This is a genomic window from Pseudomonas sp. UMAB-08, assembly GCF_900095225.1.
GTDB lineage: Bacteria > Pseudomonadota > Gammaproteobacteria > Pseudomonadales > Pseudomonadaceae > Aquipseudomonas.
Genome location: NZ_LT607417.1, coordinates 101,606 through 158,846, shown reverse-complemented (window position 1 = coordinate 158,846; position 57,241 = coordinate 101,606). Strand labels below are relative to the sequence as shown.

Sequence of the window (57,241 nt, the reverse complement as noted above, 5' to 3'; positions counted from 1 at the left end):
ACACGAGAAGGCTGAGCATCAGGGCCAGCACGGCGAAGGCGCTGATCCCGAGCCAAGGGGCCTGGAGGTTGGATTTGCCTTGCGCCACCAACTCACCCAGCGACGGGGAACCGGCTGGCAAGCCAAAACCGAGGAAGTCCAGCGCGGTCAGGGTGCCGATGGCGCCCGTGAGAATGAAGGGCATAAAGGTCATGGTCGAGACCATGGCGTTGGGCAGGATGTGGCGGAACATGATCGCCCCGTTTTGCATGCCCAATGCCCGTGCGGCGCGTACATATTCCAGATTGCGCCCACGCAGGAACTCGGCGCGTACCACGTCCACCAGGCTCATCCATGAAAACAGCAGCATGATGCCCAACAGCCACCAGAAATTAGGCTGGACGAAGCTGGCGAGGATGATCAGCAGGTACAACACCGGCAGCCCGGACCAGACTTCCAGGAAGCGTTGCCCCAGCAGATCCACCCACCCCCCATAAAAACCCTGGAGGGCGCCCGCGACGACGCCGATAATCGAACTGAGTACGGTCAAGGTCAGCGCAAACAGCACGGAAATGCGGAAGCCATAGATGACCCGTGAGAGCACATCGCGGCCTTGATCGTCAGTGCCAAAGTAGTTGTCTCGCGAGGGCGGGCCGGGGGCCGGGACTTTCAGGTCGTAATTGATGCTCTGGTAGCTGTAGGGGATCGGAGCCCACAGGGTCCAACCGTTCTTCGCTGCCAGCAGCTCCTTGATGTAGGGGCTTTTGTAATTCGCTTCCAGCGGGAATTCGCCGCCGAAGACCGTTTCGGGATAGCGCTTGAACACCGGGAAATACCACTCGCCGTCATAGCGTACGGCCAGCGGCTTGTCGTTGGCGATCAGTTCGGCGCCCAGGCTCAGGCCGAACAGAACCAGGAACAACCACAGTGACCACCATCCGCGCTTGTTGGCCTTGAAGCGCTCGAAGCGCCGGCGATTGAGAGGAGAGAGGGTCATATCAATTCTCCCTGCTTTCGAAGTCGATACGTGGATCAACCAGCGTATACGTGATGTCACCGATCAATTTCACCACCAGTCCGAGCAGGGTAAAAAGAAACAACGTGCCGAAGACCACTGGATAGTCGCGGTTGATGGCCGCCTCGAAACTCATCAAACCCAAGCCGTCGAGGGAGAAGATCACTTCCACCAGCAGCGAGCCGGTGAAGAAAATGCTGATGAAGGCCGAAGGGAAACCTGCGATCACCAATAGCATGGCGTTACGAAACACATGGCCGTACAGCACCCGATGCTGGCTCAGGCCCTTGGCCTTGGCGGTGATGACGTACTGCTTGCCGATCTCGTCGAGAAAGCTGTTTTTGGTCAGCAGGGTCATGGTCGCGAAGTTGCCGATCACCAGCGCGGTGACGGGCAGCGTCAGGTGCCAGAAGTAATCGAAGACTTTGCCGCCCCAGCTCAGCTCGGCGAAGTTGTTCGAGGTCAGGCCGCGCAAGGGGAACCAGTCGAAATAACTGCCGCCAGCGAATACCACGATCAGCAGGATGGCAAACAGAAAGGCCGGGATGGCGTACCCGACGATGATCGCCGAGCTGGTCCAGACATCGAAGTGGCTACCGTGACGTGTCGCCTTGGCGATCCCCAGCGGGATCGATACCAGGTACATGATCAAGGTGCTCCAGAGCCCAAGGGAAATGGACACCGGCATCTTCTCGATAATCAGATCGATCACTTTGGCATCGCGGAAAAAACTGTCTCCGAAATCCAGCGTGGCGTAGTTCTTGATCATGATCCACAGGCGTTCTGGCGCAGACTTGTCGAAGCCATACAGGTGTTCGATTTCCTTCACCAGTGCCGGATCAAGCCCTTGCGCACCGCGATAACTGGAGCCTGCCACCGACACCTCTGCGCCACCGCCCGCAATGCGACTGGTTGCGCCATCGAAGCCTTCGATCTTGGCGATCATCTGCTCCACCGGACCGCCGGGCGCCGCCTGGATAATCACGAAGTTGATCAGCAAAATGCCAAACAGCGTCGGAATGATCAGCAGCAAACGCCGAAAAATGTAAGCCAGCATCTTATTGCTCCACGCTCGCCGGCTCGGCTTGCTCAGGGGGTTGTGCCGGGTTGGCCGGTTTGGCGTCGGGTTTTATCCACCAGGTCGAGGTGGCGACGTCGAACAGCGGTGTCACCTTGGGGTGACCGATATGGTCCCAGTACGCCACGCGCCAGGTTTTGATGTGCCAGTTGGGGATCACGTAGTAGCCCCAAAGCAGCACGCGGTCCAGCGCCCGGGCGTGGGTGATCAGGCTTTGCCGCGAGTCGGCATCGATCAGTCCGTCGACCAGGCTATCGATGGCCGGGTCTTTGAGGCCGATGAAGTTGCGGCTGCCGGGCTTTTCGGCGCTGGAGGAGTGCCAGTACTCGCGTTGTTCGTTGCCCGGTGAGCTGGATTGCGGAAAGCCGCTGACAATCAGGTCGAAGTCACGCGAACGCAAACGGTTTACGTATTGCGATACGTCGACCCGGCGCAGCACCAGATCTATGCCGAGGTCGCTGAGGTTGCGTTTGAAGGGCAGCAGGATGCGTTCGAATTCGGTCTGCGCCAACAAGAACTCAAGGGTCACTGGCTTGCCTTGGGCGTCGACCATCTTGTCGCCGACGATCCTCCAGCCGGCCTCTTGCAGCAGTTGAAAGGCTTTACGCTGTTGGGGGCGAATCATGCCGCTGGCGTCGGTGACCGGCAGCTTGAACTCGTCAGTGAACACCCGGTCAGGAATGGTGCCGCGCAACGGCTCGAGTACGGCCAGTTCGTCTTTACTCGGCAAGCCGCTGGAGGCCATGTCCGAATTGTCGAAGTAGCTTTTGGTCCGGGTGTAGGCGCCGTTGAACAACTGCTTGTTGGTCCACTGGAAATCCAGCAGCAGGTTCAACGCTTCACGCACCCGCACGTCCTGAAATATCGGGCGCCGCAGGTTGAAGACAAACCCTTGCATGCCGGTAGGGTTGCCGTTGGGGATTTCTTCCTTGATCAGCCGACCGGCGGTGACGGCCGGTGTGTTGTAAGCCGTGGCCCAGTTCTTGGCGCTGGTTTCGAGCCAATAATCGAATTGCCCGGCTTTGAGTGCTTCAAGGGCGACGGTGTTGTCTCGATAGTAATCGATGGACAGGGTGTCGAAGTTGTAAAAACCACGGTTAACCGGCAGGTCCTTGCCCCAGTAGTCCTTGACCCGCTCGTAACGAATCGAGCGCCCGGCTTTGACTTCAGCCACCTTGTACGGGCCGCTGCCCAACGGGATTTCCAGATTGCCTTTGGCGAAGTCGCGATTTTCCCACCAGTGCTTGGGCAGGACCGGCAGCTGGCCGAGGATCAGTGGCAACTCGCGGTTGTTGCGCTTGAACTTGAACAGCACGCGCAGAGGGTCTTCGGCGATGACCTGATCAACGTCTGCGTAGTAGCCCCGATACATCGGGGCGCCGTTCTTGATCAGCGTCTGGAAGCTGAACACCACGTCTTCGGCGCGGATGGGATGGCCATCATGGAAGTGGGCTTCGGGGCGCAAATAGAAACGCACCCAGCTACTGTCCGGCGCTTTTTCGATTTTGCCGGCAATCAGGCCGTATTCGGTAAAGGGTTCATCCAGACTGTGGCGGGTCAGGGTGTCGTAAATCATGCCGATGTCGTCAGCCGGCACGCCTTTGTTGATAAAGGGGTTGAGGCTGTCGAAGCCGCCAAAGCCGGCCTGCCGAAAGCTGCCGCCCTTGGGGGCGTCCTGATTGACGTAATCGAAGTGTTTGAAATTGGCGGGGTATTTCGGCGCCTCGTTGTACAGGGTCACTGCGTGTTCGGGGGCGGCCAGGGCTACGCAGGCCACGCCCATCAGCAACATGCCGCTGGCCCGCATCAGCAGGGAGCGCATAGCAATCATTGGGTTTTCTCCGAAGGCTTGAGCCACCACGCACGCAAACCCAGAGTGTAGGGCGGGGTGGTGGTCAGGGCGAACCGGTTGCGGTACGCCAGTCGATGATAATCGAGGTACCAGTTGGGGATGCTGTAGTGCTGCCAGAGCAACACCCGGTCCAGGGCGCGGGCTGCGGCGAGCTGTTCGTCGCGTGTTTGTGCCGCCAGCAATTGATTGAGCAGGCTGTCGACCACAGGGCTGGATACGCCGGCGTAATTTTTGCTGCCTTTGATCCCTGCCTGGCTGGAGTGAAAGTACTGCCATTGCTCAAGACCGGGGCTGAGGCTCTGGTTCAGGGTCATCAAGATCATGTCGAAATCGAACTGGTCCAGGCGCTGCTTGTACTGGGCGCGATCTACCGTCCGTAAGCGGGCGTCGATCCCGAGGCGAGAGAGGTCCTCGATGTAAGGCTGCAGAATCCGCTCTAGGTTGGGATTGACCAGCAAGATTTCGAAGCGCAAGGGCTGGCCGTTGCGATTGAGCAGTCGCTGATCCGACAGCTTCCAGCCCGCTTCGGCAAACAGACCGAGCGCCTTGCGCAGGGTTTCCCGGGGAATGCCACCGCCATCGGTCTTTGGCGCAGTGTATGGCTGGGTAAGCAGGCTTGACGGCAACTGATCGCGCCAGGGCGACAGCATCAACCATTCGCGACCGGTCGGCAGGCCGGTCGCGGAGAATTCGCTGTTGGGGTAATAACTTGTCGAGCGAGTATAGGCGTCGCTGAACAGCGCACGATTGGTCCACTCGAAATTGAACATCAGCCCCAGCGCTTCGCGCACCTTGACGTCGGCGAAGGTGCCGCGCCGGGTGTTCATGAACAACCCTTGGGTCTGGGTTGGAATCTTGTGCGGGATCTGCGCCTTGATCACCTCACCACGGGCGATCGCCGGAAAGGTGTAGCCGTTGGACCAGTTTTTGGCCTGATGCTCGATGTAGATATCGAACTCACCGGCTTTGAATGCTTCGAATGCCACATCGCTGTCGCGGTAGAACTCCACTTCGACCCGATCGAAGTTGTACTTGCCACGGTTCACCGCCAGATCCTTGCCCCACCAGTCCTTGACCCGCTCGAACACCAGTTGCCGTCCGGGTTGCACCTTGGTAATCCGATAAGGACCACTGCCCACGGGTGGTTCGAAGGTGGTGGCCTTGAAGTCGCGATCCTTCCAGTAGTGCTGGGGCAATACCGGTAGTTCGCCGAGGCGCAGGATGAGCAAGGGGTTGCCGGCGCGTTTGAAGACGAAGCGGATGCGATGGCGGCCAAGAATGTCGACCCGCTGCACTTCCTGCAGGGCGGTGCGGTATTGCGGATGGCCCTCTTTGAGCAGCAACCGATAGGAGAACGCCACGTCATACGCGGTGATCGGTTTGCCATCGTGGAAGCGCGCCTGCGGGCGCAGGTTGAAGACCACCCAACTGCGGTCTTCGCTGTATTCGACGGTTTGGGCGATCAGGCCGTAGCTGGAGGTGGGTTCGTCGCCGGAAGGGTCGTACTGACCGGTGCCGACCATCAACGGTTCGTTGAGCTCGTTGACCCCGTACTGCAGAAAGTTGGGCGTCGAAATCGGGCTGCTGCCCTTGAAGGTGTAAGGGTTGAGCGTATCGAAAGTGCCAAATGCCATCATCCGCAAGGTGCCGCCTTTCGGCGCCTCGGGATTGACCCAATCGAAATGGGTAAAGCTGGCTGGGTACTTGAGTACACCGAACTGCGCGTAACCATGGCTTTCGCTGATGGTTGCGCCTGCGGAAAAGCTCAAGACCAAGGTGAATAACAGGAGGAGGCGTATCAAGTCGGAGATTCGATCCAGGAGGCTTGGGCTTCTTGGTCGGTACAGTAACAGCTTGTATCCGTTGGAAAAAGGCCACCTCCCGGGTGGCCCTTTGCGGCGTCTCCCGCCTGGTTATTTAGGGGCGGGAGCCAGTGGATCTCAAGGGGCCTGATACACGGTCAGGGTCTGGCCTGGTTTGAGGGCGTGGCCACTACGCGGGTTCAAGCGTTGGAGATGCTCCATCTCGACGTTGAAACGTTTGGCCACCATGTACATCGAATCGCCTTTGCGTATCGTGTACTGGGTCGACTTCTTGTTGCTGCCTTTGCCTTTGGCTTTACCCTTGGGGCTGATCATGTCCTGCATGACCAGGGTCTGCCCGACTTTCAGGTTTTGACCGGATACCTGGTTCCAGTGCTGCAGGTCCTTGACCTCGACTTTGTTGGCTTTGGCGATGGCCACCAGGTTATCGCCCTTTTTCACCCTGTAGCTGCGGCTTCGCGTGGGTTTGTCACGGCTGGCCAGCGTGTCGCCAGTGCCGCGGTATTGCTGCCAGTCCGCCAGTTCTTGCGGTTTCATGTTCGACAGGCTGGCGGTCAGCAGCTGCGCCTTGGCGGTCGGCACCAGCAAATGCTGTGGACCGTCGACGGTCATGCGTTTCTTGAACGCCGGGTTGAGCTGGAACAGTTCGTCTTCGTCGATATTCGCCATGGCAGCGACCTTTGACAGGTCCATGCGCTGGTTGAGCTCAACGACCTGGAAGTAGGGCTGGTTGGCAATCGGATTGAGGTTGACGCCGTAGGCTTCCGGTGCGAGCACCACTTGCGACAATGCGAGGAACTTGGGCACGTAATCCTGAGTTTCCTGCGGCAGTGGCAGGTTCCAGTAATCAGTGGGCAGGCCGAGCTTCTGGTTGCGTTCGATGGCCCGGCTGACGGTACCTTCGCCAGCGTTATAGGCAGCCAACGCCAAAAGCCAGTCACCGTTGAACATGTCGTGCAGGCGTGTCAGGTAGTCCAGGGCGGCGATGGTCGAGGCGGTAATGTCACGACGGCCGTCGTAAAAACTGGTCTGGCGAAGATTGAAGTAACGCCCGGTCGATGGAATGAACTGCCACAGGCCCACCGCATCGCTGCGCGAATAGGCCAAGGGGTTGTAGGCGCTTTCGATCACCGGGAGCAAGGCCAGCTCCAGGGGCATGTTGCGTTCTTCGAGGCGTTCTACGATGTAATGCATGTAGAGGCTGCCGCGTTCGCCGGCATTTTCCAGAAAGGATGGATTGTTGGCGAACCATAGACGTTGTTGATCGATACGTGGGTTCTGGCCGTTGCCTTCTTGCAACTGGAAGCCCTGACGCATCCGCTCCCAGACATCCTGAGGTACCAGCGGGGTCGGCTTGTCACTGAGAAAAATGGGTTTTTGCTTGATGCCGGCGGCGAGATTCGGTGCGCGGTGGGTGCTGACAGGGTCGATTTGGCGGGTGGTCTGACAGCCGGCCAGCGTCACGCTCAGCGCCACGGCGATAGCCTGGACCAGTCGGGTCAATGCGTCTGAATTGATGGCTTTGCGTATGGATGACGACATTGGCTGGGGGGTGGTTCCAAGCGAAAATGTCGGGCGATTCTAGGAACCACCCAGCCAACGGTCAACCTTTCAGAATTTCTATGCCGATCAAGACAGTGCTTAGAACTTATCTTTCCAAGCACGCAAGCTAGCAAAAATAGCACTTGGCGACTGATTGTCCGTGCCAGTCCGTTCGTCTGCTTTTTCTTTAACGGATGTTTCATGGGTCCGAATGAACGGGTTGGTGCGTCGTTCCAGGGCTAAATTGGAAGGCAGGCTGATCCGGTTTTCACTGCGCCATTGGCTTACTTGGGCGAAGCGTTCGGCGATGTCGCAATTACCCGGTTCTACCGCTTGGGCGAAGCGCAGATTGCTCAAGGTGTACTCATGCGTGCAATACACCAGTGTGCTGTCCGGCAGCGCCGCCAGACGACTCAATGACTGATGCATTTGCTCGGGTGTGCCTTCGAACAGTCGGCCGCAACCTGCCGCGAACAGGGTGTCGCCGCAAAACAGCAACGGCGCGGTCGGGTCGTCGTGGTAGAAGGCGATATGGCCCAGGGTATGACCGGGCACGGCGTACACCGCAAAGGTCAGGCCGAGTACGCTGATCGTGTCGTTGTCGTTAAGCGCGACGTCTCGCGCCGGGATGTTTTCGGCCGCAGGACCCAGTACCCGGGCGCCAGTGGCTTTTTTCAGTTGCTCGACGCCGCCGACATGATCGAAATGGTGGTGGGTGACCAGAATGTCGCTGAGCTGCCAACCCGGGTGCTGTTCCAGCCAGGCCAGAACCGGTGCGGCATCGCCAGGATCGACCACCGCGCAGCATCGGCTGGCAGTGTTTTGTAACAACCAAATGTAGTTGTCAGTGAAAGCGGGCAGGGCATCGATCTGTATCATGGCGCAGTTCGCTAAGCGGGAAACAATGGTGCATCTTAGGGTCTATAGAGGTTCTACGCGAGTGCCCTCATGGAGAACACAAATGACTGATAAAGCTTTCGCCCAAGCTGATCCTGAATGGCTTGCGCTGATCAGCTCGGCCCGTGAGTGGCTGTCCGGACCGGTAGGGCAACTGCTGCTGGAGGAAGAGCGGCGAGTGCTCGAAGATGAACTGGGCCGTTTTTTCGGCGGCTATCTGGTGCATTACGGCCCTTCTGCCGAAACGCCGCCAGCGGCAAAACAGGTCCAGCGTAACGTTCGTCTGGGTGCACCTTTGCCCGGTGTGGAAATCGTCTGTGAAGAACAGGCCTGGCCCCTGAGCGAGCATGCGGCCGACGTTGTGGTCATGCAGCATGGCCTGGATTTCTGTCTGTCGCCTCACGGCTTGTTGCGTGAAGCGGCCAGCAGTGTGCGCCCCGGTGGACATCTTTTGATTATCGGGATCAACCCGTGGAGCGCCTGGGGGTTGCGGCATGTTTTCGCTCATGATGCCTTGCGCAAGGCCCGCTGTATTTCGCCGTCGCGGGTGGCGGACTGGTTGAACCTGCTGGGCTTTGCGCTGGAGAAACGACGCTTCGGGTGCTATCGTCCGCCGCTTGCTTCAGCGGCCTGGCAAGCACGACTGGCCGGGCTGGAACGCCTCGGCGACGGTTGGCAAAGTCCCGGCGGCGGCTTCTATTTATTGGTTGCACGCAAGATCGTGGTCGGTCTGCGTCCTGTGCGTCAGGTGCGGCGTGAGCCCATGGGCAAACTGCTGCCATTGCCGATGGCCAAGGTCAATCGGCGCAATCCGCAGCCGTAAAGCGTCACGCAAGACAAACCGGTTGATGGTTTGTCGATAAACGTTCGGTGGAAAGCTCGATGGAAGGTTTGATGGAAACGGTTGTAGTGAGCGAAAGCGTTGAAATCTTCACCGACGGCGCCTGTAAAGGTAATCCTGGCCCTGGCGGCTGGGGCGCCTTGTTGGTGTGCAAGGGTGTCGAAAAAGAACTGTGGGGTGGCGAAGCCAATACCACCAACAACCGGATGGAGCTGACCGCTGCCATCCGTGGTCTTGAAGAACTCAAACGACACTGCAACGTTCTGGTTGTTACCGACTCCGAATATGTCATGAAGGGCATGAAGGAGTGGCTGGTCAACTGGAAGAAACGCGGCTGGAAAACTGCGGCCAAGCAACCGGTGAAAAATGCCGACTTGTGGCAGTTGCTCGATGAGCAAGTCAATCGCCATACCGTGACCTGGAAGTGGGTACGTGGGCACACCGGCCATGACGGCAACGAGCGCGCCGATCAGTTGGCCAACCGCGGTGTAGACGAAGTGAGAGGCATCAAACATGCGTAGTGTCGTACTCGATACCGAAACCACCGGTATGCCCGTTACCGATGGCCACCGGGTCATCGAGATCGGTTGCGTTGAGTTGATCGGCCGCCGCCTGACCGGGCGGCATTTTCACGTGTACCTGCAGCCGGATCGTGAGAGCGACGAGGGCGCCATTGGGGTCCACGGCATCACCAACGAGTTCCTGGTGGGCAAGCCGCGCTTCAATGAAGTCTCGGAGGAGTTTTTCGAGTTCATCAAAGGCGCGCAGCTGATCATCCACAACGCGGCGTTCGACGTCGGTTTCATCAATAACGAATTCGCCCTGATGGGGCAGCGTGACAAGGCTGATATCACCCAGCATTGCACCATCCTCGACACCTTGGCGATGGCCCGGGAGCGTCATCCTGGCCAGCGCAACAGCCTCGATGCACTGTGTAAGCGTTATGGTGTCGACAACTCCGGCCGTGAATTGCACGGCGCTTTACTCGATGCCGAGATTCTTGCCGACGTATACCTGACCATGACCGGCGGGCAGACCAGCCTGTCTCTGGCGGGCAATGCGACCGACGGCAATGGCTCGGGCGAAGGGTCGGGCAACACTGCCAGTGAAATTCGCCGTCTGCCAGCGGATCGGCAACCGGCGCGGGTGATCCGGGCCAGCGACAGCGAAATGGCTGAACACGACGTGCGCATGGCGGCCATCGCGAAATCTGCCGGCGCGCCAGCGTTGTGGGTGCAGTTGCAAGAGGCTCAAGCGCAAACTCCCCAGTAACCTCATTCTTCGATAACGCAGTGGTGTCATGACTCAGGCAAACCCGGCACTGTCCATTCGAGTCGCGGATGAGTGCTTCGAGGATTACATCCTCAACAGCGAGTTCACCTTCACCGTCAGCGGCTATGCGTTGGCGCAGGTCGGTCAGCGTGTCGACTCCTGGGAAATCGACCCCGTCGAACCTTATAGCAAGAATTACGGGATCGATTCCCAGGAGTTCTGCCATTACCGGGACGCTGCTGGCAGCACGGTGTTGGTGGCCTGGCTAGGCGAGCGGGCTGTGGGCCATGTGGTGCTCAGCATTCACTGGAATGGCTTTGCCCATGTGGACGAGCTGGCTGTGGACGCTTCGGCGCGTCGCCAGGGGGTGGCAAGGTCACTGCTGGATGTCGCGCAGTTCTGGAGCCGCAAGCACAGCCTGCCGGGCCTGATGCTTGAAACTCAAAACAATAATCTGGCGGCCTGCAAGCTCTACGAGCGTTGCGGCTTTGTGATGGGTGGTATCGATCACATGCTGTATCGGGCTATTGATCCTGAAACACGGGAAGCCGCGATTTTCTGGTACTTGGTGTTTGAAGATTAACGCCAGAAATTGCTGAACGTTATTCCTGGGTCATGCGGGGAGGGTGATAGCGATTTGGATTTACAGTAAGCGCAAACGCGGCAATTTGATCATGCCCGAAAGAGGGACCTGAATCGCCGCGTGCGCCCATGCGAGTGCCGGGCGTTAAAGCGGCGCACAGGTAGCCTGACGATTCAGCACAGTCAACGACGCATCGCTCCCGGGTCAGGGAGTGCGGGTCATTTTTACGCCGGACTGAAGCAACTCGAAGTCGTCTCCGCCCAAGTGATTGACTCGATCGCCAATGGCCAGACGGTAGGTCGAAACAGGCTCCGTGCCGCTGGCCGCATCGGGCTGTGATTCCTGGAATTCATGCACCGAGTAGACGCGGCCTTCCGCATCTCTTGCATGAAAATGTCGGACGAGAACTGAAGCCATTTGCTTTGTAACCTCTGGAGATAACCGCTCATTTGCGCTGACATGCTAACACTGCGCGCCGACAATCGATGCCCGCTTGTAAGGTAAGTCTGAACGAATTGGTTCAGTTGCTACACCCATATCTGTCAGACCGCTGTTTTTCAGGCTAGTTTTCCAGTGCTAAAAAAATAGTCTGAGCCGTTTGTCCTGTGAGCAGCAAGTGGCTCTGCGTGGTGTTTTCAACAGTTCAAGCGCAATGGTCAGACCTGAAAACCAGACTTAATGGGCGACTTCATCTATAACTTACACCTCCTTTAATCAGTGAGCGGAAATCTTCATGAGCCAGGTCTATACGATCGCTGTTGTTGTCGGCAGTCTGAGAAAAGACTCGATCAACCGTAAGGTTGCGCGTGCGTTGGTCGCGTTGGCACCCAGCAGCCTGAAGCTGAATATCGTCGAAATTGGCGATTTGCCCCTCTATAACGAAGATATCGATATCGATTCTCCTCCAGCCGCCTATACGGCCTTTCGCCAGCAAATCAGTGCAGCCGATGGCGTGTTGTTCGTCACCCCGGAATATAACCGTTCGGTACCGGGCGTCCTGAAAAACGCCATCGACGTGGGTTCGCGCCCGTATGGCAAAAGTGCCTGGGGCGGCAAGCCGGGCGCGGTAGTCAGTGCCTCGCCGGGTGCTATCGGCGGTTTTGGCGCCAACCATCATTTGCGTCAATCGCTGGTTTTTCTCAACGTACCGTGCATGCAGCAACCGGAGGCCTATCTGGGCAACGCCGGGACTTTTTTCGATGCGGCGGGCACGGTGTCCGAGCAAACCAAGCCCTTCCTGCAAACGTTCATGAACGCGTTTGCGGCCTGGGTTGAGCAGCATAAGAAGGTTTAACGCCTAAAGGCGGTGCGCCAGCGCCTGCCTTGCATTATGTAACGCAGGGCAGGCGAGTTAATTCGGTAAGTTTCTCTTTCACGTTCAACCACCGTTGCGGAATTCGTTCTGCGTGGTGGTTTTTAGCGCAAAAGGAAACTTGCCATGACATCCCCCTCTCATCCGTATTTCCATACTGAATCACTCAAACAACGATTTACCCAAGACCTGAGCGACGCCGTCCTCGCCGAACGTATAGACGAGGACGAAGCGCGCTGGTTGCGAACGCTGGTGAGTCCCCCTGTTCTGGGCGGGACGGTGATACCACCGCGCCTGGACAGCGTGATCAAAACCGGTGGTCTGCCCACTGACGTTGAGCTGGCTGCGGCCGTGTTAATCAGCTACCCATCGAGCGACACCACCGTTTACCTGAGTACCCTGCTGTATGGCCTGGAGCGATTCGAGGATCGGGAACAACTGCTGGTCAAATTACTAAAACGTTTCGGATCGCAAACAAGTGACGTGCCGGCGTTCGAAAGTCAATTGATCGACGAGCCGTTGTTTGAGTTTCGGATGCTGAAAATCATCGATCACCAAGTGGAAAAAGTCGTTGAGCTGGCCCAGCATTTTGAGCAGACACCCTCACTGCAAGCGGTACTGAAATATGCCCTGCAAGAGCAGTTCAAGGTCGCTGTGCCTGAAACGTCGATCGATCCTTCGACGCACATGCTGCAGATCATCCAGTCAACAACGCAGTCGTCGGTGAAAGACGTCACGGGCGTCCAGTCGCTCGTGGATGCGGCACTGGACAAGTACATCGGCCGGGAGTTGTCGCAAGGCGCTGAGCACCGCTTTTTGAGCTCGTTGGGTACGACCCTTGACTCACTGGAGGCGCAACCTCAACGACAGGCACTGTCTGATACGGTCAAGGGGCTGAAAGCGTCTTTTGATAGTCGACTGGGTCATTTTTGGTGGTCTCCAGTAGGTCATGGCCGGACGCGTCGTGAGTACGTTGCCGCGGCGTTGTCCGAATGCTTCCGACAGGCGCTGCTGGCACGCAGGCACGACGCCACGCTCGACGCTCATGAGTTTCGACGAGTCAGCTCACTGCTGGATCCGTCTCTTGAGCAATGGGGCGATGGCGGTCAGGTTCACCTCAGGAAGCTCACGCTGTCTCTTGATAATCGAGCTCCGTTGGAGCTGGCTGGCGTGTTTACGATTGAGTCGGTTGTACCGTCTCTCTCGGAACTGCTGCTCTATTCCGCGGAAAAGGGGCTGCGTTCGTTTCGAAATCGAACGGAATTGAGCGATCACTTCTCCACAAGCGAAGGACGCACAGAACTGCTGCATTACCTGTCGCTGGAGGATCACGTTCGGGTGCGTACGGCGGCCAGGTTGCGGTTGGCGTATGAAAACATCGACCGGTCCTTGTTTCTGGATCGAGTCGACTCGGTCATCGCGTTGCAGAACCGCAATCTGGCTTTCGTTATTGGTCAGCCTCGCAGTGATCGCGATCTGGCAGCCGTCATGATTGACGATGCGTTGGATATTCGTCATCTGATTGACCATCGCCTGTCGCGGCTTGGCGGCGGCGGTCGATGGCGCGAGGTACCGGGCACGTTCGGTGACGCATGGCTCCTGGCACCCTCGATCCCACTGGCACTCCCACCTGCCAAGGCCGTGGCGGCCACGCTCAGTCCATCCTGGCTAGAGCTGATGCAGACGCTTGATGACGAATCCCGGCTTATCTGGAACGCGCACCCGAGTATCGAATCCAGCGCTCGCGATGTGCTGAACAGGCAGTTAGCCATCCTGTGTGAGGGGCGTCTGGATGCGAAGGATGTTCACATTCAGCTCCTTGAAGCACTGCCTGTCGAGGTGCTGAGAAACACGGCAGAAGCCCGAGCTGGCGCAGTCAGTCCGACAATGCCCCCAGTCGATCTGATCACCCTGCTGCTCGACCGGGTGAGCGGTCATCGAGTAGTCGATGTGCACGTCGACAATCAGATTATCCTTGCTCCGGCAACGATTGCGCAGACAGACCCCAGCACACTGCTGACGCCTGCGTTGGTCAATCATCTGCTGAAATACGCGCATGCCCAGTTTCCCGCAGCGCTGGCACGCCAGATCAGGCGGTTCCACACGCATGCTCTGCGTCAAATCAATTCCCAATTGCACCCCGGGGCGTTGTCGTGCGAGATAACGGCAGCACTGCTTCGCCTGGAGCTGGACCTGAAGGGACGTCTGGACGAACTCGATCAGCCAGCGCAGGTCATGTTTGAGCAAGTGCTGAATTACCCCATGCGCAGCCTGCGCCGGGTATTTGGCGACGCTATCGTCGAAGTCTGTGCCCTGTCGTACACCTATGACGAGAAGCGCCCATCGGTGCAGATGACCAATCTTTTCATGCTGCATCAACCCTCACTCGCCCCCACGGGTGTAGTGCTCTGGTCTCCATTGTTGGGTATACGACGATTTGACTCACTTTTTGATCTCAAGCGGTTATTGAGTGCGAAGCTGACGAACACTCATCACCGCGAACAGTGGTTAAATCTCTTTCCCGAGCCTGAAAAGGGCATGATCCGCAAACACCTGGAGCGCACTGATGGCAAACGGATGTCTATCGACACCATTCCGTTGGATGAGCATTTTATAAAGCAGTTGCAACGGGTCGAGCAGGACCGGCAATGCAAGGCTGTCGAGCACGCGGTTCAATTCGCAACGCACTGCCGTCTCGAGACGAAACTGTTCAGCAACCTGGTGACCGCTGCCCAGGCTAATGACCCGATGGATGCCGCGCTGGATGCCATGTCAGGCGCCATTCAGAGAGCCCTGTTCGAAGCGCAAATGCCGGACTGGTTAAAAAAAGCCTCGATTGACGACTTGCAGAAGTATGCCGACGTACTCAAGCGTTACTTTCGGGTCGGTGATCCGGAAAATGATTTTTTATTCGGCATTCCGTATCTAAAGGCGTACGCCCGCGAAAAAATACTCGACCAGCTGAGTATCGACTTCCCCGGCCGGTCATTCGACCCGGACACCTTGCGAATAACCCTTACGCGATACGTTGGAACCCCGGTGGGCACGGGACAGACGCCTTCTTTTTTGCCCGCAGTGACCGACGTCAACACCGAAACATTGACCGAATACTCGCTTAATCACTTTTCGACGATCCAGGGGGCGAGCCTGTCAGTGAGTTCTGCTGAAGAGAGTCCGGCTACCGTGCTGTTGACGCCCGCTTACCTTCGGGGGTTGATCCACACGCTGGATGTGGGGGCACATTATCAAAAACTGCTGGCGCAAAAGCTGGACAGCAACCATCCGTTCCGCAGTCTCCGCAGACGTTTATTTTTCAAGCAGTGGCCAGCGCTGATGATCGAAACGGCTCTTCAGAAAAAGCTTGAAGGGCAGCTCAGTGCCAGCGCCTACGATTACATCGAGGGCCTGATGGAGATGCCCGATGGTCTTGCCCGGCAAACCGTACATGAAGAGGACATCATCCTGTGTCCGCTTCGACTGATCGCACAGACGGGCGCCACGGCGGATAGTGTGCCCGGTTTTTACGTCATAGGCCCAAAGGACTCATCTCAGGGGCCGGTAATCCTTTATTCGATTTTTAACCAGAATTTTTGCTTCAAAGAGTACGCCGACAACGCCAGCCTGCTGCAGGACATACGTACATCAAGCAGCCTGCAGACTCAGCTCATGCAACGTGTCACACCCGAAGTGCAGACGCGTTATGGCCATCACAGCTTCCTTCTGCCTCCGGTGTGGAGTACCGAGTTCTATACGGATTTCCCAATGTTTCCATTGGGGCCTGTCACCCTGGACAGCGAACCGGTTGAAGGCAATGTTTTGCAGTACTTGTTTAGTGATGCCGTGAGCGTACTCAAGGACATAGCGAAAAAGCAGACAGTGACCACCGCCCAGGCTGATTGGGAGTCGTTCACGTATCTGATGACGCTTCAGGCCGAGCAAATCCTTATTTTCCTGCCCGGCGATATCAGCCTGCTGGTTGCTAACTGGCAAGGGCTATCGTTGTTTCAATCATCAGTTACCTCGGCCACCACTCGACACTGGGGCGAGGCAGTGTCGGAGTTTACCGCTGCTTTGGCCGTTTTTGTGTCGGCCAAACATTCAGCGTCGGAGGCGCTGGAGATCCAGGATCCAGCCACTGAGGTGCTGAGTGACCTTGACTCGCCGCTAGAATTCTCATGGCGAAATGCTCAATTGCCCGCAGACGTAAAAGTCCGTTTGCAGGCGTTCGAAGTGTCCGATATCGCATTGAGCGACTTGATGAAAGATGAGCTGTACAACCTTTACCAGGCGCCCTTGACGCTGAAAAAATATGCGGCCGTCGCCGGCAAGGTTTATCAGGTACAGATGCAGGATGAGGGGGCCTGGCACATTGTCAGTGGTGACAACGTCGGGCCGAACCTGAAACTCAATGATCATCAGCAATGGGAACTCAATGTGCGTTGGGGGCTTAGGGGGGGAGGAGGGCTTCTCACTCGGCCCAAATCGTCTGATGCTTTCACCCTCAGTGAAATCGACGCAGCGGTCGATCATGAGTTCGACGTTCTGGCCAGTGGAATGCCCGCGATACGTCAGGGGTATCGAGACCATGCGCGCAGGATTGGTCGCGCCCACTTGCAGACCAAGCGCTATCTCGAGACCTGCCTGGAAAACCTGAGCGTACGGACGCCTGCTGCACCGCTCGATGCACAGGTCAACACAATCATTAGCGAGTTCTTTGGTGTGGAAACGCCGAGTACCGGGCTTGTCGACGCAATCAAAAAGTCGACAACGAGCTTGTTCAACGCCGTGATGGATGCCTCTTTGGCGCCCTATTCTTCACCCCGGTATGTCCTGGGGGTGAACCGTGCAGGGCACGAAACGACTGTCGCGTTCACGCTAAAAGCTGACCCACTCCAGCGTATCTACCTGAGCGAGCAGTTTTTCGAAGCGTCGAAATATCACCTCAAGCTTCCAGCCGTTGGCAGCGCGGGTTTCAATCTGAGATCCCATTATCGGGCGGCTGCACTCCTCCACGAGCTGTCTCACCTGAGCAATGATACGCACGATATCGCTTACCTGGAGGCCACGGCCCCTTTCCTCGATTTGTTGGCCACCGACACGCCGGATCAGATTCGGATCAAATCCGATCTGGAGGAATTGCATCACCGCTATCTTTCGCATCGGACCCCCAACAGTCAGCTGTTCAAGCACTTTAAAAACGGCCAGTGGCAAGACATCAATGATGAGGGGGAAGGTAAGCAATTTGTTCTGAGCGTCACTGGAAAAACAACCCTGGCAGACGCTCGCCCGGTTTTTCTGGCCGATGCTGAAAAACGCAGCGAAATCATGCTTGGAAACGCTGACTCTTTGGGCCTTCTCGTCACGTTGTTGGGACGCCAACGCTTCGCCCCTTGACTCGCTTGTCGGGTGCATTGAGGTTGCGTTGAAAAAGAGCCGCTCTAAAACGCGGCTCCACTCACGTCCTTATATCGGCGAATCAAACCGTGTAGTGCCGCAACTCACGGGCGATGACCAAACGCTGGATTTCGCTGGAGCCTTCGTAGATCTGGGTGATCCGCGCATCCCGGTAATAGCGTTCCACTGGGTAGTCTTCCAGGTAGCCATAGCCGCCGTGGATCTGCATCGCTTTGGAACAGACTTTCTCAGCCATTTCCGAGGCGAACAGCTTGGCTTGCGATGCTTCTGACAAGCACGGTTTTCCCGCGCTGCGCAGGCGCGCCGCGTGGAGGATCAGCAGGCGTGCAGCGTTCAGTTGGGTGTGCATGTCGGCGAGCATATTGGAGACGCTTTGGTGCTCGATGATCGGCTTGTCGAATTGCACCCGCTCGCGTGCATACGCCAATGCGGCTTCGAACGCGGCGCGGGCGATGCCCAGTGCCTGTGCGGCAATGCCGATGCGTCCGCCTTCGAGGTTGGACAGGGCAATGGCCAGGCCCTTGCCGCGCTCGCCCAGCAGGTTGGCGGCGGGAACGCGGCAGTTGCTCAAGGTCACGGCGCAGGTGTCTGACGCACGAATGCCCATCTTGTGTTCGGTACGGTCCACCACGAAGCCCGACGTGTCGGTCGGTACCAGAAATGCCGACAGGCCTTTCTTGCCCAATTCGGGATCGGTGACGGCGAAGACAATGGCCAGTTTGGCGCGTTTGCCGTTGCTGACAAACTGCTTGGCGCCATTGATGACCCATTCGTCGCCCTGCAACTCAGCGCGGGTCCGCAGGTTATGCGCTTCGGAGCCCGCCTGCGGTTCAGTCAGGGCAAAGCAGCCGATGGCCTGACCGCTTGCCAACTCGGCCAGCCACGTCTGCTTTTGCGCCTCGGTACCGTAGTTGAGCACCGGGCCGCAGCCCACCGAGTTGTGAATACTCATCAGCGCACCTGTCGCGCCATCGCCTGCGGAAATTTCTTCCACGGCCAGTGCGTAGGCCACGTAATCGACATAAGTGCCGCCCCATTCTTCCGGGACCACCATGCCCAACAGGCCCAGCTCGCCCATTTTGGCGACCAGGGCGTCATCGATCCAGCCGGCTTTTTCCCACGCCTGGGCATAGGGTGCGATTTCGTTGCGGGCGAAGTCGCGCGCCATGTCGCGAATCATTACCTGTTCTTCTGTCAGTTCAAGGTCGTGCATGGCTTAGCCCTCATGGCCGTTAAAGAAGCTTTGGACATGCTCGGCACTGAGCGCATGCAAGGTGGGTGGGTTCCACTGTGGATTTTTGTCTTTGTCGATAATCAGTGCGCGGACCCCTTCGATCAGGTCGCCGCGTTTGAACCACTGGCGATCCAGGTGCAGTTCCAGAACGAAGCAGGCTTCAAGCGGCAAACGGCGACCGCGACGCAGCATTTCCAGGGTTACCGACATCGCCAGCGGCGAGCGGCTTTCCATCAAGGTCGCCGTGCTCATCGCCCAGTCGTGGCTGTTAGCCACGGTGACTTCACGCAGTTGTTCGATGATGCTCTGCACGTCCGGCTGGCTGAAGAAATGGTCGATGACCGGACGCAGCTTTTTCAGCGGGGCATCGGGCAATTGTTGCACGGCGTTCTTTGCCAGCAGGCTTTGCAAATCCTTCAGCGCGTTGCCATTCCACAGCAGGCTGTCCAGTTGCTGGTCCAGCTGCGGCAAAACCTCGCTGTTCAGGTACCAGTCTGCCAACCCGCAATACAGCGCGTCCGCCGCACGAATCTGTACACCGGTGACCCCAAGGTAAATTCCCAACTCGCCGGGTACTCGAGGCAAGAAATAACTGCCGCCTACGTCCGGGAAGTAACCAATGGCGACTTCCGGCATCGCCAGTCGACTGCGTTCAGTGACCACCCGCAAATCGGCGCCTTGGGCCAGGCCCATTCCGCCGCCAAGTACATAGCCATCCATCAGTGCCAACACGGGTTTACGGTAGCGGTGGATGGCCAGATCTAGGGCGTATTCCTCGACGAAAAAGTCCAGATGCACACTCAGGCCATTTTTGTGGCTGTCGTACAACGAGCGGATATCGCCACCGGCGCAGAAGGCCTTGTCGCCGCTGCCGCGCAAGACCACGGCGTACACCTCATCGTCCTGAGCCCAGGCATCGAGCTGTTTTTGCAGGATGCGGACCATGTCCAGGGTGAGGGCGTTCAAGCCAGCGGGGCGGTTGAGGGTCAGATGGCCGATATGGTTACGCACCGTGGCCAGTACGGCGTTGCCAGTTTCAACGGATAATTCCTGGGCAGTCATGGCTATCTCCCTGCTGCTTTATTGTTCTGCTTCTCATCGGGTGCGAGAAATGACCACCGGATGCTACCAGTGCAAATTTGCAAATGACAATCGGGAATACTGCAGTGCAGTTGGGCATTTTTGCATGGACCAAAGAGGGGGTGCGCCAAAGAGGCCTCAAGCCTTCAAACTGAACAGCGCCACTTGCGGTGCTTCGCTCACCCAGTAATCACTCACCGACCACCCGGCGCTCGCCGCAAGCGCGGTAAACGATTCGATGCTGAACTTGTGTGAGTTCTCGGTGTGCAGGCGTTCGCCAGTGTTGAAGTGGAACGTGTGCCCAGCGACCTTGACTACATGTTCGCGGCGGCTCACCAAATGCATCTCCATGCGCGCCTCGGTTTCGTTCCACAGCGCCAGATGGTCGAAGGCCTCGACGTTGAAGTCGCCGTCGAGTTCGCGGTTGATACGGGTCAGCAGGTTCTTGTTGAAGCGCGCCGTGACACCTTCGGCATCGTCGTAAGCGGCCACCAGAATGTCGGCTTCCTTGAGCAGATCCACCCCGACGATGAAATGTGCCTGATCGCCCAACAAGGTATGGGCTGAACGCAGAAACGTCACCGCTTGATCGTGAGTGAAGTTCCCGATGGTCGATCCGGGGAAAAATCCCACGCAGATGTGCCCGGCAACCTCGGCCGGCAATTGCAGGGCTCGGCTGAAATCATCAATCTGCGGCACGACGTTCAATTGCGGGTAGCGCTTCTTCAGTCGTATGGCGGCCTTCTTCAATGCGTTGGCGCTGATGTCGATCGGTACATACAGCGCGAGCTGCGGCGCTGCATCAAGCAACAGACAGGTTTTTTCGCAGGCACCACTGCCGAATTCCACCAGCGCTGCACCGTCTGGAATCGTACTGGCAAGCTGTTGGGCCACGTGAGTCAAGAGGGCGGTTTCAGCGCGGGTCGGGTAGTACTCGTCGGTCTCGCAAATGGCCTCGAACAGCTCGGAGCCGGCAGCGTCATAGAAGTACTTGGGCGACAGGTTTTTCACCGACGCCGACAACCCGGCAATCACGTCGCGGGCGAACTCGCTGTCGTGGCTGTTCACTGCGCCAGGCTGGCGGGCATCACGGGCCAGGCGCAGGCCTGAAAACACCCAGCGTTTTTCCGGGTGGAAAAAGTTGCGGTAGGTCGTGCGGGTGTGGCCGGGGGAGGTGATGCTGGCCCCGCCGCGCAGGACCATCAGGTTGATCATGAATTTGCCGTTGTACTCGCCCACCGCGCCAGCAGCCGGGCGAAACCCCGGGTAGGCGCTGTAGGCACTTTGCGTCCACTGCCAGGCGACGTCATCCACCTGCTCCAGCAGTCCGGCCTCTGCGGCGGCTTCCCATTCGGCCTCTGTTGGCAGGCGCGCATCAGCCCAGTGGGCGAAGGCGGCCGCTTCGTAATAGCTGATGTTGATCACTGGCGCTGTCGGGTCGACGGCTTCCAGCCCGCGCAAGGTCAGCTGGCGCCAGCCGGGCGCGTCGTATTGCCAATAAAGTGGGGCATTCCAGCCATGCTCCTGGACCGCGGCCCAACCGTCCGACAGCCATAGCCCGGCTTGGGTGTAACCACCGTCCGCCATGAATGCCAGCCATTCGCCGTTGGTCACCAGGCGGTCGCTGATTTCGAACGGTTGCAGGTAGGTGGTGTGTCGGGGGCCTTCATTGTCAAAGGCAAAGCCCTGGCCCTTGTGGCCGATTTCCGTCAGTCCCCCCTTGAGCGGCTTGAACCGGCCGCGGCGCCCGGAAAGGTCTTTGGGCCAACGAGGGTCATAGGCCGGCTTGAGCGAGGAGGTGCTGAACAGGTGCAAAATGTCCATCAGCAACAACTCTTGATGCTGTTCCTCGTGGGCCAGACCCAGCTCAAGCAAATCGGCAGTGGCCGTGGTTATGTCCGCCTCAAGCAGCGAGCGCATGTGTTCGTCCACATGCTTGCGGTAGTCCAGCACCCTGTCCACGCTCGGACGTGTCATCAGCCCGCGCTGCGGTCGGGGATGACGCGGGCCGACGGCTTCGTAATACGAGTTGAACAGGTAACCGAATGCCGGATCGAAAGGGCGGTAGTCGACAACGTTTTCAGCCAGCAGAAACGTCTCAAAGAACCACGTGGTATGGGCCATGTGCCATTTGGCCGGGCTCGCGTCAGGCATTGACTGAACGACCATGTCCTCGGCACTCAGTGGTGCGATCAGGTGCTCGGTCCTGCGTCGAATAGACAGATAGCGCTTGAGACGCGCGTTGCCGGTGGGGATGTTACGTCGCTCGCTTGAGGTGCTGATCATCAGGTCCTCTCTTCGGCAGTTCAATGGCTGTCGGGTTGTTCAGCCCTGTACACCCTCGGCTTTGAAGATCACCCTGACAGGGGTAATAACTGTGATGTGCGGTGCGCGCGTAATGTTCAAACCGAATGTCGGATCGCGGAATAAAAAAAGCTGCCGGGTATTCCTGAGCGCGTGGAATCAGCGAGTCCAAGGCTCGTTTCAATCGGTTTCACCCAACGCTGGCAAGAACTCCTGTCCTACGGTTTACTACGCATTAACTGCGCGCTTTACTGATCTGGACTCGCTCGGTTCATGAACATTTGAGGAGATACTCCATCAGGTCCACTCGATGAACGAGTACACCCCTCGCCATTGGGCGCCCCACGAGCGCCCGGCACTGCCTGGTTCCCCGTCCACGCCGTTGCACTCGACGGGCAAACGTTGGGCGTTTGCAATTGTCGGTGTGATCGTTGCGTTGACCGGCGGTCTGGGTAATGCACTGGTGGTTGCCAATTTGCCGTACCTGCAAGGCGCTTTGGGTGCGACGACTGCGGAAATTGCCTGGCTGCCCGCCGCGTATGTCATGACCAACGTGTCGATGAACTTGCTGCTGGTGAAGTTCCGCCAGCAGTTTGGCTTGCGTGCATTCACTGAAGTGTTTTTGGTGTTGTATGCGCTGGTGACGTTCGCGCATCTGTTCGTCAACGATCTGGGGTCGGCGGTTGCCGTGCGTGCGGCCCACGGTATGGTCGGCGCGGCACTCAGTTCGTTGGGGCTGTACTACATGATTCAGGCCTTCCCGCAGAAATGGCGAATGAAGGCGCTGGTCCTCGGCCTGGGCACTGCGCAACTGGCGATTCCTCTGGCGCGACTGGTGTCCGAAGACCTGTTGCAAATCGCTGAATGGCGCGGCCTTTATCTCTTTGAACTGGGCATGGCGTTGCTCTCACTGGGCTGCGTGCTCCTGCTCAAACTGCCCCCGGGCGACCGGTTCAAGGCGTTTGAAACACTCGACTTTCTCACCTTCGGCCTGCTCGCCAGTGGTTTTGCCTTGTTGTGCGCCGTGCTGTCGCTGGGACGGATTGACTGGTGGCTCGAGGCGCCGTGGATCGGTATTGCCTCGGCGGCATCGATCGCGCTGGTCCTTGCCGGCTTGGCGATCGAACATAACCGCACCAATCCCTTGCTGATCACCCGCTGGCTGGGCAGCGGCCGAATCCTTCGTCTGGGCCTGGCCGTGATGTTGATTCGTATCGTGTTGTCGGAGCAGTCCATCGGCGCGGTGGGCTTTCTGCAGGTGTTGAACATGAGCAGCCAGCAGATGCACAGCCTGTATCTGGTGATGTTGCTGGGCAGCGTGGTGGGGCTGGCGGCCAGTGCGCTGACCATCGATCCGCAGCACCTGTTCAAGCCGGTGATCATTTCGCTGGCGGCAATGGCCGTGGGTGCCTGGATGGACAGCAGTTCGACCAATCTGACCCGGCCCGAGAATATGTACCTGAGTCAGTTTCTGCTGGCCTTCGGGGGTACCTTTTTCCTCGGTCCGACCCTGGTGCAGGGGATGAGCGGGGTGATTGGCAACCCGCGTAATCTGGTGAGCTTTTCGGTGTTGTTCGGTATCACCCAAAGCCTTGGCGGGCTGATTGGGTCGGCGGCATTGGGCACGCTGCAGGTTGTGCGCGAGAAATTTCACTCCAGTCACATGGTCGAACACCTGACGTTGATCAATGCCCAGGTGCAGTCGCGCCTGCAAATCTCCAGCGGCAGTTATGCCTCCGCCATTGCCGACCCGTCGCTGCGTACCAATCAGGGGATTCGCACCCTTGCGGCGGCGGCGACCCGTGAGGCAAATGTTCTCGCCTACAACGATATATTCATGATGATCGCGTTGATCGCAGTGCTGACCCTTATCTGGATTTTCCTGCGCAGTCTCTGGCTGAAAATGACCACCGAAAAAATCGCTCCTGCCCCGACAACGACGTCCTCCGATCCCTCCAGTGGCGCTGAACTTTCATGACTGAGCCCAATACCCCGGCAAGCGCCACACCAGCGGCCTCTTCAGGCCCACCGCCGGCGCCCGTCACGGCACCTCCGAGTACTCAGCCGCGTCCGTTGCGGGTGCGAATTTTCTCTTCATTGATATTTGGCTCGATTGCGCTCATCGGCGTATTGATCGTGCTTTACGCCTGGCAACTGCCGCCGTTCAGCAGTGCCATCGAGAGTACGGAAAACGCGTTGGTCAGGGGGCAGGTGACGATCATCGGGCCTCAGCTCAGCGGGTATGTATTTGAGGTGCCCGTGCAGGACTTCCAGTTCGTCAAGGCCGGTGATGTGTTGGTGCGCCTCGATGACCGGATCTACAAGCAGCACCTGGATCAGGCGCTGGCCCAACTGGCGGTGCAGAAAGCGGCGCTGGCCAACAACCTGCAGCAGCGCCGCAGTGCCGAGGCGACCATCCTCCTGCGACAGGCCGCGCTGGCCAACACCATTGCGCAAGGCCGCAAGACCGCCGCTGATTTGCGCCGTAACGAGGATTTGGTCGCTGATGGCTCAGTGTCCAGGCGCGACCTTGACCTGAGCCGCGCAGACAATGCCCAAGCTGTCGCCGCCGTCGCCGAGGCACAAGCTTCGCTGGAGATTTCCCGTCAGGACCTGCAAACCGTGATCGTCAATCGTGGCTCGCTGGAGGCGTCGGTGGCCAATGCCGAGGCCGCCATCGAGTTGGCGCGTATCGACCTGTCCAACACGCGGGTTACAGCCCCGCGTGATGGTCAGTTGGGGCAGATCGGCGTTCGGTTGGGCGCTTACGTCAATTCGGGGGCGCAACTGATGGCGCTGGTGCCGGATCGGCTGTGGATCATCGCCAATATGAAAGAAACCCAGATGGCCAACGTACGTCTCGGTCAGCCGGTAACCTTCACTGTCGACTCCCTTGATCATCAGAAGATGCAGGGCAGGGTGCAGCGAATTTCGCCGGCAGCAGGCTCGGAGTTCAGCCTGCTGCCCGGGGACAATGCCACGGGTAACTTCGTCAAGATTGCCCAGCGGATACCGGTGCGGATCGTCGTTGACCCTGATCAACCCTTGGCCAAACGCTTGCGGCCGGGGATGTCGGTGGTGGTGAGCATCGACACCCGCCAGAGCGGCGAAGTACCGCCTGATCCGGCTGATGACGATCAGCCCCGAGATGAGCCGATCAAAGCCGCTGAGTGAACAGCCCGTAACGCCAGCGGTGCAGTTGAATGCTTGCGCGCTTCAGTAATCATCGCGTTTGCGAAAGGCCCAGCGGCCCGCGATCAGGGTGAACGTTGCAACCAACGCCACCAGGACCCAAAAGCCTTCGGGGTCAGTGGCCAGTGGAATGCCGCCGACGTTCATCCCGAAGAAGCCGGCGATGATATTGATCGGCAGCGCCAGCACGGTGACCACGGTCAAGGTGAACAGGGTGCGGCTGCTCTGCTCGTTGAGCTTGGCGGCGATTTCTTCCTGCAACAGCTTGATCCTCTCGCCCAGCGCGGTGAGGTCGCTGATCACCAGTGCGGATTCATCGGTGGATTTACGCAACTCTTGCACGTCTTCTTTCTGGAACCAGGCCGGTGGGCGGTTGAGCAGGCGCAACAGGGACCTGGGTTCCAGGGCCAATAGTCGATGCAGGCGCACCAGCACCCGGCGCATGGCACCCAGGTCGGCGCGGTTATCGCTCAGGCGTGAAGACAACAATTGGTCTTCGATCTGATCGACGCTGACCGTGGTTTTCCTCACAATCTGTTCGAGAACTTCGCCTTGATCGCGCAGCAAATGCACGAGCAGCTCCAGCGGCGAGCGAAAACACTCCCCGCGTTTTACCGAGTGACGCAGCCTGTCCACCGAATGCAGAGGCTGCAAGCGGGCGCTGATCATGATGTGGCTGCGGGTGCAGACCCACAAGGTGGAGATGTCCGAGGACACCATGCCGAAGTTGAACACCACATCGTTGACCACTGCCAGTAGCGACGAATCGATGTGTTCGATGCGGGTCGAGCGCGACCCTTCATGCAGGGCTTCGAAGAACTCTTCCGGCAGTTCCAGGTGTGACTTCATCCAGCGCTGGCAACCTGCATGGGCCAGGTTCAGGTGCAGCCAGATGAACTCTTCAGGGTCGCCCGGGGTGTGCAGACATTCCAGGGCGGCGGCCGAATCGATTTCCCGACCCCGCTCGCCGGGGCGGAAACGAAACCCATAGATCAAGCCGAACAGGTCTGAATCCTGATGGTTGTGCACGATGCTGTTGTTCATGAATGCTCGCTGACCTGAATACGCCTGTCAGGGACACAGGATTGCTAAAGCCGCATCATGGCAATCTGTTTTGACAGTTTTGTTACAGTTCAGTCGGTGTCTCAGGCACTCAGCCGCGCAGTCACCTCATTCAACTGACCCGACACGCTGTGCAGGTTACGGCTGGCCGTTTCGGTGCGCTTTACATTGTCCTGGTTGGTGTTGGCGATCTGAGTGATTTCTACCAGGTTGCGTGAGATGTCCTCGGCGACCGAGGTTTGCTCTTCGGCAGCCGTGGCGATCTGTCGGTTCATGTCGCGGATCGCCTCGACCGCTTCGGTGATGCGATGCAGCATATGGCCCGCTTCGGTGACCTGCTCGACGCTTTCTTCGCTGCGAGACTGGCCACCCTCAATCGCTTTCACTGCGTCGAGGGCGCCGGTCTGTACGGTGTGGATGATTTGATTGATCTCGGCAGTGGAGGCGGCAGTGCGCTGTGCCAGGCTGCGGACTTCGTCGGCGACGACGGCAAACCCGCGTCCTGCATCGCCGGCGCGCGCCGCTTCAATGGCCGCGTTGAGGGCCAGCAGGTTGGTCTGTTCTGCGATACCACGTATGACTTCGAGTACTTTGCCAATCCGCCCGCTGTCGGTTTCCAACTGACGAATGACTGAGGCCGTATTGGATATCTCGCCGCGCATGTGAGTAATCGCGGCAATGGTTGTCTGCATGACCTGTTCGCCTTGCTGGGCGCTGCGGTCGGCGTCGTCCGCCGCAGCGGCCGCCTGTGCTGCGTGTCGGGCCACTTCTTGTGCTGTGGCGGACATTTCGTTCATCGCCGTGGCGACCTGATCGGTCCGCTCGAACTGCTCGTTGGTGCCCTGAGCGATCAGTTGTGCAATCGCATTCAACTCACTGCTGGCGCCATCCAGGTCCGTAGCGCTGCCCTTCAAACGGTTGAAGGTCTCTGCCAGAAAGTCCCGAAGCGTGTTGGCGGCCACGGCCAGACGGCCTAGCTCATCCTGACGCGCGGTGCTCACGCGCTCACCGAATTTACCCTGGCTGAGTTGGGCGACGTATTCGATCAATCGTCGGATTGGATCGATCAGATTGCGGTTGACCAGCCACAGGCTCAGCAGTCCGATCAACAGCCCGGACACCAGCATCACCGCAGTGCCGAGGAGAATTGTTTGATTTGCGTCCGCGCTGATGTGCTCGGATTGTTGGCTGCCCTGTTCGCGCAATTGGGCGACCAGCTCACTCATTTGTTCACTGGCGGCCCGATCCAGGCCTTTGACAGCCGTGTCACCTGCAACAGGATCGCCGTTAGCGGCTACAAACGCATCGCGACCTTTCTGGTAAGCAGTGCCCAACACCCGATGGGCTTCGCGCAGTTTATCGATTCGGGTTTTCAGCTCGGGGGTCGTCTGGCTGGCGAGGCGCCCAAGGATGTCTTGCACCTCATGTTGGCGCTCCTCGAATTGTCCCCAGTATTTATTCAGCTCTGCCGGTTCCTTGCCACGCAGGAGGACGTTCTTCCATTCCTGCACCTGAATTTTGAATTGGAGGTTGGCCTCATCGATCAGTTGGGACGTGTGCAGCGGTCCGTCAATCAGGCCTTTGTAGTTCTGCAGGCCATTGGAAAGGAAATGAAAACAGGCCAGCGCGATCAGCAGGATCGCCAACAGACTGCCACCGAGCAACGCCAGAATCTGGGCTCTCAGGGATTTTTGCAAAAACATGGGGTGTGTCTCATGGCCAGGGATAAGGCATTCCACGCGGGGAATGGGTGCGGCAAAGACATCCCTGTCCTTCAAGGCCGTACCTAGAGGTCGGCGGACGCCGGGGTTTCTTGAGCAATGCGGTTTTTCGTTCGGATGAACAGTACGCCACGGCCAATCTCTTTCCGCCCCCGGTATGATTTCTCAAGAAAATTCGCAGAGGCAATAACTATTCTGACACCGGGGGCTATTGCCTACCGGTAGTTGACGAGAGGTCGTCAACTACCGGACGGGTCGCTGGCCGCGGCAGATCAGATCACGGAATTCGGAATGCTCAAAAGCATTCATAAATATGACTATAAAAAGATAAGAAAGTATTCGAAAAGAGAATAGGTCACTGTCATATATGACAGTAGACGGCAAAAATCTTATTGGAGAAACTGTACGCGAGCAACGGGCAGCATGATGACGACCATACGCTCAATCACTGGGGGGCTAATGCAAATATCATTGCGACTGCCGGCCATTATTAAATAATAGGAGCAATACATCATGAGTGAAGAAATACGGACGATAGTTATTGATATTGGCAGTAGCACGATGAAGGTAGGTTTCGCCGGTGAAGACAGTCCAACGGTATTTCCCACAGTAGTAGGCAGGCCAGAAGCGGCTGATGCAAACCAAAAGGCAGTGTACGTGGGTGAGGAAGCGCTAGCTAAAAGGGATACATTGAAACTTAGCTACCCGGTAGAGCATGGCTTTATCAATGACTGGGACGATTTCGAGTTCATTCTACGCCATGTATTTGACAGCGTATTAAAAGTGAACCCTGCCGAGTATGAAATACTCTGTACGGAGCCGCCGCTTAACCCACGTGGTAACCGGGAGAAAGTGGTTAAAATATTATTTGAGGTATTTAATTGCCGTGCTTGTTATCTCTCGACTCAAGCGGTTTTGGCTCTGTATGCCTCAGGACATACAACGGGGATAGTTTTGGAGGTGGGCGATAGTGTTTCTCATGCTGTTCCGATTTACGAAGGCTATGCGTTACCTCACTCAATCTTGCGGACGGACACTGGAGGGCGAGACCTGACGGACTACCTGGTTACAATACTGTCAGAAAGCGGCTACTCTTTTGCCACAAAGGCAGAGTCTTCAATTGTCCAGGAGATCAAAGAGAAGTTGTGTTACGTCGCAGTGGATTTTAAGGCTGAAATGGAAGGCGCAGCGACCTCCAGCAGTCTTCAGAAATGGTATGAACTGGCAGATGGCCAAAAAATCACTGTGGGTACCGAACGTTTCCGGTGCCCGGAGGTGTTGTTTACACCTTCACTAACTGGATCCGAAGTCTCAGGAATTCATGAGATGATTTTTTACAGCATCATGAAGTGCGATGTTGATATTCGAAAAGATCTTTTTAGCAATATCGTTTTAAGTGGTGGCTCTACACTGTTTTCGGGCATGGCTGAAAGGCTACAAAAGGAAATCATCGCGCTAGCACCTTCCTCCATAAAAATTAGGGTTGTTGCACCATCTGAATGTAAATACAGCGTTTGGGTCGGTGGCTCTATACTGGCTTCGCTCAGCACCTTTCAAACAATGTGGATTACCCGTAAAGACTATGATGAAGTGGGTCCTTCAATTGTGAGTGAAAAGTGCTTTTAAGTTCGAGACCCCCGTTTTAATTAGGAACCTCCGGCCAAGCTGCACTTCTACACCGACCCGGAATTGATCGGGGGTACCGAAACCCAGGCGTTTGTTAGCCATCATGGCGAAATCATTCTGATTGCCGTCCGAGGAAGTTTCCCTACGGCTGGCTGCTGTTCGGTTTTGGGCTTGGACGTATGGGTGGCGAGCCTTATCGGCAACATGGGAAACAGCAGCATTTCATACCGGTGACGTTCAGTGATGGCGAAAAGTCTTCCAGTCTCTGGGATCCCGGTTGAGAATCCATTGAGGACGCTGCGATATGCAAATACGCCCATGAGCAGTAATGCACGTAGTTTCGACGCGGATTCAAGTCATACAACAACCCGCCTTGCAGCAGAAAGATATCGCCTCAATACGACCATTGGCCGCGTGGGGAAATTGAACGCCACCAAACTAAAACCGCCCGATGTTTATGGCAATGCTGCGCAGTCGCCAGCGTTTGAGGCGAGCCTCAAGCGCTGGAGGGCTCATAAAGAGAATAACGTCAAAGTGCAACTGGCGATGATCCCTTCGCGGCCAGACAATACTGATATCGCGGGGGTCTACCAAGACGTTGATCGCGACCCAATGGTGTAGTGCTTCCTCCCGTGGTAATCCGCCGCACGCTGATGAGGCTGTTCGGCGGATAGTCGGGTGTGTCCGTGACCGCTTAAGCGGCGGCTCACACCATCGCCAGCACTCGCTTGCGAGTGGGCGCAGGCCAGGCGCTGTCGATGGCGTGCAAGTCTTCTGCGGTCAGGGTCAACTGTGCGGCGGCAGCGTTGAGGCGTATGTGCTCGGGCTTGACGGCTTTGGGAATCGCGATGATGCCCTTATTGCGCAGCACCCAGGCCAGGCAGATCTGCGCAGGGGTGGCGTCATGCCGGACAGCAATGTCCTGCAGCACCGGGTTTTTCAGCAGGTGCCCGGCCTGCGCGATGGGACAGTAGGCCATCAGCGGCATGAGGTGGATCTGTGCCCAGGGCAACAGGTCGAATTCGATGCCACGTTGTTCGGGGTTGTAGAGCACTTGATCGGTTGCGCAGGCCGGGTTGGCCAGGTGCGCCATGTCGGTGACGTCGAAATTGGAGACGCCCCAGCCACCGATTTTGCCGGCTTCGCGCAGGCGTTCAAAGGCTTCGACGGTTTCTTCCAGCGGGTGTTGGCCGGGCCAGTGCAGCAGGTACAGGTTGATGTGTTCTGTGCCAAGGCGCCGCAAGCTTCGTTCACACGCTTCCGTTATACCGGTGCGGCTGGCGTTGTGCGGGTAGACCTTGCTGACCAGAAACACGCTGTCGCGCTGCCCGGTGATGGCTTCGCCGACCACTTCCTCGGCACCGCCTTCTGCGTACATTTCAGCGGTGTCGATCAGGGTCATGCCGTGTTCGATGCCCAAACGCAACGCGGCCACTTCCTGTTTTCGTTGATGCGGATCTTCGCCCATCTGCCAGGTGCCCTGGCCGATGACGGGGACGGATGAACCAGCCAATTCGAGGGTTTGCATATGATCTCCTACAATCAGTGGGTGATATTTAGTCTGGCAGCAGGATCACGTGCAGGTTCAAACCGGGCCGGGAAAGGCGGTGATGTCGGTTATTTATTCACCACTGCCGTGCGGCCGTTCTCCCAGCCCCCGCCTAATGCCAGAAACAGATCGATCTGGCCCATGGCGACTTGAGTATTAGACGAGGCCAATTGGGCACGGACATCAGTATAGGTGCGCGTAGCTTGAAGGTCGGCAAGGAATGAGGCGCGGCCAGCCTGGAAGAAGCGGTGAGTCTGATCGGCCGCTTGCCGTGCCGACTGCTCGGCGTCGGCCAGGGCATCGCGCCGTTCCAGCAAGGCAGTGTATTGCGCCAGACCGGTCTGGGCTTCGCGGATCGCGTTGAGCACCACGCCATCGAAATGCGCCAGCGCGGCTTGGGTCGAGGCTTCGGCTTCGTGGACCCGCGCACGGGAGCCGTTCGATGGCACCGTCCAGCTCAGCAAGGGCCCAAAGCCCCAGCGATTGGTGGCCGGCTTGCCGAGGTTTTCCAGAATACCCACGGTGCCAATGCTCGCGCCGATGCTGATGTCCGGGTACAGCGCACCGGTGGCCACGCCGATATCTGCCGTGGCGGCTGCCAGTCGACGCTCTGCCTGCCGAATATCGGGTCGGCGTTTGAGCAATGCGGCACCGTCGCCGACGGGCATGAGCTGCGCGATGTGGGGCAGTTCAGCGCATGTCGTCACGCCAGCAGGCAGTTGTGCCAGCGGTTTGGCCAGCAGCATCGACAAGCGAAACAGCCCGGCCTGACGAGCGGCGTTGTAGCGTGGCAATTCGGCGCGCAGGGATTTGAATTGGGTTTGTGAGCGAGTGACTTGGGTTTCATCCCCACGCCCCGCGTCGCGCAGGCGCTGGGTCATGGTCAGGCTTTGCTGTTGCAGGTCCAGTGAATGCAGAGCGATGTTCTGCTCTTCATTGGCGGCGCAGACCTGGGTGTAGGCACGCACAACGTCGGCCACCAGGGTAATACGCGCGGTGTCCGCTGCGGCCTGGGTCGCATCGGCATTGGCTTGTGCGCCTTCGATGCCGCGCTGCAGGGTGCCGAACAGATCGAACTGGTAAGAGGTGCTGATGCCGATGTCGCCGACATTGGCCACGGGTACTTTATCGGCCAACAGAAAGGCTTCACCCGATTCCTGCAAGCGTTGTGCGCCCATTTTTACCCCGCTGTGGAATCCTCCCAAAGACTGGGCTTCCTCCACTTGCATCCGGGCCCGGGCCAGATTGGCGGCCGCTACCCGCAGGTCGGTGTTGGAGGCCATGGCCTGACGTACCAGCTCATCGAGCCGAGGGTCCTGATACAGTCGCCACCAATCTGCCGGTACCGGCGTTGACATCGCATTGGCACCCTGACCCGCGATTTCGCCCTGCAAATCCGGGCGGTTCAGTGCGGCGTCCTTGGGCAGATGATAGTCCGGCCCCACCATCTGGCAGGCGGACAACAGCAAACCCAGGCCTACGGTCGCCAGACGTGCGCCTTGTCTCATTGCGCGGTCTCCTGAGGGTGAGCGTCCTCGATGATCGACACCGTCGCGGTGCGCCCGGCGATCATGCGAAAGTCATCCGGCACGCTGTCGAAGGCGATTCGCACGGGAATCCGTTGTGCCAGCCGCACCCAGCTGAACGCCGGGTTGACGTTGGGTAGCAGGTTGGTGCCGCTGCTGCGATCACGGTCTTCGATAGCGGCGACGATGCTCTGCACATGACCGCGCAAGCGTGCGCTATCACCGATCACACGGATATCTACAGCCTGGCCGATGTGGATGCCAGACAGCTTGGTTTCTTCAAAATAGCCGTCGATATGAAACGAGGTGCCGTCGACCACCGACAGAACGGCACGGCCAGCGGTGACGAACTCCTGCGAACGCGGTGCGCGGTCGTTGAGGTAACCGTCCACCGGACTGCGGATCACCGAGCGGTCCAGGTTCAGTTGTGCGGCATCGACCGCAACCTGTGACTCGCTCAAGGCCGACAATGCACGCGTTTCGCGGGACTGGCTTTCTTCCAGTTGTTCCTGGGCGACCAGATTGCCCAGGCCCCGGTTGCGTTTGTTTTCACGACGGGCCTGTTCATAGGTTTCCTGGCGTTCGGCCGCCGTCGCCTTGGCCTGACGCAGGGCCAGACGAAAGCGGTCCTGGTCGATGGTGAACAGGACCTGGCCCTTGGTCACCACCTGGTTGTCGGTCACCTCGACCTTCTGAATCAGGCCGGAAACGTCTGGCGCAATCTGCACCACGTCGGCGCGAATACGACCGTCGCGGGTCCAGGGCGCAAACATGTAATACATCACCATGCGCCAGACCACGACAGTGGCGAAGGTCACGATAAGCAGGGTCAGGACCACTCGGCCCAATGTCAGTAAGGGTTTTTTCATTTCATCAGGTATCGACTGAGAGTATCCACAGCGCCGAGCAACACGGCGTATAGACCTACGTTGAACAATGCCCGGTGCCAGACCAGGCGATAGAAGTGGGCGCGTGTCAGCAGTGCGTGCACCACTAGATAAAGCAAATACGTGATGCCCATCAGTACCATCAGCGTGGGCACGATCACCCCGCTGATATCCAGATCACCGATCATAAAGGCGCTCCGTCGATGCCATAGGGCGGTTGTTCTTCGGTTTTACCTGCGGCCACGATTTCGACGCCAGGCAGCAGCGCCAGGCGCAGACCGCTCAACGCATGCAGGAGGTGGGTGCGGGTTGGATCGTCGTCCATCCATTGCGCGGTCAACGAGCGCCGCGCGCGGTCCATGGTCATCAACAGACCTTTGGGCGCGGGCAAGCGTTGGTGGGCTTTGAGACAGGCCTGAAAATAAACGCCGACCTCATCAATCACTTGTTGTAGCAGCGTTTGGGGCACCGCGTGTACCCGATGGATATACGCCTGCAAATCCAGCAAGTTGAGGGCGACCTGCAGTTCACGCAGGGCAACCCCGGTGTCTTGAGCGGTGATGGTCAGACGCGGTAAATGCTGCATCAGGCGGTCGAGCATCTGCACGCCCATGCGTCGATGCTCGGCCAGTGTCGCCGGCTGGCTCAGGGTGACAATGTCGCGCCAACTGAAACGGGTCAGGCGCTTGGCGGCTAATTCAACGCCGAAAGGGCGTACCACCAGGGTCCAGACAAACGCGAATAACAGCCCCACCGGCCCCGCCAGGTTGGTGTTGACGAAGGCCAGGAAGTCGGCGTCGTAGGCGCCTTGAATACTGATGAATGAGGACGTATTGACGATGGTCAGCAGGGTCCCCAGGTAGAAACGCGGCTGCACGGTCAAGGTGCCGATGACGATAAAGGGGATGGCAAAGGCCAGCACCAGCATCGGGAAGTCATGCAGGTTGGGCAGCACCAGGAACAGATAGAGACTGGCGAACAGCACCGACATCGCTGTCCAGAAAAAGAAGCGATAGATCTGCGGTGCGGGGTCGTCCATGGCGGCGAAGAAGCTGCACGCCACAGCAGCCAGAATCACCGCGCTGCCGCCATCGGTCCAGCCCAATAGAATCCACAACGTTGACGCGACGATGATTGCGGTGACGCTGGAAAACACGGAATACAGCATCAACCCGCGATCAAAAAACGGCGTCAGCCGGCCCAGACGCCAGTGTCGATAGACCGCGCGCCACGAGGATTGGTCGTCAGTGCGCAACGCATGTTGCAGGCTGCGGCAGTCCTGCCACAGGTCGATCCATTCGCCGAGTCGGTAGAGGGCGTTGGACAGTAGCAATTGATGCCGATCATCCAGCTGCGCCGAGCTGGGTTGCAAGCGCTCCAGATGATCGCGCAGCGCCTGCCAATGTTCGACCGGCGCGCCCTCGCGGGTGCTGTGCAACCAGGCGCAGGTCTCTGCCAGCAGCGGCGCCAGGCGTTCGGCCTGTTCGGGGGTGCGTTTTTCCAGAGCCAAAAGGGCGTCGTTGAGTGCATCGACAACGGGCAACAGGTGAATCATCCGTCCGCGCAGTTCTTTACTGTTGCGCATTGTCTGAGGTCGCGCACCTTCGTGAGGCAACTGACCGATCATCAGTTCCAGCGTATTGAACGTAGCAACCATCGAGGTGCGAAGGCGGCCAATGTCTTCCGGGGCCTGAGTGCGCGCCAAAAAAAGCTCACTGTAAGCGGTGGCGTCGGTAAACCAGTTGCCAGCCGCACCCAGCATCACCGGAGCCAGTCGGCGCGGCCAGAACATGCCGCCCACCACGGCGGCACAGACGATCCCGAGGAAAATCTCCTCAGTGCGTGAAACCGCGATGTCGAACACCGCCAGCGGGTTATCCACAACCGGAAAGGCAATCAGTGGCAGGGTGTAGCCCGCGAGCATCAGTGCGTAACTGTTGGCCGTGCGCAAGTGCAGCGAGAGGAACAGCAAGGTCCCGGTCCAGAGGGCGATCACGATGGCCAGTAAAAACGGGGTCTGCACGAACAAGGGTACGAAAAAAACCGCCGCCGCCGCGCCGACAAAGGTTCCAAGCGCCCGGTAGAGCGCCTTGGAACTGGTCGGGCCAACAAAGGGGCTGGAAACGATATAGACCGTCGCCATGGCCCAATAAGGCCGAGGCATTTCCATGATCAATGCGATATACAGCGCGATCATTGAGGCGGCGAAGGTACGCACGCCATAGAACCAGGCACGTGCTGGCGGTACGCCGGTAAAAAAACCGCTCAAGATGCCCACACCGTGTTGTGATGGCCCGCATCTTCAAATGCTTTCAGCACCCGCAGGGTGGCTTCGAGATCTGCGATGTCGACATTTTTGAGCACGTCCCTGCGCAGACGAAGCAATTCATTTTCAATCGACAACGCCAGCTCGCGGCCCTTCTCGGTCAAGCTCAAGGATTTGGCACGACGGTCAGTGGGGTCCTCGGTGCGGCAGACCACGCCAGCTGCACATAGTTGATCGAGCAAGCGCACCAGCGAAGGACTTTCCATCCCTGCGGCCTGGGCCACCGTCACTTGGCGCACACCGTCACCCAAGCGCAGAATCATCAGCAAAGGCATCGCGCACGCTTCTGAGATGCCGTAGTCGACGAGCGTCGTGTGACAGATGCGCCGCCAGTGACGGGACGCTGCCACGATGCCGCGGCTGATGCTCATTTGGAGAATATCGAGAGTCATGGCGTTGCCAGTGATAATAGTTTGAAGTCACATTATTAGCTTGCTAACTATAAATAGTTTGTAACACTGTTGCTGTGCCGTCAACCGTCATCTTGCATGTTCAGGCAGTCACACACGGCTGACGTGCGTGGGCACCCACCTCAGTGACGTTGTGATCATCCCCATTCATGCGCAAGATGCCCGGTCCAGAGCTTTGCTCTGGCAAAAAGAGCAGTGGATTCTGAGTAAATGACTACCGCTTGTCGGTAATAAAAAACGGTATTGGGCGCCTTTGTCACGCGCTCATTCAAAAAAATGACACAGGGTTTCGGACCTCGGTCCTTTATTAATGCAGGCTGTGGTGAACCTTTGATTCATCCTGATGTCGCCATCAAATGATGCCTTAATAGTGGCCTTGCAGTGGATCGCCTGTTTATTGACGTCATTAGGCTGGCGATTGAGTTTCACCAATCATTGATTCAGCCGATAGCAAGGACAACACCGCTGGGTGGTTGCACACCACCTTTAACGATCCGTCCTTGCTGGTGCGCAAGCCGCACCCCTCCGAGTTGAAAATGATCGATCTCGCCACCTGGAACCTCTCCGTCCCTGTCGGTCCTCCCGCCGTCACCGTCGATACGCCGACACTGGTGGGTGGTTATCAGGATGGTTACTTCCGCTCGGGGGACACTTTGTTCTTTTGGGCGCCGGTGACCGGCTCCAAAACCGAAAATGCGATATATCCCCGGACAGAACTGCGCGAGACCAAGGCCGATGGCAGCGTCAGTAACTGGAAATTTCCCCAGGCAGACAACGTCCTGCGTGCGGCGCTGTTGGTGAGTCAGGTGCCCTCGACGGGCAAAATCGTGATTGGTCAGATTCACTGTTACCAGAGCGCAGAGCCGCTGCTCAAGCTCGAATACCAGTACAAGGAAAAGCTCAAGACCGGCAACATTGTCGTCAAGTTTCGGCGCGCACCCGGCGTGGAGCCTGAGGTCATCATCATTGCCGAGCAAGTGCCGATGAATCAGCGCTTCACCTACACCATTCACCTGACGCCCAACGGCAACCTGACCGTCAACGCATTCGATCACGCCTGGACCGCAGCCCTCGATTCATCCTGGAGCACCCGGCTTTTGTACTTCAAGGCAGGCGTCTACATTCAGGACAACACGGGCTACACCACCGAAGGCGGCGCGGCGACGTTCTACAAACTGACGATTGCCCATGACAAGAAGGCTTGAGTAGGGTCAAGCCGGAAAGACCAGGGTAAACCGAATCCGGGCGGCAACCGGTTGCGCGACGGTGACGCGTCCACCATGCAAATGCATGATCGCGGCGACAATGGCTAACCCCAGGCCATTGGAGTCGGAGCGTTGATGGCGTGAAGCGTCGCCGCGGTAGAAGCGGTCGAACAACCGGGTCAAGGCCGCGGGCGCCAGCACCGGGCCCTGATTCTCCACCTGGATCAGCCATTCGCCATCGTGGCTGTCGACGTGCACCAGAATCTCGCTGCCCGCATCGGCGTACCGAATGGCATTGGCCACCAGATTGCTCAACGCCCGCCGCAGAAGGATCGGGTCAGCGTTCAAGGTCCCGCCGCCGGAGGTCTGGATGTGCAATTGACGCTCTTCTGCCAACCCTTCGAAATAGCCGGCGACGCGTTGCAGTTCGTCCTCCAGATCCAGCGGCTGACGTTCGAGCACGGCTTGCGCTTCATCAGCCCGGGCGAGGAACAGGATGCTTTCGACCAGTCGGGAAATCCGTTCCAGTTCCTCCAGATTCGAGGCCAGCAACGCCTGATATTCATCCACGCTGCGGGCCTGGCGTAATGCAACCTGACAATGCCCCATCAGTGAGCCAACAGGTGTGCGAATCTCATGGGCCAGGTCTGCGGAAAACTGCATCAGCCGCTGATAACCGTCGGCCAGGCGATCAAGCATGGCGTTGAAAGCGTCGCTGAGTTGATGCAGTTCCACGGGTGTGTCGTGGCTGTCCAGACGGCGGCCTCTGTGGCTGTCGAGCGTCGCCGGGGTGATGTCGGCCGCGTGTGCCGCCATTCGCCGCAACGGGCGTAAACCACGGCGCAACAACAGATAACCGAGCAGTGCGGCGATGACGAAAGCCAGGGTCATGGCCACGTAGATGCGCTGCCTGAAGCTGGCGAGCATGGCCATTTCCTTGACCATCACATGGGCGGCCAGCAGGTGCACCTCGGTGTTGCCCGACAGCGCCTGCACGGACGCGGCGCGCAAGGGCACGCCTTCCAGGCTCATCCCGCTGCGCAGGTCGGCGTCGCTGAGGGCTTGATCCTGACCGACCACCGGCACCTGTGGCAGCGGCGCGTGCGACGGATTGACCGAAATCACGGGGGGTTTGCCCGGTTCACCGATGATGAAAATGTCTTCTTCGCTGTCGAGCATGTTTTCGAACAGTTGCGGACTGCTCTCAAGTTTGTCCAGGGTCAGGTCGTAGCGCAGCAGTTTGCGAAAATGATCGAGCCGGGCCAGCACGGCATGGTCGCTGCGCTGCATCACGGTCCGTTCTATCGATACGTAAAGATACAGGCCGGCGCCAGCCACGGTGAGCATCGCCACCAGGGCGAACGCGAGTGTGGTGCGCAGGGTCAGGGATGGTTGGCGTCGGGACCGCATGGCCGCACCTCGCAGACGTAACCGATGCCGCGCACGGTATGGATGAGTTTGACCGGGTAGGGCAGGTCGATCTTGCTGCGCAGACGTTTGATCGCGACATCGACCACGTTGGTGTCGCTGTCGAAGTTCATGTCCCAGACCTCCGAGGCGATCTGTGCCCTGGACAGCACATCGCCTTCGCGGCGCAGCAGCAGATGCAACAGCGCGAATTCCTTGTTGGTCAGGACGATCACCTGTTGCTGGCGAGTCACCCTGCGTCGCAGCAGGTCCAGCTCCAGATCGGCGACATGGAAATGATCCGGTTCGCGGACCACGCCCCGACGCAGCACGGTGCGGATGCGCAGCAGCAGCTCGGTGAAGGAAAACGGTTTTACCAGATAGTCGTCGGCGCCCAGCTCCAGGCCACGAATGCGATCCTGCAATTGATCGCGCGCGGTGAGGAACAGCACCGGCACATCCTGTTTGGCGCGCAGCACTTCGATAATCTGCCAGCCATCGATGCCTGGCAGCATCACATCGAGCACGATCAAGTCATAGCGCTGTTCGAGGGCCATGTGCAGGCCATCGGTGCCGTGTTGGGTCCAGTCGACTTTATAACCCGACTCGCCGAGGCCCTTTTTCAGGTACTCGCCGGTCTTGGTGTCGTCTTCGATGAGCAGGATATGCACCGTTGGGTCTCCACGTTCTTCACACAGGCTGGAGCGTTTCCAACGAGGAGCGTTGGGCAGGGTTGGAGTTTAACCAAGTGCCATGCGGGTGTTGGTGACATTTTTGTCATGCGCGATCGACCTGCGCCGAATGACAAAAATGTCATTCGGCGGTCATGCTGCCGTGCGGGTTCAGGGGTGATGATGGCTGCGAACTCACTCAACCAGGTATCGACATGAAGAATGCACTGTCCACCACGTTCGGCTTGCTTCTGCTCAGCGCCGCAGTCATGACCCAGGCCGCCGACATGCCAGTGGTCAAGCCCATGCGCGGCACTGTCGACAGCGTCCAGGCTGATACGTTGAATTTCACCAACCGTGCGGGCCAGCATCAGAGCATCGGCCTGACCGACAAGACCGCGATCCGCTCGATTTCCAAAACCAGTCTGGATTCGATCAAGGCTGACAGCTTTATCGGTTCGGCGGCCACGCCGCAGGCTGACGGCACGTTGAAAGCATTGGAAGTTACCGTATTCGAAGCTAGCCTCAAAGGCAGCGGTGAAGGCCACTACGGTTGGGAAAATGCCGACGGCAGTACCGGTACCATGACCAACGGCACGGTTGGCACGCTGGCAAAAACCAATGGTCGCACCTTGACCGTGCTCTATAAGGGCGGCGAAAAACAACTGGTCGTACCCGAAGACGTGCCTATCGCCTACGTTCAACCTGGCGAGCGCAGCGCACTGAAAGCCGGTGCCAAGATCGTTCTGTTCCCGGCCGATGACGGTAAATCCGCGCGCGGCATTGCAGTGGGCAAAGATGGTTTCACACCGCCGATGTAATGCAGAGCGAGGGCGTCGGATCAGACACCGCAGGAGACCGCCATGAGCACTCGACGTATCCACCCCTGGCCGGTGCGGCTTACGCATTGGCTCAACGCGCTGGGCATGGTTGGCATGTTCATGAGCGGCTGGGGCATTTACAACGCTTCACCTTTATTCTCTTTCCGCTTCCCCCGCGAGATAACGCTTGGGGGTTGGCTCGGTGGCTCCATCGCCTGGCATCTGGCGCTGATGTGGCTGTTGGTGTTCAACGGTCTGGCTTACGTGCTGTACGGCGTGTTCAGTCAGCACTTCAAGCGCGATTTGTTACCGATTTCAGTCAGCGCCGTGAGACGTGATCTGGGGGATGCCTTGCGCTTTCGTCTGGCTCACCAACAGGGGCGCTACAACGCCGTGCAACGGTTGTCGTATTGGCTGGTATTGGCGCTGGGCGTGCTGGTGGTCTTGTCCGGGCTGTCGATCTGGAAGCCGGTCCAGTTGCAGGTGCTGTGCAGCTTGCTGGGCGGGTACGACTTCGCTCGTTTTGTGCATTTTGGCGCCATGGCCGGGATCGGTGCGTTCGTCGTCGTCCATTTGGTGTTGGTGCTGCTGGTGCCACGTACATTTGTGCCGATGATTACCGGTGGCACTCGGGAGAACTCCAATGACTGAACCCAAGCAGCGGCCACCCCGCTTGCGCCTGGAACCGGCGCAGCAGACCCAACTGATCAATATTCAACGGCGCTCGTTTCTGCGCGCCGGGTTGACGATTGGCGCCATGTCGATGCTCACCGGCTGCAACCTGGAGAGTGACGATGCTGTGGACAAAACGTTGTGGGCCATGTCGCGCTGGAACGACCGGGTTCAGGCCTGGCTGTTCAGCGGTCAACGTCTGGCGCCGACCTACGATCTGGCAAAGGTCACCCATCCGTTCCCGTTCAATGCGTTCTACCCCGAATACAACGTGCCCGAGGTCGATCTTTCCACTTATCGCCTGGGGGTTTCCGGGCGGGTGCGGGACAAGCAACCCTGGACCCTGGAGAATTTGCGCACGCTGCCACAACGCACCGACATCACGCGGCTGATCTGCGTCGAGGGCTGGAGCGCGATTGGCCAATGGGGCGGGGTCCCTTTGCGCACGTTTCTGGAACACATTGGCGCGGACACCACGGCAAAATTCGTCGGGTTTAAATGTGCGGACAAATACTACTCAAGCCTGGACATGCCGACCGCGCTGCATCCACAAACCTTGCTGGCGCTGGATTTCGGCCAAGTAGCACTGCCACCGGATTACGGTTATCCGTTGCGTGTGCGGGTGCCAACCAAGCTGGGGTTCAAGAACCCCAAGCACATCGTCGAACTGTTCGTGACTAATGACTACCCGGGCGGGTATTGGGAAGACCAGGGCTACAACTGGTTTAGCGGGAGTTAAAGCAACCGCTGCGCGGTTGATCGCAGCCTTCTGAAGCTCCTACAGAGATTTTGATCTGCTGTTGGGATTTGGAGCGAGGGAAATCCGAGCCTAAGCGAGGATCCGTATGGAGGGGCAAGCGTTTTGGGGTACCTTTTTGCGGTTCGGCGTCCCGACGTTTGAAAAAGGTTCCTCGCTGTAAGAGCGAAACCGTAATTCCAGCACACCAAAATGCCGGATATACACATTAAGACCAGCGCCAACGAATTGTTTTTAAAGGATTAAAAATCAGTTTTATAGGGGCGCGCTTGCCCGCGACAGGCCGGGGTCGATCGCGGGCAAGCGCGCTCCTACATTAGTTGCAGGCGCGCGCATTTCTCAGTTCAGACCCAGCTTGCCACGCAAGGTGGACAGGTCTTCAGCCAGAGTGTTGACCGGGCCAATCAGCGCTTTGCGATCATTTGCACTGACTTTGTCATACGTCTCGTAGCCGCCATCCTTGGTTTTGTACTTGGCCAGGATTTTGTTGACCGTCGCAAAGTTCTTGTCAACTTTGGCGGCAAACACCTTGTCCTGCTTTTCGATCTGCGGGTGGAACAGGTCAACGATTTTTTTGGCGCCGTCGATGTTGCCCTGGAAGTCATACAGGTCAGTGTGGCTGTAGCGGTCTTCTTCACCGGAAATCTTGGTGGCAGCGACTTCTTCGAGCAGCACCGCCGCACCGCCAACCACTTTTTCAGGCGGGAAGGTCAGGCCGGCAACGCGTGTTTGCAGATCTTTGACATCGCCGTTGAGTTTGTCGGCCAGTTCGCCCAGGCCCTGGGTGCTGTTCTCGGAGAACAGGCTGTATTCGATGCGGTGGAAACCGGTGAAGTCTTCAGCGGTGACGCCTTTTTCGTGGTCATCAACACGGGAGTCGATGGACGCATCCAGGTCACTGAACAACTCGGCAATCGGTTCGATGGATTCATAGTAAACGCGAGTCGGGGCATACAGTTTTTTGGCGGTGGCCAGATCGCCTTTTTTCACGGCATCGGTGAACTGCTGAGTGTGGCTACCCAGCTCATCAAGCTGTTCGGTGACGTAGATTTTGTAGTCCGAGATCGGTCCCACTAGATCCAGCGGCGCTGTCGCGGCGAAGGCGGCCAAGGGAGTCTGGAGCAAGCCAAAGGTAAGCATCACAACGAGAGGCGACTTTTTCATGGGACTTTTCCGGGTGAGATTAATGTGGGTCAAAGCGTTTTCGTCGGTGTGGAGGCTGCAAGCAGCGACCGGCCTAGGTAATCCTGATCGCCGACGACACCGGGCAACGTGAAGAAGTAGCCACCGCCAATGGGCTTCAGGTACTCCTCCAGAGGTTCGCCATTGAGGCGGGTTTGCACGGTGATAAAGCCTTTTTCCAGGTCGGACTGGTAGCAGATGAACAACAGGCCCATGTCGAGTTGGCCGTTCTTGCTCACGCCATTGGAGTAGTTGAACGGACGGCGCAAAATCCGGTTGCGTTCGGTGTCGGCGGTGCGTGGGTTGGCCATACGGATATGCGAGTCCAGGCGAGTCTGCTTGCCGTGGGGATCGGCGACGTAGTTCGGCACGTCGGTCTCCTGCTTGCCATCCATCGGCGCGCCGGTGGTCTTGACCCGGCCAAAGATCGCTTGCTGTTCCTGCAGTGGCGTCCGGTCCCAGCGCTCGACGAAGTTACGGATGATCCGCACTGCCTGATAGCTACCGCTGACAGCCCATGCGGGCTCATCGCTGCGGGGTTGAACCCAGACCAGGTAGTCCATGGCTTTTTGATCGTTGGAATCGGGGTTGGCTGAACCGTCGCGGAAACCGAGGAAGTTACGTGCACTCTCTGCGGGCTGCCCGGGTTTGACGGGGGCCTGAGCCGGCACGGTGCCTTCCTGCTTCCAGCGCACCAACAACAAGTCGGGCAGATTTTTGACGATGTCACGCAGGGCGTGAATATTGCTGTCGGGGGTGTTGGAGCAGAACTGAATGCTCAAGTCACCGTGGCAGCGGTCAGGCTCCAGCGCGTCATTAGGGAAGCCAATCATCCGGATCAGGCGCGTGGGCTTGACCGACGCCAGGCCGAAACGCTCGTCGAACAGCGACTCACCGACCGACACGGTGATGGTCAGGTTGTCCGGCGTCACCACCGGACCGAGGATGCCCGAATCCACCGGTGGCAATTTCGGATCGACCTGCGGCACGACGCCTCCTGTCATCAGGAACGCAATACGCTCGTTCAGCGTGCGGAACAGACGCTCCAGATCTTCGCGGTCGGCAGCCAGTACGTCGAACGATACGAGCATGCCCGCAGCCGGGCGAGGCGTGACAATGCCCGTCTGGTGACGGCCATGGAACAGGTTACGGTCCTGGGTCTTTTCGCTGTGCGGCGCTTCGGTGACTTGCGCCTGGGACGCCGCCAAAACGTTGCTGCTCAGGCTGCTACCCGCCAATGCTGCACCCGCCGCGCCGAGTCCCAGAAGCACGCGGCGACGTTGGGCTGAAAGCGGGGCGTTGGACATATCTGAATCTTTCATAGTGATGAGGTCTTCGTTCTATTACGGGTCTGAAAGGACACTGCTTAGAGGCCCTTGAGGCCTAAGGCTGGATCGATTCCATCGAGTGCGTCGGCCAATGCTTTGGCGCTGTCTGCTATCTGTTGGCGCTGCCCATTCGTGACTTGATCGTAGGAGCGGTAGCCGCTCTCGGTTTTCAAGCTCTCGAGTTCAGCGCCAAAGGCCGTTGAAGCCGCATCGATCCTTTGCAGCAGCTCGCCAGCTGTCTTGGTCAGGAGCGGACGCAACAGGTCGATGACTTTGCGTGTACCGTCCAGATTGGCGGCAAAACCGCTCAGGTCAGCACGGCTGTAGCGCTCTTCTTCGCCGTTGCTGCGGACTTCGGCCAGGGAACGCATGGTGTGGGTAATGATGCCAACCAGTTGCTCGGGGGCCATGGTTTGCGCCATCAATTGTTGCTTGAGGCCAGTGACGTCGGTTTGCAGGCGCTGCGCCGTCAGCGCCAGGCCATCGACTTTGTGCTGATCGAACAGGGCGTACTCAATGCGATGGAAACCGGTGAAGCCCAGGTCTTCCTCGCGCTTTTCGTAATAATCGGCGCGGGCGTTGATGGCGTTGTCCAACTCCGCAAAGCGCTGAGCGGCGGGTGCGATCCGCTGATAGACGATACGGGCCTGCAGGTAAGCCGCTTGCGCCTGATTCAGGTCAGCGGCGTCGATGGCCTGTTGCAGGGTGGCAACGGCCTTGATCAGCGCTGAACTCTGGCTGCTCAAATAAACGCGGTATTCGGACAGCGGCCCGATAAACGCGACCATCGATGGCCGGGCCTTTGCGCTGGCGTCGGATTCAGCGGTGGGGGTCACATGCAGGGTGCCGCGCGGGTTGCTCAGCAGGCCGCAGGTGATGGTGTAGTCGCCCGGTATCAGGTTGGCAGTGATCACCTGGCTCAGGCCGGGCGCGATATTTTCGCGCTCCTCGACCACCAGCACACCGTCGAGAATCTCCCACTCAACGGCGCGCTCGGAGCGGTTGACGATACGAAAGGCGGTGCGTCCCGCAGGTACCGTCAACGCATTCGGCTCACAGCTGTGGGCATGAATGCTGACGAGGGTCTCGGCACTGTTATTAGCCTGGCGCTTTTGCATCGCGGCGCGGGAGGCATAGTAGAACAGCCCGCCGGCCGCGATCATGATGATCACAGAGCCGACGACGGCCAATCGCAAGACGTTATGAGAACTGGCTTTTTCAGGAAGCCCAGAGGGAAGATTCGACATGGGTGCCCTTATTCGTTCGTAGCGGAAGATGATTGGCGATGCGCGGGTTTGGCCGATTGAGCCCCCGGCGCTGGGAGGAAGAACAACACCAGCGCGCCGATCAGGTAGATCAGATAGACGCTCAGGGTGCTGACGGTCGGCGCATCTTGATAACCAAACATGCCGGCCAATACCGAGCCCAATGGGCCGTCCATCGGCAGCGCTGCGCTGATGTCGAACACGATTGTTTGCAGGTGATTCCACAGTCCGGCTTCATGCAGCGCTTGCACCGAGGTGGAGAGAATCCCGGCGGCGACCACCAGAATGAACAGGCCGGTCCAGCGGAAAAACAGACCCAGATTCAGGCGCATGCTGCCGCTGTAAATGGCAAATCCCACGCCGATGGCCAGGATCAGGCCGAGCAGGGCACCCATCGGGGCTGCCGTCCCTTCACTCTGCTGGAACACCGCCAGTAGGAAAAAAACAGTCTCCAGCCCTTCACGGGCGACGGCAAAGAACACCATGGCGATCAGCGCGTAGACCTGATTTTTCGACGTGGCGAGTGCGGCGTCGAGAGAGGCATGCAATGAGTGCTTGATGGAGCGTGCGACCTTGCGCATCCAGAACACCATCGAACTGAGAATGCCTACGGCCACCAGTCCGATCACGCCTTCGAACAACTCCTGCTGTTTTTGCGGGAACTCAGCGCTGACCAACTCCAGGCCGCCCCCGACCAACAGCGCCAAGGCTGCCGCGAGAAAAACGCCGATCCATACGGCGGGCATCCACTCCCCGCGGCCGGTCTGCTTCAGGTAGCTGGCAATGATGCCAACGATAAGCGCGGCTTCAATTCCTTCGCGCAGCATGATCAAAAAAGGCACGAGCATGTGTCACCAAAATAATAGCGGTAGGGCGAGTGACCGGGTGCGCAACGGAGGCTGAGGCGCGTTTGAGAATCTGCAACATAATGATACTCATTCTCGATGGAGGACACCGTTTTTTTCAAATTCTGGATTTTTTGCAGGCTCGTACAGGTTAGGTTCAGGTCGGGGGCAGTGGGTCTGATTGATCCAGCACCGACCTCATCAGCTCTACAAACCGCTGTGGCGCCGGGCTCAGGCTTTGACCTGCGCGGGTGATAAGACCGATTTCGCGGCTGACACCGGGGTGATCGACTGGCACACGCACCAGATCGCCACGGCCATCGTCGGCGGACTCCGGCAGCAGGGTCATCCCCAGCCCTTGGCGGACCAAGGCCAGCACTGTCGACATATAATTGGCTTCCAGCCCCGGTATCAGGTGCAGACCCTCTTCGGCGAATAGCTGCTCAACCCGTTCGCGCACGCTGCTGTCGCGTCCGGTAAGGATCATTGGCTGACCTGTCAGCGCCGAGAGCCTCACTGATTGGCGTGATGCCAGCGGATGATCGCCCGGGATAAACAGGCACAACCGATCCACCATCACCACCTCAAAGTCCAGGCCGTGCCCCATCCGCGCTCGCACACCCAAACCGAAATCGACTTCGCCATCACGCACCAGCGCGTCGATACGTTGCGCTACCACATCGCGCAGGCGTATCTCGACTCCGGGAAACTGTTCGCGAAACAGCTTCAGTACGGGAGGCAGTGCACCTGAACAGATCGAGGGCAGGGCCGCGATGGTCACCACGCCTCGGCGTAGCGCCGCCAAATCCCGCGAGCCGGCAACAATGTTGTCCAGGTCCAGCAGCAGCTTTTCCATCGGCCCCAACGTCTTTTGCCCGGCCGCCGTCAGGCTGACCTGACGCGGGCTGCGCTCGAGCAGCGTGACACCCAGCCAGTCTTCGAGTTGTTGAATCTGCACGGTTAGCGCCGATGGCGACAGGTGCAAGGTGACTGCCGCCTTGGCAAAACTGCCGCTATGGGCCACGGCGAGAAAGGCACGGATGTGCTGGATTGAGTTCTTCATTCTGTTTTTCCGAACGAGGTGCGGTGAACATTTCAATTTACAAAGATTACCCCGATTTTCAATACTCGTTGAAAACAACAACGGTTCATTCCACTGCCTCGGGCGGTCAGGAATGACACACAGGACCCTGCCCATGCTCGCAACGCTCGGTGTTATCACCATCCTCTGTCTGCTCACCGCTGTAATGAGCAAACGCCTTTCGCCACTGGTTGCACTTATTGCGTTGCCGATCATTGCTGCATTGATTGGTGGCTTCGGCCTGGAAACCAGCGCCTTCATCATTACCGGCATCAAGAACGTTGCCCCGGTGGTGGGCATGTTCGTGTTCGCCATTTTGTTCTTTGGGGTGATGACAGACGCCGGGATGCTTGACCCCATCATTGATCGGATCCTGCACACGGTAGGGACGCGACCGACACGGATCGTGACCGGCACCGCGTTACTGGCGTTGTTGGTGCATCTGGATGGCTCGGGGGCGGTCACTTTTCTGGTGACCATCCCGGCCATGCTCCCGCTCTATAATCGGCTCGGCATGGATCGGCGCATCCTTGCGTGCGTCACTGCGATGGCGGCCGGGGTCAACTTCCTGCCCTGGACCGGCCCGGTGCTGCGCTCCTCAGCTGCGTTGCATGTGCCGGTGTCGGACCTGTTTCAACCTCTGATTCCGGTGCAGATCGTGGGCCTGATATTCGTCTTCACCTGCGCCTGGCTGCTTGGTCGCCGCGAAGAGCGTCGGCTGGGTCTAGGCGCTGGTGCCACGGTCGATGTGGTTCCCCAGCGTACCCTCAGCATGGAAGAGGAAGAGCTGCGTCGGCCGCGACTGTTCTGGCTCAATCTGCTGCTGACCGTATTGGTAATGGGGGTGATGATTGCTGGTTGGGTCGACCCGGTGGTGATGTTCATGCTCGGTACCGTATTGGCGCTGTGCATCAACTACCCGAACGTCGATGCCCAGCGGGCGCGCGTCGATGCGCACGCCAAAACGGCCTTGACCATGGCCAGCATCCTCCTGGCCGCCGGGGTGTTCACCGGAATCATGCAGGGCAGTGGCATGCTCAAAGCGATGGCTGAAGTGGCGGTGGCGCAGATCCCGGCTGGCCACGGTCATTTGATCCCGGCGGTAGTGGGTTTTCTGTCCATGCCGTTGAGCCTGCTGTTCGATCCAGACTCGTTCTATTTCGGTGTGATGCCGGTGATCGCTGAAGTCGGCAAGGCGCTGGGCGTCAACCCGCTGCAGGTGGCTCAGGCTTCGTTGCTCGGCGTACACACCACCGGGTTCCCGGTCAGCCCGCTGACGCCAGCGACCTTTCTGTTGGTCGGCCTGTGCAAGATCGAGTTGGCCGACCATCAACGTTTCACCATCCCCTTTATGTTCGCCGCGTCGGTGTTGATGACCCTGACCGCATTGCTCCTGGGAGTCTTCTGACATGAAAACTTTACGCATAGGCTCTGGCGCCGGTTATTCGGGCGACCGCATTGAGCCGGCCGTGGAACTGGCCGAGCAGGGCGATCTGGACTATCTGGTCTTTGAATGCCTGGCCGAACGCACCATTGCCCTGGCACAACAGGCCCGCCTGGCGGATCCCGAGGCGGGTTACGACCCCTTGCTGAGCGAGCGTATGCGCCGGGTGCTGCCTTTTGTCGGTCGGGGCATTAATGGCAATCGCCGCCGCTTGCGTGTGATTACCAACATGGGTGCCGCCAACCCGCTGGCCGCCGTTCGCGAGGTACGGCGGATCGCTGCGGAGCTGGGGTTGAACAGCCTGAAAGTCGCCGCCCTGACCGGCGATGATGTGCTCGATGCGTTGCTGGCCGATCCCTCCTTGCTACTCGATAACGGCACAAGCCTGGGCTCGCTGGGCGAAAGACTGATCTCGGCCAATGCTTATCTGGGCGCGGCAGGCATCGTCGAAGCGCTGCAGGCCGACGCGGATGTGGTGATCACTGGCAGGGTGGCCGACCCATCGTTGTTCCTCGCACCGCAGTTGTTCGAGTTTGGTTGGGCTGAAGATGATTGGGCCTTGTTGGGGCGTGGCACATTGGTCGGCCATCTGCTCGAATGCGCCGGGCAGATCAGCGGCGGGTACTTTGCCGATCCCGGCTACAAGGATGTTCCCGATCTGGCTCGGCTGGGCTTCCCGCTGGCCGAGGTGGATGCGCTCGGGCAGGCGGTGATCAGCAAAGTGTCGGGCTCGGGCGGACGCATCGACACCGCCACCTGCACCGAACAACTGATCTATGAAGTGCACGACCCAGCGGCGTACCTGACGCCGGATGTCAGTGCCGATTTTTCTGCGGTCAGCTTCAGCGCCGACGGTGTCGACCGGGTGCGTGTTGCGGGGGCAGACGGGCATCCACGGCCTGAAACCTTGAAGGTGTCGGTGGGTTACCTCGATGGCTGGATCGGCGAAGGGCAGATCGCGTACGGCGGCCCCGGTGCACTGGCACGTGCACGGCTTGCTCGTGAGGTCGTGCTGGAGCGGCTGAAACTGACCGGCGTGCGCTACGACGAAGTACGCGCCGAGCTGATTGGCGTCGATGCGCTGCACGGGGCCGGTCTGGGTTCACGCACGAGCAGCGAACCGTGGGAAGTGCGTTTGCGGGTGGCCGCGCGCTGTGCTGATCGGGCCGAAGCGGTGCGGGTCGGCAATGAGGTGGAAACCCTGTACACCAACGGCCCTTACGGCGGTGGCGGGGCCAGCAAAAGCCTGCGTCAGGTGGTGGCGGTCGCGTCGCTGTACCTGCCGCGTGATGCAGTCACCCCACACGTTCACCTGGAGGATGCCCCATGAGTACCGTCAAACTGCGTGAGCTGGCCCATTCCCGCACGGGCGACAAAGGCGACACCTCGAACATTTCGGTCATCGCCTACCGCGCCGAAGACTACCCGCACCTGTGCCAGACGCTGACTGTCGAGCGCGTCACGACCTGGTTCGCTGAGTTGCTCGACCCGGTGGCAGGCCCCGTTCGGCGCTATGAGTTGCCGAATGTCCATGCCCTGAACTTCGTCCTGCCCGGCATCCTGCGCGGCGGCGTGACCCGGTCCCTGGCACTGGATGCCCATGGGAAGGCGCTGGGGGCCGCAGTGCTGGACATGGAAATTGAGTCATAGCTCCCGGAGGGGCATGACTCGCGTTAATGTGGTCATCAAAAAAATATTTTGAACGTCGGTGAGATAAAACGTTTCAGCAATCCGATAGTGAGAATAAGATTCGTTTCCATGTAAGCGAAAACACTATTCGAGAGCTCAGGTTTATCCATGACAAAGCATCAAGCCGGTTTTTATGTGCCCGTGCCGACAGCGGTTGCGCCTCTGTCGTATCGACTGCGCAATCTGTACACGGCGGCGGCCACGCTGTGCGCCTTGAGTGCGCCGATGGCCTTTGCCGAGGAGATGCAGCTTGAGGCCGTCAACATCGATGCTAAGGCTCAATCGCTCGACGCCGAGGAGCTTGAGCGCAGCCGCACAAGCTATCAGGCACGGCGCGCCACGGTCGCGACCCGCACCGATGCGCGTCTGGTGGAGGTCCCGCAATCGGTGAACGTGGTCACCAACCGGGTCATCGAAGACCGCCAACCGGCGAGTCTGGACGAGGCGATCAATGCGGTGAGCGGGGTCAAACAGGGCAACACCCTGGGCGGCACTCAGGACGCGATCCAGAAACGCGGTTTCGGTACCAACCGTGACAACTCGATCATGCGTGACGGCATGCAGTCAGTGCAGGCGCGTAATTTTACGCCCACCACCGAGCGCATCGAAGTGTTGAAAGGCCCTGCGTCGATGTTGTATGGCGTGCAGGACCCCGGTGGGATCATCAACGTGGTGACCAAAAAGCCACAGCTGGAAGCCGCTCACTCGATCTCTGCATTCGGCTCCAGCTTTGGCGGCGGAGGCGAGCAGATTGATCTCACCGGGCCGCTGGGTGCTAGCGGTCTGGCCTACCGGTTGATCGCCGACAAACAGAACGTCGATTACTGGCGCAATTTTGGCAGCATCGACCAGACAGTGATTGCGCCTTCGCTGGCCTGGTATGGCGAGGACACCAAGGTTTCTGTCGCCTACGAACACATGGAATATTCGGTGCCATTCGACCGAGGCACGCAGATCAATCCGAAAACCGGCAAGGTGCTCGACATCCCGCGCACTCGCCGCCTGGACGAGCCCTTCAACGTCACCACTGGGCGTTCGGATTCGGTGGACCTGCGTATGGAGCATCGCCTGAACGACAGCTGGACGCTCAACACTGGTTATGGCTACAGCCGCAACTATTACAACGACAATCAATCGCGGTTCATGTCGGCGAATGACGACACCGGTCTGGTGACCCGGCGCGCCGATGCGACCCGCGATGCGGTGCAGGTGGCCCACACAGCCACGGTCAATACCCTGGGCAAGCTGTACTGGGGCGATACGCTGCACGAAGTATTGATTGGCGCCGACTACATGAATAACCAGCGGGATCTGGGTGACCTGCTGCGTAACACCGCCAGTGCCGACTTCAATTACAACGCCCCGGTGTATGGCGTGGCGCCGCTGCCGAGCAAGGTCAGTGCAGCAAACAGCGACCAGAGCGACCATCTGCAAACCCATGCGTTCTTCGTGCAGGACTCGATGCACTTGGGCGAGCGCTGGATTGTGCAAGGTGGCCTGCGCTACGACGCATTCGATGAAATCACCGGCAAGGGCCGACCGTTTGTGGTGGGTGCCGACGTCAAGGACAGCAAAGTCGTGCCACGCGTAGGGCTGGTGTACCTGATCCAACCCGACTGGTCGGTGTACGGCAGCTATACCGAATCGTTCCGCCCCAACACCTCGATTGCTACGCCGATTGGTGACTTGCCACCCGAAGAAGGCAAGGCCTATGAGTTCGGCACCAAATTTGAAAATGACGCGATCACCGCCACGGTAGCGCTGTTCACGATCAACAAGAAGAACGTGCAGACCAGCGAAGCCTGCGGCGCTGAAATGTGCACCCGGGTCTCCGGCGAGGTGCGTTCCCGTGGCCTTGAAGCAGACATCACCGGCCAGCTCGACGAGTTCTGGAGCGTCACTGGCAGCTACGCGTACACCGACACCGAGGTGCTTAAAGACCCAATCCTCGAAGGTGCACCCCTGGACGGCGTGTCGAAGCACACCGCGGCGGCGTACCTGACCCGAGACTTTGGCCATGTCGGTGTGGGCGACTTGCGTGCAGGAGCGGGCGCACGTTACGCCAGCCGCTGGAGGGTGAACGATGGCGCTGGCGTCGAGTATTACTTGCCGTCTTCGACCGTAGCCGATGCGTTTGTCAGCTACAAAATGAAGATTGAAGACCGTGACCTGACGCTGCAGCTCAACCTGAAAAACGTGTTCGACGAACGCTACTACGTGTCCAGCAGTGGTCTCGGTTCGCCCGCCATCGTCATTGGCGAACCTCGCCAGCTGGTTGCTCGTGCCACGCTGAACTTCTGACCGACGCGATCTGGCTGGCTACCTACGCAGACGGTCGTGGGTCATTTCGTATATGAATGACTTTGGGCATTAAGACCGTGTATGGGGATATAAAACATAGTCGAACGAGTGCTTTGTTATATCAACACTATTCATATGGGTAATTGATGGCTTTGTGCCCCAGCATAAATAATCACGTATATCAGTGGCTTAGCAAAAATTAATCACTAATAGATATTAAAATATAATTTTAATATCTATTAGTGATTAATAAGCCATTAAAACAGCTTTGACAGGCCTCTGTAATGGATCCAATCTGTATTTCTGAAATGCCACATCGGCTGAAGGTCAACAGGGGGGATGGGGCATGCGCACCAACGGTTATGCTCAAGACGTCACTTCAAAACCTCGCATCATTGAAGCCTCATGTCTTGAAAACCTGCCCGACCTGATCATTTTTGATTGCGACGGCGTGTTGGTTCAGAGCGAAGAAATCACCCTCAGCGTATTGGCACATTTGTTCAATGCCCACCTGCGCGATAAACGTCCAGTGCGGCCTCTGCTGGAGATCAACGACTGCATCCGGCGCTTTAGAGGACGCAAGATCAATACGTGTCTTGATGAACTTCAGGATGAGTATTCGACCCTGCTGCCACTCAATTTTGAAGCCGTGCTGAGGAAGCAGGCCTTAAGTCGCTATACAACTGATTTGCAGGCCACCCCAGGCATTATTGATCTGGTGTCGAGCCTCAATACTCGCCTGTGTGTGGCCTCGAGCGCGCCGCGTTCGAAGGTCGAGCAGTGTTTGAAACTGACCCGCTTGTGGCCCTGGTTTGAAGGCAAGGTCTTTAGTTGCTACGAGGTGGGCACCTGGAAGCCTGATCCGCTGGTTTTCCAGACCGCGTGTCTGAGCAACGGCGTCAATCCTGATCGGGCATTGGTCATAGAAGACAGCATTCCCGGTGTTCAGGCCGCAGTGGCTGCCGGGATACGGGTGTTGGGGTTCGGCCCTCCCGATCGACATCCCGAGCTGAAAGAGGCGGGCGCCGTGACCTTTTCCAGCATGAATCAACTGCGCAGCCTGATGGCTTGAATCTATTTCGATAACGAAGGGAATCACTAGCATGGACGACCGGGATTTTGTTCGCCTTCTAAAAAGTTTTAATGCCAACTCCGAAGTCTGGTGGGACGCTTCGCCGACAGGCTACGCGGCCTTCAAACAACAGTTATTACACCGCTATCCGACGGTGAGCGGTTACATCAATGAATTGTTACCTGAGCAGTTTGCCGACAGTCCATCGGGGGTCAGTGGCGCGACCACTAATCCCCGGCTGGTCACCGCCGCCATTCTCGACGAATCGTCAAGGTGGGTGCCGCGCATTCAGGCACTGAGTCAGACACTCAGCGCCGCGCACGTTCAGGAAAGACTCTATACCGAGTTGATCACCCAAGGTGCTTCCCTGTTGAACCCGCTGTGGCAACAAACCCGGCACCGCCAGGGTTGGCTCTCGACCCAGGTCGATGTCAATGATATTCATTGCGCCGAGCGCATGGTTCAACAAGGGCTGGCGCTGACGAAAATCGCTCCCAATGTAATGATCAAGGTGCCGGGTAGCCAGGCCGGTTATGACGCCATCGAGCAACTGGTCGCGCAAGGGTGCTCAATCAACAATACGTTTTGTTTCACCGTTTCGCAGTTTGCTGCCTGCATGAGGGCCATTCGCCTGGGGCGGGCAGCTGCTTTGCACAACGGCACGGACGTGAGCGGCGCGCGCTACGTGATTACATTCATGATCGGCCGATTTGGCGCCGAGTCGCTCTTGGGCACGCAAGCCCGTGAGCGCGGGATTGAGCTGACGCCTGTGGATAAGCGCTGGGCAGAGATAGCGATTTATCACGCTATTCAGGCCCTTTTGTTGCGGTCCAATAGCCCGGCCCGACTCTTGATCTCCAGCATCAAGGTTGACCGTATGCCCGGCGAGCTCAGCCGTTGCTGGCACCTTGAAAAAACCGGGGAGCGCGAAACCTGCTACACGCTAACGCCGGAAATTATTGAGTTTCTGGTGCAGCGCGAAAGCATCGGTTGTTCGGTACAACCTTCGGCTTCGCGCGTCCCTCGTGCGGTTCTCCATAAGTTGATGAAGATCCCTTATTTTCGCGACGCTCGTTTTGAAGAGTCTATCGCTGCCCGCGATTTTGCCCGGCACCCGGCATTTATCTGTGCCCACGCTGAAGCCGTTTTGGCACATCAGCGGCTGTCAGACTTCATCCAGGGGGCGAGCCAGGCGGTACCGATGAGCATGCCTTTCATTGGCGCCGTGTCTCGGCCCGGACAGACCGTCAATCAGGCTGTTTTGTTGCGAGCGCCAGCATGAACAAAATGATCGCGCTCTGGGCTCACCCTCGATCACGCTCGACTGTGCTGGAGCGTGTGTTTATCGAACGCAGGGATTTTGAAGTGTTTCACGAACCCTTTGCGCACATGGCTTTCGATGACCACTCCGCGATCCCTTCGGACAACCTCGATTGCGGGCTGCCCACAACCTACGTCGCGATCAAAGCGCTATTGCGTTCGGCACGCGAGCGCAGCCACGTCTTCCATAAGGACATGTTCTATCTATAAGATGTTGATTTAAAAGGAATTAAAACCATCCCCAAAACCTCCCCAATATATCAGCAAAACTGCCGTGGCAAACTAAGCAACGTCGATCCACTCAGTGCCGCGACTATCGCGGTAGAGATCAGTCATCGCCGCGCTTTTGTGGCCAAGCAGCTTTTGAGGATCGCGCCCTTCAGCCGCATGAAGGCGGGCTGAGAGGGATCGCATTTCGTGAAAACTTGGCGGATGGTCGCTCAGTGGAATTCCATAAGCTGCAGCGGCCTTATCCCTGACTTTGGCGAATAACCCGCATTTTGACGACTTCATGAACAAGGAGGAGGTTCGTCGGCAGGCCTCAGACGCCAAGCGCCTGCCGAGTCGCGAGCCCGCTTACCGAAACTTGATCCTGAATCAGCGCGTCGAGGCGCGTAGCCCGTTTGTGAACAGGACGATCTGGTCTGAAAACGGCGCCAAACCTCAATCTCTCGATGGCCGGAGAGTTTATGGCGGTCTCGATCTCTCGGCGGTGAGTGACTTGACCGCGCTGGAGCTGGTGAGCGATGACGGCGACGTCGAATCGACTTTCTGGCTACCGGAGGATGGGTTGACGGAGAAATCCAGAAATGACCGGGTTCCGTATGACCAGTGGGCACGGGATGGATTTCTAGAAACCTGCCCGGGCCGAGCGATTGAGTATGACTTTGTCGCCGAGTACCTCCGGACAGTCTTCGATCGATGCGACGTTCAGGTCATCAACTTTGACCGCTACAACATGCGCTTTCTCAAGCCTTGCTTGATCAGGGCGGGATTTTCAGAGGAAGAGCTGAGCCGGTTCCATGAGTTCGGGCAGGGCTTCCAGAGCATGTCACCCGCGCTGCGCGAATTTGAATCGATGCTGCTGGCGAAAAAGCTTCGTCACGGTATGCATCCGGTACTGACGATGTGTTCAGCCAACGCCGTAACGGTCACCGACCCGGCTGGCGGGCGCAAATTTACCAAGTCCAAGGCAACCGGCCGTATTGACGGCATGGTTGCCTTGGCCATGGCCGTTTCAGCCGCGAGCAGCGGAGAGGCGGAAGAAGACAGCAAGGGCGATATCGCCCACTACCTCCAACACGGATTTTCCGGACTTCTATAGGCTCACTATGGCTTCTCGCTGGTACAACCCGATGAGCTGGAGCTTCTTCGGCTTTAACGATCCAAAAACAGGCCAGTACATCGAGGTGAATACCGACCTCGGAGGAGAGACGCGCTCCGGCGAGGTAATAACTCCGAAGAAGGCGATGGCCATCCCGATTGTCTGGTCGTGCATCAAGATACTCAGCGAAACGGTCTCGGGTCTTCCGCTGAAGCTATACGACGATCTGCCCACGGGTCGAGTGCTCGCGAAGGGCACCAGCAGGGCAGTGCGACTACTCGCCAAGCCCAACCCGTACATGACAATGCTCAACTTCATCAAGGCGATCATT

46 protein-coding genes and 4 pseudogenes (2 of these 50 cut by a window edge) are annotated in these 57,241 nt (G+C 58.3%); 23 read left to right on the top strand and 27 right to left on the bottom strand.

Going from position 1 to position 57,241, the window contains the following annotated elements; translation table 11 throughout:
* The 6 genes from K0F75_RS08690 to gloB all read right to left on the bottom strand — a co-directional run.
* On the bottom strand, positions 1–976 hold the 5' portion of the coding sequence (locus K0F75_RS08690; RefSeq protein ID WP_219061470.1) for an ABC transporter permease. Its footprint begins 44 nt before the window's first position; only the first 976 of its 1,020 coding nucleotides appear in the window; its start codon is at positions 974–976; its stop codon lies beyond the left edge, outside the window.
* 1 nt (position 977) lies between these two features.
* Positions 978–2,051, bottom strand: coding sequence for a microcin C ABC transporter permease YejB (locus K0F75_RS08685; RefSeq protein ID WP_219061469.1), 1,074 nt, complete (start codon positions 2,049–2,051; stop codon positions 978–980).
* Position 2,052: 1 nt separating this feature from the next.
* A complete protein-coding gene (locus tag K0F75_RS08680) occupies positions 2,053–3,903 on the bottom strand; it encodes an extracellular solute-binding protein (protein ID WP_219061468.1) in 1,851 nt (616 codons plus the stop codon).
* On the bottom strand, positions 3,900–5,726 hold the full coding sequence (locus K0F75_RS08675; RefSeq protein ID WP_219061467.1) for an extracellular solute-binding protein: 1,827 nt from the start codon (positions 5,724–5,726) through the stop codon (positions 3,900–3,902). Before K0F75_RS08675 ends, K0F75_RS08680 begins: the two co-directional genes overlap by 4 nt.
* Before the next feature lie 138 nt (positions 5,727–5,864).
* Complete coding sequence (locus tag K0F75_RS08670) at positions 5,865–7,289, bottom strand: lytic transglycosylase domain-containing protein (RefSeq protein ID WP_219061466.1); 1,425 nt, start codon at positions 7,287–7,289, stop codon at positions 5,865–5,867.
* A gap of 99 nt (positions 7,290–7,388) precedes the next feature.
* The gene (gene gloB, locus K0F75_RS08665; RefSeq protein ID WP_219061465.1) at positions 7,389–8,168 is read right to left on the bottom strand and encodes a hydroxyacylglutathione hydrolase; all 780 of its coding nucleotides are present in this window, start codon (positions 8,166–8,168) and stop codon (positions 7,389–7,391) included.
* 82 nt (positions 8,169–8,250) lie between these two features.
* Here gloB and K0F75_RS08660 point away from each other — a divergent pair, with 82 nt between their 5' ends.
* From K0F75_RS08660 to K0F75_RS08645, 4 genes are all read left to right on the top strand, one after another.
* Entirely contained in the window at positions 8,251–9,009 is a 759-nt protein-coding gene (locus tag K0F75_RS08660) for a class I SAM-dependent methyltransferase (RefSeq protein ID WP_219061464.1), read from the top strand.
* Positions 9,010–9,080: 71 nt separating this feature from the next.
* The gene (gene rnhA / locus K0F75_RS08655) at positions 9,081–9,548 is read left to right on the top strand and encodes a ribonuclease HI (RefSeq protein WP_374028618.1); all 468 of its coding nucleotides are present in this window, start codon (positions 9,081–9,083) and stop codon (positions 9,546–9,548) included.
* Positions 9,541–10,299, top strand: a complete 759-nt coding sequence (gene dnaQ / locus K0F75_RS08650) for a DNA polymerase III subunit epsilon (protein ID WP_219061463.1) — start codon at positions 9,541–9,543, stop codon at positions 10,297–10,299. The genes rnhA and dnaQ overlap by 8 nt, the downstream gene beginning before the upstream one ends.
* A 28-nt stretch (positions 10,300–10,327) precedes the next feature.
* Positions 10,328–10,882, top strand: a complete 555-nt coding sequence (locus K0F75_RS08645; protein WP_219061462.1) for a GNAT family N-acetyltransferase — start codon at positions 10,328–10,330, stop codon at positions 10,880–10,882.
* A gap of 204 nt (positions 10,883–11,086) precedes the next feature.
* On the opposite strand, the gene K0F75_RS08640 is transcribed toward K0F75_RS08645, so the two are convergent.
* Positions 11,087–11,299: a hypothetical protein gene (locus K0F75_RS08640; protein ID WP_219061461.1), complete on the bottom strand. Its 213-nt coding sequence runs from the start codon at positions 11,297–11,299 to the stop codon at positions 11,087–11,089.
* A gap of 316 nt (positions 11,300–11,615) precedes the next feature.
* Between K0F75_RS08640 and K0F75_RS08635 the strand changes: the two genes are divergently transcribed.
* Positions 11,616–12,176 carry an NADPH-dependent FMN reductase gene (locus tag K0F75_RS08635; RefSeq protein ID WP_219061460.1) on the top strand — a complete coding sequence of 187 codons (561 nt, stop codon included), beginning with the start codon at positions 11,616–11,618 and terminating at the stop codon, positions 12,174–12,176.
* A gap of 144 nt (positions 12,177–12,320) precedes the next feature.
* Complete coding sequence (locus K0F75_RS08630) at positions 12,321–17,588, top strand: dermonecrotic toxin domain-containing protein (RefSeq protein WP_219061459.1); 5,268 nt, start codon at positions 12,321–12,323, stop codon at positions 17,586–17,588.
* Positions 17,589–17,670: 82 nt separating this feature from the next.
* Here K0F75_RS08630 and K0F75_RS08625 read toward each other — a convergent pair whose 3' ends face one another.
* The 3 genes from K0F75_RS08625 to egtB form a co-directional block, all read right to left on the bottom strand.
* Positions 17,671–18,822 carry an acyl-CoA dehydrogenase family protein gene (locus K0F75_RS08625; protein WP_219061458.1) on the bottom strand — a complete coding sequence of 384 codons (1,152 nt, stop codon included), beginning with the start codon at positions 18,820–18,822 and terminating at the stop codon, positions 17,671–17,673.
* Positions 18,823–18,825: 3 nt separating this feature from the next.
* Positions 18,826–19,905: an enoyl-CoA hydratase/isomerase family protein gene (locus K0F75_RS08620; RefSeq protein ID WP_219061457.1), complete on the bottom strand. Its 1,080-nt coding sequence runs from the start codon at positions 19,903–19,905 to the stop codon at positions 18,826–18,828.
* A gap of 156 nt (positions 19,906–20,061) precedes the next feature.
* Positions 20,062–22,209: an ergothioneine biosynthesis protein EgtB gene (gene egtB / locus K0F75_RS08615; RefSeq protein ID WP_219061456.1), complete on the bottom strand. Its 2,148-nt coding sequence runs from the start codon at positions 22,207–22,209 to the stop codon at positions 20,062–20,064.
* A gap of 328 nt (positions 22,210–22,537) precedes the next feature.
* Here egtB and K0F75_RS08610 point away from each other — a divergent pair, with 328 nt between their 5' ends.
* The gene (locus tag K0F75_RS08610) at positions 22,538–24,205 is read left to right on the top strand and encodes an MFS transporter (RefSeq protein ID WP_219061455.1); all 1,668 of its coding nucleotides are present in this window, start codon (positions 22,538–22,540) and stop codon (positions 24,203–24,205) included.
* Positions 24,202–25,401 carry an HlyD family secretion protein gene (locus K0F75_RS08605; protein WP_219061454.1) on the top strand — a complete coding sequence of 400 codons (1,200 nt, stop codon included), beginning with the start codon at positions 24,202–24,204 and terminating at the stop codon, positions 25,399–25,401. The genes K0F75_RS08610 and K0F75_RS08605 overlap by 4 nt, the downstream gene beginning before the upstream one ends.
* Positions 25,402–25,443: 42 nt before the next feature.
* Here K0F75_RS08605 and K0F75_RS08600 read toward each other — a convergent pair whose 3' ends face one another.
* From K0F75_RS08600 to K0F75_RS26200, 3 genes and pseudogenes are all read right to left on the bottom strand, one after another.
* Positions 25,444–26,463 carry a transporter gene (locus tag K0F75_RS08600; RefSeq protein ID WP_219061453.1) on the bottom strand — a complete coding sequence of 340 codons (1,020 nt, stop codon included), beginning with the start codon at positions 26,461–26,463 and terminating at the stop codon, positions 25,444–25,446.
* Positions 26,464–26,564: 101 nt separating this feature from the next.
* Positions 26,565–27,269 carry a methyl-accepting chemotaxis protein gene (locus K0F75_RS26205; protein WP_374028621.1) on the bottom strand — a complete coding sequence of 235 codons (705 nt, stop codon included), beginning with the start codon at positions 27,267–27,269 and terminating at the stop codon, positions 26,565–26,567.
* A 228-nt stretch (positions 27,270–27,497) separates the two neighbouring features.
* Positions 27,498–27,608 (bottom strand): annotated as a pseudogene (locus K0F75_RS26200) (hypothetical protein); the annotation flags it as partial.
* A gap of 1,107 nt (positions 27,609–28,715) precedes the next feature.
* Between K0F75_RS26200 and K0F75_RS08590 the strand changes: the two are divergent.
* Together K0F75_RS08590 and K0F75_RS08585 are read left to right on the top strand one after the other, a co-directional pair.
* Positions 28,716–29,828, top strand: coding sequence for an actin family protein (locus K0F75_RS08590; protein WP_219061451.1), 1,113 nt, complete (start codon positions 28,716–28,718; stop codon positions 29,826–29,828).
* 318 nt (positions 29,829–30,146) lie between these two features.
* On the top strand, positions 30,147–30,449 hold the full coding sequence (locus K0F75_RS08585; RefSeq protein WP_219061450.1) for a hypothetical protein: 303 nt from the start codon (positions 30,147–30,149) through the stop codon (positions 30,447–30,449).
* Positions 30,450–30,534: 85 nt separating this feature from the next.
* On the opposite strand, the gene K0F75_RS08580 is transcribed toward K0F75_RS08585, so the two are convergent.
* From K0F75_RS08580 to K0F75_RS08555, 6 genes are all read right to left on the bottom strand, one after another.
* Positions 30,535–31,356 (bottom strand): aldo/keto reductase, encoded by an 822-nt coding sequence (locus K0F75_RS08580; RefSeq protein WP_219061449.1) that lies wholly within the window; start codon positions 31,354–31,356, stop codon positions 30,535–30,537.
* Positions 31,357–31,445: 89 nt separating this feature from the next.
* The gene (locus tag K0F75_RS08575) at positions 31,446–32,885 is read right to left on the bottom strand and encodes an efflux transporter outer membrane subunit (protein ID WP_219061448.1); all 1,440 of its coding nucleotides are present in this window, start codon (positions 32,883–32,885) and stop codon (positions 31,446–31,448) included.
* Positions 32,882–33,772, bottom strand: a complete 891-nt coding sequence (locus tag K0F75_RS08570; RefSeq protein WP_219061447.1) for an HlyD family secretion protein — start codon at positions 33,770–33,772, stop codon at positions 32,882–32,884. Before K0F75_RS08570 ends, K0F75_RS08575 begins: the two co-directional genes overlap by 4 nt.
* Positions 33,769–33,978 (bottom strand): DUF1656 domain-containing protein, encoded by a 210-nt coding sequence (locus K0F75_RS08565; RefSeq protein ID WP_219061446.1) that lies wholly within the window; start codon positions 33,976–33,978, stop codon positions 33,769–33,771. The genes K0F75_RS08570 and K0F75_RS08565 overlap by 4 nt, the downstream gene beginning before the upstream one ends.
* Positions 33,975–36,059 carry an FUSC family protein gene (locus tag K0F75_RS08560; protein WP_219061445.1) on the bottom strand — a complete coding sequence of 695 codons (2,085 nt, stop codon included), beginning with the start codon at positions 36,057–36,059 and terminating at the stop codon, positions 33,975–33,977. Before K0F75_RS08560 ends, K0F75_RS08565 begins: the two co-directional genes overlap by 4 nt.
* Positions 36,056–36,508, bottom strand: coding sequence for a MarR family winged helix-turn-helix transcriptional regulator (locus K0F75_RS08555; protein WP_219061444.1), 453 nt, complete (start codon positions 36,506–36,508; stop codon positions 36,056–36,058). The genes K0F75_RS08560 and K0F75_RS08555 overlap by 4 nt, the downstream gene beginning before the upstream one ends.
* Before the next feature lie 554 nt (positions 36,509–37,062).
* Here K0F75_RS08555 and K0F75_RS08550 point away from each other — a divergent pair.
* Positions 37,063–37,731 (top strand): polysaccharide lyase family 7 protein, encoded by a 669-nt coding sequence (locus tag K0F75_RS08550; RefSeq protein WP_219061443.1) that lies wholly within the window; start codon positions 37,063–37,065, stop codon positions 37,729–37,731.
* A 6-nt stretch (positions 37,732–37,737) separates the two neighbouring features.
* Here K0F75_RS08550 and K0F75_RS08545 read toward each other — a convergent pair whose 3' ends face one another.
* Entirely contained in the window at positions 37,738–39,141 is a 1,404-nt protein-coding gene (locus tag K0F75_RS08545; RefSeq protein WP_219061442.1) for a heavy metal sensor histidine kinase, read from the bottom strand.
* Positions 39,114–39,809: a heavy metal response regulator transcription factor gene (locus K0F75_RS08540; RefSeq protein WP_219061441.1), complete on the bottom strand. Its 696-nt coding sequence runs from the start codon at positions 39,807–39,809 to the stop codon at positions 39,114–39,116. Before K0F75_RS08540 ends, K0F75_RS08545 begins: the two co-directional genes overlap by 28 nt.
* A 215-nt stretch (positions 39,810–40,024) precedes the next feature.
* Here K0F75_RS08540 and K0F75_RS08535 point away from each other — a divergent pair, with 215 nt between their 5' ends.
* Genes K0F75_RS08535 through K0F75_RS08525 form a run of 3 tightly spaced genes read left to right on the top strand, consistent with a single transcriptional unit; the run spans position 40,025 to position 42,041 of the window.
* Positions 40,025–40,630, top strand: a complete 606-nt coding sequence (locus tag K0F75_RS08535) for a hypothetical protein (RefSeq protein ID WP_219061440.1) — start codon at positions 40,025–40,027, stop codon at positions 40,628–40,630.
* Between the two features lie 42 nt (positions 40,631–40,672).
* Complete coding sequence (locus K0F75_RS08530) at positions 40,673–41,281, top strand: cytochrome b/b6 domain-containing protein (RefSeq protein ID WP_219061439.1); 609 nt, start codon at positions 40,673–40,675, stop codon at positions 41,279–41,281.
* Positions 41,274–42,041, top strand: coding sequence for a molybdopterin-dependent oxidoreductase (locus tag K0F75_RS08525; RefSeq protein WP_219061438.1), 768 nt, complete (start codon positions 41,274–41,276; stop codon positions 42,039–42,041). The genes K0F75_RS08530 and K0F75_RS08525 overlap by 8 nt, the downstream gene beginning before the upstream one ends.
* A gap of 357 nt (positions 42,042–42,398) precedes the next feature.
* On the opposite strand, the gene efeO (K0F75_RS08520) is transcribed toward K0F75_RS08525, so the two are convergent.
* The 5 genes from efeO (K0F75_RS08520) to K0F75_RS08500 form a co-directional block, all read right to left on the bottom strand.
* On the bottom strand, positions 42,399–43,223 hold the full coding sequence (efeO, locus tag K0F75_RS08520; protein ID WP_219061437.1) for an iron uptake system protein EfeO: 825 nt from the start codon (positions 43,221–43,223) through the stop codon (positions 42,399–42,401).
* A gap of 29 nt (positions 43,224–43,252) precedes the next feature.
* Positions 43,253–44,563, bottom strand: a complete 1,311-nt coding sequence (gene efeB / locus K0F75_RS08515) for an iron uptake transporter deferrochelatase/peroxidase subunit (protein WP_219061436.1) — start codon at positions 44,561–44,563, stop codon at positions 43,253–43,255.
* Positions 44,564–44,607: 44 nt separating this feature from the next.
* Entirely contained in the window at positions 44,608–45,816 is a 1,209-nt protein-coding gene (efeO, locus tag K0F75_RS08510; protein WP_219061435.1) for an iron uptake system protein EfeO, read from the bottom strand.
* A gap of 8 nt (positions 45,817–45,824) precedes the next feature.
* Complete coding sequence (efeU, locus tag K0F75_RS08505; RefSeq protein WP_219061434.1) at positions 45,825–46,682, bottom strand: iron uptake transporter permease EfeU; 858 nt, start codon at positions 46,680–46,682, stop codon at positions 45,825–45,827.
* 154 nt (positions 46,683–46,836) lie between these two features.
* Positions 46,837–47,742, bottom strand: coding sequence for a LysR family transcriptional regulator (locus K0F75_RS08500; protein ID WP_219061433.1), 906 nt, complete (start codon positions 47,740–47,742; stop codon positions 46,837–46,839).
* Positions 47,743–47,875: 133 nt separating this feature from the next.
* Here K0F75_RS08500 and K0F75_RS08495 point away from each other — a divergent pair, with 133 nt between their 5' ends.
* The 7 genes and pseudogenes from K0F75_RS08495 to K0F75_RS08465 all read left to right on the top strand — a co-directional run.
* Positions 47,876–49,168: a CitMHS family transporter gene (locus K0F75_RS08495; protein ID WP_219061432.1), complete on the top strand. Its 1,293-nt coding sequence runs from the start codon at positions 47,876–47,878 to the stop codon at positions 49,166–49,168.
* A gap of 1 nt (position 49,169) precedes the next feature.
* Positions 49,170–50,534: an acyclic terpene utilization AtuA family protein gene (locus K0F75_RS08490; RefSeq protein ID WP_219061431.1), complete on the top strand. Its 1,365-nt coding sequence runs from the start codon at positions 49,170–49,172 to the stop codon at positions 50,532–50,534.
* On the top strand, positions 50,531–50,854 hold the full coding sequence (locus tag K0F75_RS08485; protein WP_219061430.1) for a hypothetical protein: 324 nt from the start codon (positions 50,531–50,533) through the stop codon (positions 50,852–50,854). The genes K0F75_RS08490 and K0F75_RS08485 overlap by 4 nt, the downstream gene beginning before the upstream one ends.
* A gap of 264 nt (positions 50,855–51,118) precedes the next feature.
* Entirely contained in the window at positions 51,119–53,194 is a 2,076-nt protein-coding gene (locus K0F75_RS08480) for a TonB-dependent siderophore receptor (RefSeq protein ID WP_257604292.1), read from the top strand.
* A 346-nt stretch (positions 53,195–53,540) separates the two neighbouring features.
* A complete protein-coding gene (locus tag K0F75_RS08475) occupies positions 53,541–54,266 on the top strand; it encodes an HAD family phosphatase (protein WP_257604285.1) in 726 nt (241 codons plus the stop codon).
* A gap of 31 nt (positions 54,267–54,297) precedes the next feature.
* Positions 54,298–55,548 carry a transaldolase family protein gene (locus K0F75_RS08470; protein ID WP_219061428.1) on the top strand — a complete coding sequence of 417 codons (1,251 nt, stop codon included), beginning with the start codon at positions 54,298–54,300 and terminating at the stop codon, positions 55,546–55,548.
* A pseudogene (locus K0F75_RS08465) lies at positions 55,545–55,790 on the top strand (sulfotransferase family protein); the annotation flags it as partial. The gene K0F75_RS08470 and the pseudogene K0F75_RS08465, both read left to right, overlap by 4 nt.
* A gap of 78 nt (positions 55,791–55,868) precedes the next feature.
* On the opposite strand, the pseudogene K0F75_RS25650 reads toward K0F75_RS08465, so the two are convergent.
* Positions 55,869–56,075: pseudogene (locus tag K0F75_RS25650) on the bottom strand (integrase); the annotation flags it as partial.
* A gap of 22 nt (positions 56,076–56,097) precedes the next feature.
* Between K0F75_RS25650 and K0F75_RS08460 the strand changes: the two are divergent.
* Together K0F75_RS08460 and K0F75_RS08455 are read left to right on the top strand one after the other, a co-directional pair.
* On the top strand, positions 56,098–56,910 hold the full coding sequence (locus K0F75_RS08460; RefSeq protein WP_219061427.1) for a terminase TerL endonuclease subunit: 813 nt from the start codon (positions 56,098–56,100) through the stop codon (positions 56,908–56,910).
* Positions 56,911–56,917: 7 nt separating this feature from the next.
* A pseudogene (locus K0F75_RS08455) lies at positions 56,918–57,241 on the top strand (phage portal protein); its annotated part runs 327 nt beyond the window's last position; the annotation flags it as partial.

What these genes read in the sequence shown, in the direction of transcription:
- K0F75_RS08685 (WP_219061469.1), bottom strand. Translation starts at nt 2,051, where the DNA reads ATGCTGGCTTACATTTTTCGGCGTTTGCTGCTGATCATTCCGACGCTG.
- K0F75_RS08680 (WP_219061468.1), bottom strand. Translation starts at nt 3,903, where the DNA reads ATGATTGCTATGCGCTCCCTGCTGATGCGGGCCAGCGGCATGTTGCTG.
- K0F75_RS08670 (WP_219061466.1), bottom strand. Translation starts at nt 7,289, where the DNA reads ATGTCGTCATCCATACGCAAAGCCATCAATTCAGACGCATTGACCCGA.
- gloB (WP_219061465.1), bottom strand. Translation starts at nt 8,168, where the DNA reads ATGATACAGATCGATGCCCTGCCCGCTTTCACTGACAACTACATTTGG.
- K0F75_RS08660 (WP_219061464.1), top strand. Translation starts at nt 8,251, where the DNA reads ATGACTGATAAAGCTTTCGCCCAAGCTGATCCTGAATGGCTTGCGCTG.
- rnhA (WP_374028618.1), top strand. Translation starts at nt 9,081, where the DNA reads ATGGAAACGGTTGTAGTGAGCGAAAGCGTTGAAATCTTCACCGACGGC.
- dnaQ (WP_219061463.1), top strand. Translation starts at nt 9,541, where the DNA reads ATGCGTAGTGTCGTACTCGATACCGAAACCACCGGTATGCCCGTTACC.
- K0F75_RS08645 (WP_219061462.1), top strand. Translation starts at nt 10,328, where the DNA reads ATGACTCAGGCAAACCCGGCACTGTCCATTCGAGTCGCGGATGAGTGC.
- K0F75_RS08640 (WP_219061461.1), bottom strand. Translation starts at nt 11,299, where the DNA reads ATGGCTTCAGTTCTCGTCCGACATTTTCATGCAAGAGATGCGGAAGGC.
- K0F75_RS08635 (WP_219061460.1), top strand. Translation starts at nt 11,616, where the DNA reads ATGAGCCAGGTCTATACGATCGCTGTTGTTGTCGGCAGTCTGAGAAAA.
- K0F75_RS08630 (WP_219061459.1), top strand. Translation starts at nt 12,321, where the DNA reads ATGACATCCCCCTCTCATCCGTATTTCCATACTGAATCACTCAAACAA.
- K0F75_RS08625 (WP_219061458.1), bottom strand. Translation starts at nt 18,822, where the DNA reads ATGCACGACCTTGAACTGACAGAAGAACAGGTAATGATTCGCGACATG.
- K0F75_RS08620 (WP_219061457.1), bottom strand. Translation starts at nt 19,905, where the DNA reads ATGACTGCCCAGGAATTATCCGTTGAAACTGGCAACGCCGTACTGGCC.
- egtB (WP_219061456.1), bottom strand. Translation starts at nt 22,209, where the DNA reads ATGATCAGCACCTCAAGCGAGCGACGTAACATCCCCACCGGCAACGCG.
- K0F75_RS08610 (WP_219061455.1), top strand. Translation starts at nt 22,538, where the DNA reads ATGAACGAGTACACCCCTCGCCATTGGGCGCCCCACGAGCGCCCGGCA.
- K0F75_RS08605 (WP_219061454.1), top strand. Translation starts at nt 24,202, where the DNA reads ATGACTGAGCCCAATACCCCGGCAAGCGCCACACCAGCGGCCTCTTCA.
- K0F75_RS08600 (WP_219061453.1), bottom strand. Translation starts at nt 26,463, where the DNA reads ATGAACAACAGCATCGTGCACAACCATCAGGATTCAGACCTGTTCGGC.
- K0F75_RS26205 (WP_374028621.1), bottom strand. Translation starts at nt 27,269, where the DNA reads ATGTCCGCCACAGCACAAGAAGTGGCCCGACACGCAGCACAGGCGGCC.
- K0F75_RS08590 (WP_219061451.1), top strand. Translation starts at nt 28,716, where the DNA reads ATGAGTGAAGAAATACGGACGATAGTTATTGATATTGGCAGTAGCACG.
- K0F75_RS08585 (WP_219061450.1), top strand. Translation starts at nt 30,147, where the DNA reads ATGAGCAGTAATGCACGTAGTTTCGACGCGGATTCAAGTCATACAACA.
- K0F75_RS08580 (WP_219061449.1), bottom strand. Translation starts at nt 31,356, where the DNA reads ATGCAAACCCTCGAATTGGCTGGTTCATCCGTCCCCGTCATCGGCCAG.
- K0F75_RS08575 (WP_219061448.1), bottom strand. Translation starts at nt 32,885, where the DNA reads ATGAGACAAGGCGCACGTCTGGCGACCGTAGGCCTGGGTTTGCTGTTG.
- K0F75_RS08570 (WP_219061447.1), bottom strand. Translation starts at nt 33,772, where the DNA reads ATGAAAAAACCCTTACTGACATTGGGCCGAGTGGTCCTGACCCTGCTT.
- K0F75_RS08565 (WP_219061446.1), bottom strand. Translation starts at nt 33,978, where the DNA reads ATGATCGGTGATCTGGATATCAGCGGGGTGATCGTGCCCACGCTGATG.
- K0F75_RS08555 (WP_219061444.1), bottom strand. Translation starts at nt 36,508, where the DNA reads ATGACTCTCGATATTCTCCAAATGAGCATCAGCCGCGGCATCGTGGCA.
- K0F75_RS08550 (WP_219061443.1), top strand. Translation starts at nt 37,063, where the DNA reads ATGATCGATCTCGCCACCTGGAACCTCTCCGTCCCTGTCGGTCCTCCC.
- K0F75_RS08545 (WP_219061442.1), bottom strand. Translation starts at nt 39,141, where the DNA reads ATGCGGTCCCGACGCCAACCATCCCTGACCCTGCGCACCACACTCGCG.
- K0F75_RS08535 (WP_219061440.1), top strand. Translation starts at nt 40,025, where the DNA reads ATGAAGAATGCACTGTCCACCACGTTCGGCTTGCTTCTGCTCAGCGCC.
- K0F75_RS08530 (WP_219061439.1), top strand. Translation starts at nt 40,673, where the DNA reads ATGAGCACTCGACGTATCCACCCCTGGCCGGTGCGGCTTACGCATTGG.
- K0F75_RS08525 (WP_219061438.1), top strand. Translation starts at nt 41,274, where the DNA reads ATGACTGAACCCAAGCAGCGGCCACCCCGCTTGCGCCTGGAACCGGCG.
- efeO (WP_219061437.1), bottom strand. Translation starts at nt 43,223, where the DNA reads ATGAAAAAGTCGCCTCTCGTTGTGATGCTTACCTTTGGCTTGCTCCAG.
- efeB (WP_219061436.1), bottom strand. Translation starts at nt 44,563, where the DNA reads ATGAAAGATTCAGATATGTCCAACGCCCCGCTTTCAGCCCAACGTCGC.
- efeO (WP_219061435.1), bottom strand. Translation starts at nt 45,816, where the DNA reads ATGTCGAATCTTCCCTCTGGGCTTCCTGAAAAAGCCAGTTCTCATAAC.
- efeU (WP_219061434.1), bottom strand. Translation starts at nt 46,682, where the DNA reads ATGCTCGTGCCTTTTTTGATCATGCTGCGCGAAGGAATTGAAGCCGCG.
- K0F75_RS08500 (WP_219061433.1), bottom strand. Translation starts at nt 47,742, where the DNA reads ATGAAGAACTCAATCCAGCACATCCGTGCCTTTCTCGCCGTGGCCCAT.
- K0F75_RS08495 (WP_219061432.1), top strand. Translation starts at nt 47,876, where the DNA reads ATGCTCGCAACGCTCGGTGTTATCACCATCCTCTGTCTGCTCACCGCT.
- K0F75_RS08490 (WP_219061431.1), top strand. Translation starts at nt 49,170, where the DNA reads ATGAAAACTTTACGCATAGGCTCTGGCGCCGGTTATTCGGGCGACCGC.
- K0F75_RS08485 (WP_219061430.1), top strand. Translation starts at nt 50,531, where the DNA reads ATGAGTACCGTCAAACTGCGTGAGCTGGCCCATTCCCGCACGGGCGAC.
- K0F75_RS08480 (WP_257604292.1), top strand. Translation starts at nt 51,119, where the DNA reads ATGGCCTTTGCCGAGGAGATGCAGCTTGAGGCCGTCAACATCGATGCT.
- K0F75_RS08475 (WP_257604285.1), top strand. Translation starts at nt 53,541, where the DNA reads ATGCGCACCAACGGTTATGCTCAAGACGTCACTTCAAAACCTCGCATC.
- K0F75_RS08470 (WP_219061428.1), top strand. Translation starts at nt 54,298, where the DNA reads ATGGACGACCGGGATTTTGTTCGCCTTCTAAAAAGTTTTAATGCCAAC.
- K0F75_RS08460 (WP_219061427.1), top strand. Translation starts at nt 56,098, where the DNA reads ATGAACAAGGAGGAGGTTCGTCGGCAGGCCTCAGACGCCAAGCGCCTG.